The organism is Arenibacterium sp. CAU 1754, assembly GCF_054482635.1.
The window spans coordinates 1,179,983-1,224,929 of the sequence record NZ_JBTLRG010000002.1; the positions used below are offsets into that span (position 1 = coordinate 1,179,983).

Here is a 44,947-nt window from a genome sequence, read left to right on the forward strand (position 1 = left end):
CGGTCAAATATCCCCTTGGGTCACAAGGATTTCTTCACGTTGGTTTCCATTTTGGAAACGATGAGGCCTCACGTACCGAAGTGTTTCACCCGTTTTCGATCCAGCTCCAAGTCGCAGGTCCGCAGCAACCCATGCTGATCAAGACGCTGGCGCAGTTCGGGCGTGTCGGCGCAGACCTCGTCAAAAAAGGCGCGCAGGCCGGTTTCTCCCTGCTGTGCTTCCAAAAGTGTGAACATGTCATGCAGGGTCAGCCCGCCGTTTTCGACCGATACGGCCGGGGCCAGTTCGGCGCGATATGCCCCTTTTTCAAGGCGATAGCGATAGGAAGACATCCAGCCGTCCCAGTCATGCACATGACAGTGGCACAGGTCGACACCCTCCAGATCGGCCGTGTTCGGGTTCATGGTCCCCTCAAGAAACATGTTGTGGATGCGCAGTTCGACGTTCTCCAAACCGGTCCGCACAAACAGCTTGCCCGCCACGTGGCTGAGAAAGCCGCCCTTCACGAACCGCCCGAACTGGGGATAGATCCGTTCCACCAGATCAATGCGATCCTTGGGCGGAATATAGCCTTTGAAACGGGTGCCACCCCCGGCCAGCGCTTCGATCGGATAGACGCGCGCCGACAGGGTATCGGCGGGCAACCGGGCCAGATGGCCGGAAACGGTGCCGTCGGGCCAGAGGAATTCATCGGCATCGATATGCGCCAGCCAAGTCACCTCGGTTCGCCGATTATACGCGTGGGTTGCGTTTTGCGTCTGGCGTACCTGATGTTTGGCGGGCTTTTTGCCAGTCAATTTTTTCCAATGGGCGTCGTCACAGGTCAGCACGCGAACCTTCGGATGGGCCTTGAGCGTGTCGAACGCCTCTGGGCAGGGCGCATCCAGGTAGAGGTAGAGCCGGTGCGCCCCAAGGTCGATGTGATGGGCGGCAAAGTTCAGGATATCGCGGGCCGAGGCCTTGATGGTGCTGACGATGCCCCATTTCGGGGTATTTGCGTCGGTCTCAGCGCTCATCTTCGATCTCGCGGTTGAGGCGCCTTATTTCCTGTATCCGGGCAAAAACAGTGGATTTGTCGCTGAGCGCGAGGTCCAGCATCCTGAGCCCAAGGGGGCGGATTGTCAGGTCGCTTTCGCACAGTTTCCACATGCGAGCGAACAGATTGAGGTCCAGATCACCGTTGCGAAAGGAATATCCGTTTAGGCCAAAGGGGAGCGCGTGCCGACGGGCCTTCCTGCGCCGCAGAAATGGATCGCTGCCCGGGTGGCCGGACAGGCGCCTTTCGGTATCGTGCAACTTGATCATGTCGAACATCACGGCCATGCCGGTGCCACAGGCCCTCTGTTCCGCCGTGATGCCGCAATCGGCAAAGGTCGTTGCCGCGGAAATCAGCCAGCGCGCCGTCAGCATATCAGCGATCCTGTCGCCCTGTTCGGCCCAGATGCGCAGGAACAGGGGCAGGGCCTGATCGGGGGGTGCTTCGCGCCGCAAAATGGAAATCAGTTGCGCGTGGAGCAGTAGGATTTCGCTCTGGCCCTGAAATTCGATCTGAAGTTCAAGGCGTTTGCGCAAGGCGCTGTTCTTGGGGGCGTCACCGAACGGCATTTCGGGGACTGGAACGATGCGGTCCCAAAGGGCCTCAAGATCGGTATCTGCTGGCGGAAGAATGTCCGCCGCTCCGTTCAGAGCGCGGCGTTTGGACTCAAATCGTTTGACCATCGCATAGAGGCCACCGGGGTAGAGAACGTCGCTGTCATCCGACATTGGTCCAACCCGGTGGACAAGGCGCCATCATACCATCATTTCCTTGGTGGCGGTCAGACGCAGGTCGGGAAAATCACGTTCGACGCGGTCGATGTCCCATTGCAGGCGGGTCAGGTAAACAACGTCGCCGTCATGGTCATAGGCGATGTGCTGTTTGTTCAGATTCACAAATTTATCAACGGTTTGCTTGTCGCCGTTCACCCAGCGGGCCGACGTGAACTGCGACTGTTCGAACCGTACGGGCAGCCCGTATTCCAGCTCGATCCGGCTGGCCAGAACTTCGAACTGAAGCTGTCCCACAACCCCGACGATAAAGCCCGACCCGATGGAGGGTTTGAACACCTTTGCAGCGCCTTCCTCGGCGAATTGCATCAGCGCCTTTTCCAGGTGCTTGGATTTCATCGGATCGCCCGCACGCACGCCTTGCAGGAGTTCGGGCGCAAAGGACGGGATGCCGGTCACGCGCAGCGCCTCTCCCTCGGTCAGGGTATCGCCGATGCGCAGCTGGCCATGGTTGGGGATGCCGATAATGTCGCCGGCCCAAGCCTCTTCGGCCAATTCCCGGTCTGAGGCGAGGAACAGCACCGGGTTGGTGATGGACATCGGTTTCTTGGATCGGACATGGGTCAGTTTCATGCCGCGCTTGAAATGGCCCGAGGCCATGCGGACAAAGGCCACACGGTCGCGGTGTTTGGGGTCCATATTCGCCTGCACCTTGAAGACAAAGCCGGAAACCTTTGTTTCTTCAGGGGAAATATGGCGCGGTTCAGCGGACTGGATCTGCGGTTCCGGCCCGTATGTGCCGATGCCGTCCATCAGTTCCTTGACTCCGAAACTGTTGATGGCCGAGCCGAACCAGATCGGCGTCATATGCCCCTCAAGAACGGCCTGAGGGTCCAGCGCGGGCAGCAATTCGCGCGCCATTTCGACCTCTTCCTTCAACTGCTCCAACAGGTGCGCGGGCACATGTTCGGCCAGCTTCGGGTCGTCCAGCCCGTTGATCTCGATGGATGCGGCAACCTTGTTCCGGTCGGCGCGGTCCATCAGCTCAAGACGGTCGCGCAGCATGTCGTAACACCCCAGAAATTCCTTGCCCACGCCGATGGGCCACGAGGCCGGCGTCACATCAATGGCAAGGTTTTCCTGAATCTCGTCGATGATATCAAAGGTGTCCCGGCTTTCGCGGTCCATCTTGTTACAGAAGGTCAGGATCGGCAGGTCGCGCAGGCGGCAGACTTCGAACAGTTTGCGGGTCTGGGATTCGACCCCCTTGGCACCGTCGATGACCATGACGGCCGCATCCACCGCCGTCAGGGTGCGATAGGTGTCTTCGGAAAAGTCCGAGTGGCCCGGCGTGTCGACAAGATTGAAGCGAAAGCCGCTGTAATCAAACGACATTGCCGAGGCGGAAACCGAAATTCCACGGTCTTTTTCCATCGCCATGAAATCGGATCGCGTGCGGCGTGCCTCGCCCTTGGCGCGGACCTGTCCGGCCATCTGGATGGCGCCGCCATACAAAAGGAACTTTTCAGTCAGAGTCGTTTTGCCCGCATCCGGATGCGAAATGATGGCAAATGTCCGGCGCCGAGCGATTTCGGGCGGCAACTGTGGGCGGTTTGACGTGGAATCCAGCATAGCGGCGCATATAGGTAAGGTTTGGGGAGCATGCAAGAAAAAGGGCTTGGTGGACAGGCCCGTAAACAAGCCTGCGCCGTGTCCCCAGTGACCATTGCGGGCAATGAAAACCGCACCCGTCAAGGGGCGCGAACGCGCAAAGCAGTCATAAACCCAGGTTTTTTTCCTCCCAGTAATCTGCAGGTCTATAGATCGAAGAACCCGAATGTGTAGCCTGCCTGGCAAGTTGACGACGTATTGGCCTGCAGGGATTAGGGGATAGATTGATGGCAGTGATCACGGGAACGACCGGAACCGATATTCTGATTGGAACGGATGAGGCGGATATCCTCAAACCGCTGGGCACGACCGTTGCTGGCACGCGGGAGGTTTTGCGGGGCCTCGATGGCGGCGATACCTATGATCTTCAACGCTCGGCAAACGTCGGCATCTATAACTTTCTGATCGACGATCGCGGAACGGATGGTGCGGTGGATGCGATCACGAATGTGGGGCCACTTTATCAGTCGGCGTCGCTTGGATATTCGGCCTATGCGACGGCGGTCCGGATCGGGGACAATCTGATCTTTCATGCGCCCTCGAAACCTCATCGGTTCAATGACCCGGCCAAGCCGTCGTATGACATCAAGATCAAGGATCAGTTCGGAGACGGGCATATCGAAACCATGCAGGCCGGCGGAGTGACTTATAATCTTGTGATGGGTCCGGTCGGGACCGACGCCGAGGACCTGATGGCAGGCACCCGCCAGAGCGATACGTTTTCCTCGGGCGGGGGCAATGATTGGGTGTTCGGGAACGGCGGCCATGACTCTCTGAATTCGGGGGCCGGGGATGACGTCGTGTTCGGCGGGGCCGGCCGTGATGACATCCGGACCGAGGCGGGCAATGATCAGGTCTTTGGGGATGCCGGGGCCGATACGATCCGGTCGGGGAGCGGTCATGACCGTGTGACTGGGGGCGCCGGGAATGACCGGGTCTGGGCGGGCGACGGGACCGACTGGATATCCGGAGGCGACGGCAACGATGTCATCCGGGCCGAGGCAGGTCTGGATACGCTGATCGGCGGCGCTGGCAACGACAGGCTTATTGGCGGGAAGGGTGGAGACAGCTATCAGTTCCACTCGCGTCTGGGCGATGCCGGGTGGGGCCATGATTTCATTCGCGATGTGGGGGATAAGCCGAGTTACCTCAACAGTGACAAAATCGAACTGTCCGGGCTCTATGGTCCGTCGGACGGCGATTCACAGGAAGCCTATGACAGGCTTGGGTTTACGCGCAGTGGCGAGGACATGATGATCACGGTGGATGACGGGGTGTCGTCGATCAATGTGCGGAACATGTTTCACAGCAACGCCAACCGCTGGGGCATCGAAAACCTTGAACTGTCTGCCGGGTATTGGTCGCCGATCGTGTTTCAGATCATCAGCGCCGATGCGGATGCCATCGGCGATGACCGCGACTATGTGAATGGCGGCTATGGCGGTGCGGCGAACGAGTTGATTTTTGGATCTGACGGCGACGATCAGGTGTTCGGTGATGCCGGTGTCAATTTCATCTGGACGGGGGCAGGGGCCGACACGCTGATTTACAAGGAAAACGACAGCGAAAACTGGTTTGGATACGGTGGCGGGTCGACCCGCGATACTGTCGAGGATTTCGATGTGCTGGCCGACACTCTTGATTTCAGTGAGGTCAAGTCCGTCAATTCACTGTCTGATCTGACGCGCGGCGAGGACGCGGATGGCGATGCGACGCTTTACTGGAACAGCGGAGATTACGAGGTTGCCAGCATCTTCATCGAACTGCGCGGTGTCGGGATGGCGGAGGTGACCCAGGATATGTTTGTTTTTGTCTGATCAGCGCCGCGCTTGTCCGGACGGAACATGATCAATGGGCCGAGAATCGGCATAACGCTTAGCGTGTCGAGGCGCGCCGCAACAGGTCGATGACGTCGGGGCGGTCAAGAAGCGCCTTTTGCACATCTACCCCATGATCGCCGCGCCCGGTGTGGCCCGGCAACATCGCGCCCATCTTTTCAAGCAGTTCGGGCGGCAGCACGGGACGCGTGCGCGGATCGATCAGCATGGATTCCGCGGCGATCCCTTCGGCATAGATGATGTGATGCCGGTCGAACAGGATTTGGAAATAATCGATAAAGCCGCCGTTTTGGATGTAAACGGTATCGTCGTTGACGATGTGGCGCGCCTTGACCAGCAGTTCGGATTGCCCGGCGCCAATCTCGTCCGTGCGCTGATAGACGAACAGCCGGTGGTCGGGGCCGACCATCAGGTCGTTCGTGTTGTTCAACGTGCCGGCGGTGATGACAATCGGGGCGAAGGCGCCCGAGGCCCGCACTGTCGTGTGGCCGATCCAGCGCACAGCCTGGGCGCCGTCATCGCGGGTCAGGACGCGGTCGCCCACCTTTAGCTGTTCAATCGGTTTCTGCGCGCCCGATGCCATGGTGATATGGGTCCCGCGCGCAAAGGACACACAGGCGACCTGCGCGAATTTCTTACGCGCGCCAGAGCGATCCCGGGTGACAACGCGATACCCGGTCGCGGGATAGATGCGGGCCAGCGGCAGCATGTAGATGGCGGTGATCCTGCTGTCTGCGTCCACTTCGACAAGGATCAGCGCGTCAGTTGTCTGCCCATCGGGCGACATCAGCACCACCGCGCAATCCAGATGCAACCTGGCGCCAAGGGTGCCGACCTCAGACGACTCGGCAATGGCCAGAGCGCCGTTGCCGTGCATTTCAATGGCCAGCCGATGGCGGTTGGCAGTCTTGTTCAGTTCATAGATATCATCGGGTTCGATATCGTCCATGACCGAAACCGTATCGCCCCGGTTGACCCCTTCGGTGACGCAAAAATCATCCGCCGCATAGACAAGCACATTTTGAACGGGGGCAGGGTTGGGCACTGGCATTCTTTTCTGCTTCACTCGGTAAGGACAGGCGGTGGGCCTGTTACAATCTAAGCTAACTTAGGAATATGGCACGCATCGGTCAATTCCCCGGTCAAATGCTGGCGTTGCGCGGCGTTGAGCGGTAATCGGAGTGGGACCGGTTTGTCAGTCATGGGGAGGAACGACATGGATTTGGGAATTTCAGGTAAGCGCGCGCTGGTTTGCGCAAGCAGCAAGGGTCTGGGGCTGGGATGCGCCGAGGCCCTGGCCGAGGCGGGCGTCGATCTGGTGATGAATGCCCGCGGGGCGGAGGCGCTGGAGGCCGCCGCCGCCCGTATTCGCGATGCCCACGGTGTCACGGTGACAACGGTTGCTGCGGATATCACCACGGCCGAAGGACAGGCCGAGGTGATCAAGGCCGCAAAGGGCGTGGACATTCTGGTCAACAATGCGGGCGGTCCGCCGCCCGGTGTCTGGAGCGATTGGGATCGCGAGGATTTCATCAAGGCACTGGATGCCAACATGCTGGCGCCGATCGCCCTGATCAAGGCACTGGTGCCGGACATGATGGAACGGGGATGGGGCCGGGTGGTCAACATCACCAGCCAATCGGTGCGCGCGCCGATTGCGGTGCTTGGCCTGTCCAATGCGGCACGGACCGGTTTGACCGGGTATGTCGCGGGCACCTCGCGCCAGGTGGCGCCCAGTGGCGTGACCATCAACAACCTGTTGCCGGGCATTCATGCCACCGACCGGGCCGATGCGCTGGACGGTGGGGTCAGCCGGGCGCAGAATATCTCGCTTGAAGAGGCGCGCGAGGCGCGGGCCGCGACCATCCCGGCGCGGCGATACGGGACCCGGCAGGAATTTGGCGCGGCCTGCGCATTCCTGTGTTCACAGCATGCCGGGTTCATCGTGGGGCAGAACCTGTTGTTGGATGGCGGTGCCACCAACTTGACCATGTGACATGGCCTCCGGGTATTCGCTGAAGGATCAGTTGTTCAACCTTGAAAAGGTCCGCTATCTTGCGGGCCTTTTTGACGGCGCGGTTAAGCCTGCCGCGTTCGAATCGCAGGTTATGTCGCGCCTCGGCGAGCTTGAGCTGAAGGAGCGGATCGCCTGGATCGCCGCGTGCCTGGCGGATCATCTGCCCGGCGACCTGCCACAGGCGGCCCCGATCCTGCGCGCGGCGCTGCCGCCGCCCCTCGACCCCGGCAAGACGGACAATGATTTTGGCGACTTTATCTTTGCGCCGCTGGGAGAGTTTGTCGTCAATGCGGGGCTTGAGGATCACCCGCATCTGTCGCTGGACCTGATCGAGGAGATCACTCAGAGGTTTACGATGGAGTGGGCGATCCGTCCGTTCCTGAACCGATGGCCCGATCTGGTGATGGATCGGTTGGGGCACTGGGTGGAGCATGATAATTACCACGTGCGCCGACTGGCCAGCGAGGGCACGCGACCGCGCCTTCCATGGGGGCAATCCGTGGGCCTTGCACTTGACGATCCGCTGCCCCTTTTGGATGTGCTGCATGCGGATCGCGCGCGGTTCGTGACCCGGTCGGTTGCCAATCACCTCAACGACATTTCCAAGAAGAACCCGGATCTGGCGATGGACCGGCTGTCGATGTGGCACAGGGCGGACCGCCAGTCGCGCAAGGAGTTGGACTGGATCACCGGCCATGCCCTGCGCGGTCTGGTCAAGGCCGGACACCCGCGCGCGTTGTCGATGCTGGGCTATGACCCCGAGGCAGATCTTGATTGTGCGATCACGCTGGCGTCGGACAAGGTGCGGATTGACGACATGCTGGAACTGAATGTGAAGATCACGGCAGCACAGGAGACGCCGGTTCTGGTCGACTATGTGCTGTGGTTTCACAAGGCAGATGGCGGACAGAAGTCCAAGGTATTCAAGATGAAACAGAGTCTTGCGCGGGCGGGCGTCCCGATGAACCTCAAAAAATCGCACCGGATGAAGGGCGATGCCACGACCTTTCGGCTGTGGCCCGGGCCGCATGCGGTCGAGGTTCAGGTGAACGGAAAAATCCGCGCGCGGGCCGGTTTCACGCTGTTGCCTGCGCCGCGGTAAACATGGCGTGACGCCGCATTGCGGGGGTGTGTCGATCCGGGGTAGGTCGGTGGCAGCAAAATTCCCAAGGTGGCCCCATGAAACATGAAAACGTCCAGAACTATTACGGTGAAACCCTGCAAAGCAGTGCGGATTTGCAGACGAATGCCTGCTGCACGCCGGATGACATGCCGGGCTATCTGAAATCCGTTTTGGCGCAGATTCATGACGATGTGCTGACCCGGTATTACGGGTGCGGCCTTGTCATGCCTCTGGAACTGGAAGGCATGCGCATTCTGGATCTGGGCTGTGGCGCGGGGCGGGACGTTTATGCCCTGTCTGCGCTGGTGGGGGAAACCGGGCGTGTTGTCGGGGTCGATATGACCGAGGCGCAACTGGACGTGGCCCGCGCCCATCGCGCGTATCATGCGGAGGCCTTTGGCCATGGCGCTTCGAATGTCGAATTCCACCACGGCTATATCGAAAAACTGGAAGATCTGCCGCTTGAGCCGGGCAGCTTTGACATCATCGTGTCCAATTGCGTGATCAACCTGGCCACCGACAAAGAGGCGGTGCTGCGCGGGGCGCATCATCTTTTGCGCGATGGGGGCGAGATGTATTTCTCGGACGTTTACGCCGACCGGCGGATTCCGAAAGACATGGCCGAGGATGAGGTTCTTTACGGTGAATGCCTGTCGGGTGCGCTTTATTGGAATGATTTCCTGACCCTGTCGAGAAGGGCCGGCTTCGGTGACCCGCGCCGCGTGACACAGCGTCCGCTGACCGTTGAGAACCCCGAGTTGGAGGCGCGGGTGGCGCCGTTGAAATTCAACTCGACCACCTACCGGTTATTCAAACTGAACGCGCTGGAGCCCGCATGCGAGGATTACGGGCAGGCGGTGATCTACAAGGGGACTGTCGCGCACGCGGCGAATGCCTTTGTGCTGGACGATCATCACGTGATGGAAACGGGCAAGGTGTTCCCGGTCTGTGGCAATACCTGGATGATGCTGAAAGACACGCGATTTGCCCGGCATTTCGAGTTCATCGGCAGTTTCGACACCCACTATGGCATCTTCGAAGGCTGTGGCGGTGAAAGCCCGTTTCTGGCCAAGAACGCCGAAACAGTCGGCACATCCTGCTGCTAGAGCTTGCGCAGGGGCGGGCGCATTGTTATCTGCGCTAAAGCCCGATGGTTTTGATCGGGAAATGTAGTGAGAGCGGACGTGCAGGCCAATACCGCAGTGACACAAACCCCCCGGCTGGAAATCAGGAACCTGATGCGCCATTTCGACGGGCGTGCGGTTGTCGATGACGTGTCTCTGCGCATCATGCCGGGGCAGGTGACCTGCCTGCTGGGACCCTCGGGCTGTGGCAAGTCCACGACATTGCGCATGATTGCCGGTGTCGAAATGCAGGACAGCGGCGAAATCTGGGTCGATGGCAAACTGGTCTGCGATACCATCTTTCGCGTCCCGCCCGAGCGGCGCGAAATCGGGCTCATGTTTCAGGATTTCGCCCTGTTTCCGCATCTGAGCGTGGCGGACAACGTCGCCTTCGGACTCAAGGGCAGCAAGGATGAGAAACGCGCGCGGGTCGTGGAACTGCTGACGCGGGTCGATCTGCTGAAATTCATTGACGGGTTTCCTCATCGGCTGTCGGGCGGCGAACAACAGCGGGTCGCCCTGGCCCGTGCCCTTGCGCCGCGTCCGCGGATCATGCTGATGGATGAACCGTTTTCAGGGCTCGACAACCGGCTGCGCGACGGCATCCGTGACGAAACCCTGACCCTGCTGAAAGAAGAAGACACCGCCGTTCTGCTGGTGACGCATGAACCGGACGAGGCGATGCGCATGGCCGATGAAATCGCGCTGATGCGCGAGGGACGGATCGTGCAGCAGGGCGCTCCCTATAACGTCTACACCCGCCCGGTGGACCGTGCGGCGGTGTTGTTTTTCAGCGATGCAAACGTCTTGCAGGCCCAGGTGAACGGCGCGCTGGCGCAAACGCCCTTTGGCCAGTTTCTGGCCCCCGGCGTGGCGGATGGCACCGATGTGGACATCGTTTTCCGTCCGCAACATGTGCGGCTGGATTTCGACCGCGGCGGCGTTGGTCCGCTGCCCACGCCCACTGACGGGGTCGCGGCGCGTGGTGTGGTGGAACGGGCGCGGTTCATGGGGCATGAATCGCTGGTTGAATTCCGCATGGATTATGACGGATCGATCCTGAAAGCGACGGTGCCCAACGTGTTCCTGCCCGCGACCGGCAAAATGATGTGGCTCACCATCCGGCGCGACCGGTGCTTTGTCTTTCCCGCCACGAGGCACTGATCAGGGGTGATAGTCGGCCAGCGTCTTGCCCGGTTCATCGACAAACAGTTCGGGCAGGGGATTTGCCTCTTCTATCAGGTCGATGCGGAACACCCGAAAATCCTCGCGCAGTTCGCACCATGCGGTCAGGGTCCAGACCCGGCCCCAATATTCCATGTGCAGCGGGCGCACGGTGCGTTGCGTCAGCGTGCCGTCGATCCGCCGATAGGTCAGGCGCAGTTTCTGGCGCCCCTTGATGGCGCTGCGCAGGCTGGCCATGTGCGAAAACCCCCGTGCCGCATCGGCAAAGGGGTAGACGGCGAATTTCCAGGCGTCCGCCTCGGCGATGGTTTCGGTGGGCAGAACCGCGTCGATCTTGTCGGCCAATGACAGGGCTGCGGATTTGAGGTCGGGATCGGCGGCCTCGGCCACGATGGCCATGCCGAGGTTCAGCGCCTCAAGCTCGGCCGCGGTTAGAGTAAGCGGGGGCAGGGTGATCGCCTCGCGCACCATGTAGCCCACACCGCGTTCGCCCTCGACCGGGATGCCCGATGCGGCGAGCGTGTCCATGTCCCGATAAATTGTGCGCACCGACACTTCGAGTTTGTCAGCAATGTCCTGCGCGCGGTGCAGTTTACCGTCCCGCAGGATCCGGATGATGTCGAAGAGGCGGTCGGTACGGCGCATGGGGCGACCGTTGTCCCGATGTCCGCAGGGTGTCAAGGCCGGACGCATGGTGCCATGCCGCAGGGTCCCGGCGTCGCAACGCTGCGGTTCATTTCTCTGGTTTTGGTTCTGGGTTCCCCGTGATAGGAGAAGGCAACTGACATTAACCTGTCAGTTTCGGCGCGACACGACATGGTGGGCTAAAAAACCACCGTGAAATGATCAGGGGCAGGTGGTTTGGCGCTTTCCCCTGTGAGCGGCGGGGCCTAGAACAGGCCCGACCAATTGCGCGCTGGGATGGCGCATTGCAGAGATGAGGAGAAAGACATGTTGAACAATATTGGCCTGCCGGGCCTGTTGCTGATCGCAGTTGTGGTTCTGGTTCTGTTTGGCCGGGGCAAGATCAGCTCGCTCATGGGCGAAGTGGGCAAAGGCATCACATCGTTCAAGAAGGGCATCAACGAAGGCCAGAAAGAACTGGAAGAGGATGTGGCCGAGGCCGCAAAGGACGTGACGCCGGAAACCGACAAGGACAAGGTGTAAACGCCCATGTTCGACCTGGGTTGGACCGAGCTTCTGGTTATTGGCATCGTGGCGCTGATCGTTGTGGGGCCAAAGGATCTGCCGGTGCTGTTCCGCAATGTCGGCCGTTGGGTGGGCAAGGCCAAGGGAATGGCGCGCGAATTCAGCCGCGCCATGAACGATGCGGCCGATGAATCCGGCATGCGCGATGTGGCCAAGGGCCTCAAGGCGGCGACGAACCCGGTGGCCTCGGCCATGGACGGGGTCAAGGACGCCGCGCGCGACATGACCAGCAGCCTTGATCCGACCAAGTTCGACCCCGAAAGCGAAACCGGGAAACTGTCCGCTGAACGGGCGGAGCAGACCAAGAAAATTCAGGCCTCCACGGCGCGTGCCGCGGCGGAACGCAAAGCAAAAGAAGCGGCGGATGCGCTGGCCAAGGCCGAAGAGGCCGAAGCCGCGCTGAACACGCCTCCCGAGACCAAATCATGAGCCAAGCAGAAGAAATCGACGACAGCGCAGCGCCGCTGATCGAACATCTGACCGAACTGCGGTCGCGGCTGATCCATTCGGTCGTAGCCTTTATCATCGGCATGGTGATCTGTTTCACGGTTTGGAACCCGATCTTCAACTTCCTGACCCATCCGCTGTGCAGTGCGATGGCCGAACGGGGCCAAGAGGATTGCGGTCTGATCCTGATCAAGCTGCAGGAAGGTTTTTTCGTCGCGATTTCGATTTCGCTGCTGGGCGGGCTGGTTCTGGCCTTTCCTTACATCAGCTATCAGATGTGGCGTTTTGTGGCGCCGGGCCTTTACCGGTCTGAAAAGGGGGCCTTTCTACCGTTCCTGCTGGCCTCACCCTTCATGTTCTTTCTGGGCGCGTCATTCGCGTTTTACGTCGTCACACCGCTGGCGTTTGATTTCTTCCTCGGGTTTCAGCAACCGGGCAGCGTTCTGAGCGGCGAAACCGAGGGCAATGCCGTTGCCGGTATCGCGTTTCAGGGGTCGGCCCAGGAATATCTGAGCCTGACGATCAAGTTCATTGTCGCCTTTGGCCTGTGTTTCCAGCTTCCCGTTCTGCTGACCCTGATGGGCAAGGCCGGTCTGGTCAGCGCCGAGGGCCTGGGCGGGGTGCGCAAATATGCGGTGGTGGCCATTCTGATTCTTGCCGCGCTAGTGACGCCGCCGGATGTGATCACCCAGGTCATTCTGTTCACGGTGGTTTACGGGCTCTATGAAATTTCGATCTTCCTTGTTCGGCGTGTCGAGACCAAACGCGAAGCCAAGCTGCGCGAAGAGGGTTATTACGACGACGAGGATGAAGAAGATGAATTCGACGATCCGTTGATGGCAGAATTCGACGAGGAAGACGGCAAGTGATCAACGACCCTATGGACCGGATCGCAGCGGCGCTGGAGCGCATGTCCCCCGCGCCGCTGCCTGCCCCTGAATTCGCCGCGGCGCCTGCCTTTGTCTGGCATGTGGGTCCGGATCGTTTGGAGCCTGTCGCGTCGGTCAACCGGGTGGCGCTGGACCTTCTGGTCGGGATCGACCGCTCGCGCGATACCCTGTTGGACAACACCCGCCGGTTTGCCGAAGGATTTGCCGCCAACAATGCCCTTTTGTGGGGCGCACGCGGCATGGGAAAATCCAGCCTTGTCAAGGCGATCCATGCCGAAGTGCATGCAAAGCACGAAACGTTGAAACTGATTGAATTGCAGCGCGAGGATTTGCCGTCAGTGGGGCGGTTGCTGAACCATCTGCGCGGCACCCCGTTCCGGTTTCTGTTGTTTTGCGATGACCTCTCGTTCAGCCATGATGACGAGCATTACAAATCGCTCAAGGCCGTGCTGGACGGCGGAATCGAAGGACGCCCGGACAACGTGGTTCTCTACGCCACGTCGAACCGCCGCCATCTGATGCCGCGTGACATGATCGAGAACGAACGCTCATCGGCCATAAGCCCATCCGAGGCGGTTGAGGAAAAGGTCTCACTATCGGATCGTTTCGGGCTGTGGCTGGGGTTCCATCCCTGTTCCCAGGACGAATTCCTGTCCATGATCGACCGCTATTGCGCCGCCTACGGGGTCAATGTCGACCCCGAAACCCTGCGCGCCGAGGCCATTGAATGGCAGGCGACACGCGGGTCGCGGTCGGGGCGGGTTGCCTGGCAATTCTTTGTCGACCTCGCGGGCCGGAACGGCGTGCGCATCACCGCCTGAGCCCCCTTGGGGCGCGGGGCCGGTTGCTATTCCAGGTAAGGCAGGGGATCGACGCTGTCGAACCCGTTTCTCACCTCGAAATGCACATAGGCGTTGTCACCCCCCCGCAGGCTGGCGAGTTGCTGGCCCCGCTTGATTGTGTCGCCTTTCTTGACCTTGATGTTTTCGACGTTGGCATAGACCGTCAACAGGTTGTCCGGATGACGGACCACGACGATCGGCACCTGATCGGCGCTGGACGTGATCGCGGCCACGCTGCCGTCAGCGGCGGCGGTCACGGCGGTGCCGGGAGTGGCGGCGATATCGATGCCTTCGTTGCGTCCTTTGGAATAGGTGCGGATGATCTTGCCCTTGACCGGGAACTGCATCGCAGCCTGGTTGGAGCTGAGCGAGGGTTTGCCGACATCCACCTTGGGCGGTTCAGGCGCTTTGACGGCGACGGTCTGCGCAGGCAGCGGTTTGATCGCGCTGGGCGGTGTGGGGGTGGGGCTGCCGCTGCCCGGTTCGGTGACCTTGGCCGTTGCGGCCGCGGTTTGCAGGGGGCGTTTTGGCGGTGTCGCGCCGGTGACGGGGATTAACAGGAACTGGCCCTCGCGGATGCCGAAATCGGACCCCAGTCCGTTCCATTCGGAGAGCGATTTGACCGGGACCTGATAGAGGCGCGAAATGGTATAGGCGGTTTCCCCGCGTTTGACCTTGTGGCGCACGGGTTCGGGCGCAGCGGCCGGTTTGGGCGCAGGGGCCGCCGCCGGTGTCAGTTCTGTCGTCGTGACCGGTGTCGTATCCGGGGCTGCGTCGATCGCTGATCCCGCAACGGTGGCAATATCAACCGCGCCTGTGGCGGCCGAGGGTTCGGCCACGCGGCGGGGCAGGGCAAGAACCTCGCCCTCGCGCATTTTTACATTTGGATCCAAGCCGTTGTATTTGGCCAGTTCTGCCGCTGGTACGTTGATGCGGTTCGCCACATCCGTGACGCTGTCGCCACGGCGGGCCACGGCCACCTGGTAATTGGGGTAAGAGATGATCCCGCGATCATCCGGGGCGGGCCGGCTATCGGTAATTTTCTGGGCGGCCTGTGCCGTCGAAAACGCCCCGACCTTGCCGCGCAAATCAAGGTCCAGCGGTTCGTCACACCCGGCCAGCAGGGCCAGCGCCGCCGTTGCAGCCATCAATCGGGCAGGGGAAAACATTGCGCAAAACTGCATCTCGGTATCCTCAATTCGCCCTTCCCTGTTCGGTCGGGAAGTTGCTACTTACTCGTTGCTCGCCTTTACGACCCGTCTCGTCCCAGCCCTTCGAGGAGCGGAACAAAACGGACCGGTCGGATTTCGTCATACTCGAACCCATGTTCGTGCCGTTGCACGCGGATCAGGGTTTGCACAGCATCCGATTGGCCCACCGGCACAACCATGATACCCCCGATTTTCAATTGCGCCAAGAGCGGGCCGGGGGGATCCTCGGCCGCGGCGGTCACAATAATGCGGTCAAACGGGGCCTGTTCGGGCAAACCATAGGACCCGTCGGCCGTCATCGAGGTGATATTCACCAACCCCAGCTGGTCGAAAATCGCGCTTGCCTCGCGCACAAGGCGGGCGTGGCGATCCACGGTGTAAACCCGCCGCGCCAGACGCGACAGGATGGCCGCCTGATAGCCCGAGCCGGTCCCGACCTCGAGCACCTTGTCGCGGGGCGAGATTTGCAGCGCCTGGGTCATGATGCCGACGATGGACGGCTGGCTGATCGTCTGTCCGCAGGCGATGGGCAGCGGCATATCCTCATAGGCGCGTTGGGAAAACAGCCCGGTGATGAACGGCCCGCGGTCGATTTCCTCCATCGCGTTCAGGACGCGTTTGTCGGTGACGCCCTTTGAGCGGAGCGCAAACAGGAATTGCATCTTGGTTTCGGCTTCGGGTCCGCTCATTCGATGGCTTTCAGCGCGCCAATTGCGTCATGGGCGGTCAAATCCGCCCGCATGGGCGTGACCGAGATGTACCCTTCGAGATTGAATTGCGCGTCGCTGCCCGGTTGGGTCTGGATGTGCTGTTCGCCGCCCTTGATCCACAGGAATTTACGCCCCGAAGGGGAATCGTGCGGTTCAACACCAAAATGAGTGCCCCGCCGGAACCCTTGAGTGGCTGCGCGCATGCCTTTGACCTGATTGCCGGGAACAGGAGGGAAGTTGACGTTGTAGAACAGGCGGTAGTCTTCGCCGGTGCAGGGGCTGGCATCCAGGATTTTGCGAATGACGTCGGCGCCATGCTGGGCGGCGGCTTCGAACGGATTGTCGAGCCCGAAGTTGCCCGGCCCCAGGTATTGGGACAGCGCAATGGCCGGAATCCCCTGAAGCGCGCCTTCCATCGCGCCGCCAAGCGTGCCGGAATAGAGCGCATTTTCCGCCGAGTTGTTGCCCCGGTTCACACCGGAGAGCACCAGATCGGGGCGATTGCCGTTCATCACATCATGCAGACCGGCCATCACGCAGTCGGCGGGTGACCCTTCGGCGGCAAAGCGGCGGTCGCCCATTTTGGCGATCATCATCGGATGCGTGTAACTGATGCAATGGGCGACACCCGATTGTTCGAAAGCGGGCGCGACGGTCCACACCTCGCCATCGGGACCGGCAAGGTCCTCGGCAATGTCGGTCATAACCTCAAGCCCGGGGGCGCTGATACCGTCGTCGTTCGTGATGAGAATGCGCATGGATGCCTGTCATTGTCTTTTGATCTTGCATAGGCGAGCCACCGCGACAGAGCAAGCTTTGAGCGATGTTTGCCTGGTCAACAGTGTCCGCGCAGCCGCGCGCAGGTCAACCCGCGTTCAGTTCGCCGATCAGCCGGGTCGCTTCGTCACGCGGATCGGCAAGGGTGGTGCGATCCTCGCCCGGAAAGAACCGGGCGCGGGTGGCGGTCGGCATCGGGGCAGGGGTCAGGATCCTGACACTTGGCCCCGTCTTTTGCGTTTCCGCCGCCCAGCTTTGGGCAAGCGCAATCTGCGCCGCCTTGGTGGCGCCATAGACGCCAAAGAACTTTTGCCCGCCACGCGGATCATCGAAAAACACGGCCTGACCCTGTTGCCCTAAAAGCGGCGCGATAAAGGGGATCAGCACCGAAGGGGCGGTCGCGTTGACCGCAATCGATTTTTCCCAGTCCTTGGCATCGACGAAATTTGCCGGGCTCAGCGGGGCAGCATGGATCGCCGTGTGCAGCCACAGATCCAGTTTGCCCCACCGGTCGTGAATGCCACGGCAGAGCGTGGCCATCGCATCGGTATTGGTGATGTCCATCGGCGCAAGCGTGGCCGTGCCGCCTGCGGCCTGAATGCGATCATCCAGTTCCTCAAGTGCACCAGTGGTGCGCGCGACGGCGACGATGTGATGCGTCGGGGCCAGAACCTCGGCCAGGGCGGCGCCAAGGCCGCGTGACGCTCCGGTAATCAGGGCAAGTTTTGTCATGGCGCGGGTGTGCGTATTTGGCGCGGCAAGGTCAAGTGGCCGCGCGCTGGATGGGACCATAGAGCGCGCGTGCCTTGGCGATGGAAATCAGCTTGCGCTGTTTTTCGTCCCACAGGTGAAATTTCACGCAGGCCAGGCTTTCGCGGATGGTCAGGCGCTGTGTTTCGCTCAGCACCGGATAGTCGCGCAACACCTCGGTCAGGCGATAGAAGGGAATGCGGCTGTAAAGGTGGTGCACGTGGTGCACTCCGATATTGCCGGTGATCCATTGCAGAACACGCGGCAGCACATAGTGCGAGCTGCCATGCAAGGCCGCGTCATGCAGTTGCCAGTCGGGCTCGTGCTCCCAATGGGTTTCTTCGAACTGGTGCTGGACGTAAAACAGCCAGACGCCGGCCGAAGCCCCAACGAGAACCGTTGGCAGGAAGATCATCAGCAACGGCATGATGCCGCCGAAATAGACCAGCACGCCCAGGATGGCGGCCAGGGCCAGGTTCGACCCCATGGCGCTGATCCAATACGTCTTGCCCGAGCGCATGTGCCCGATGGGCAGGCGGTGCTGCAGCAGGAACATGTATGCAGGGCCGATCCCGAACAGGATGATCGGGCTGCGGTAAACCCGGTAGAGCAGGCGCTGGAACCATGACCGGTTGCGGTATTCCTCGACGGTCAGTGTGGTGATGTCGCCCATGCCACGCTGGCTGAGGTTGCCGGTGCTGGCGTGGTGGATCGAATGGCTGCGTCGCCAGACGTCATAGGGCGTGAGGGTCAGCACCCCCAGAACGCGCCCGGTCCATTCGCGCAGGAACTTGTTGTTGAAGTACCCACCATGTCCGCAATCATGCTGAATGATGAACAGACGCAGGAGAAACCCGCCGTTCACGATGGCGATCAAAAGGGCCAACAGCGGGGAAAAGGTGATAACCCACAGCGCCAGCGCCCAAAGAGCGAGGAAGGGAACCAGACTGACGGCAAGTTCAAAGAGACTGCGCGCAAGATTGGGTTCACGGTATTGCGCAAGGATTTTAACCCAGTCGCGCGCCTGTTCCGGCGTACCGGTCGAAGAAGTTTCAGATGTCATGCCTGCGGTCGTTCGCTTTGTTCTTATTGTTGTCGTTGTTCCAAGCGCGACCTGTACGCCGCGTTTGGCCTTACTTATTCAGCGGCCTGCTTCATTTCAAACCCATCGGCGATTTTATCTGCCGGGGTGATCGGGTATTCGCCCGAGAAACAGGCGTCGCAATATTGCGGTTGTGCCGCGTCGCGCCCACCGGATTCGCCGACCGCGCGGTAAAGCCCGTCGAGCGAAATGAACCGAAGGCTGTCGACGGCCAGATGGTCGCGCATTTCCTCTTCCGACATGGTGGCCGCCAGCAGCTTTTCGCGCTGGGGCGTGTCCACTCCATAAAAACAGGGCCACGCGGTGGGCGGCGAGGCGATGCGGAAATGCACCTCTTTCGCGCCAGCATCCAGGATCATTTCCTTGATCTTGCGCGACGTCGTCCCGCGCACGACGCTGTCATCCACCAGGATCACCCGTTTCCCTTTGATCAGGGCCCGGTTGACGTTCAGTTTCAGGCGTACGCCCATGTTGCGGATCTGTTCGGTGGGTTCGATAAAGGTCCGGCCCATGTACTGGTTGCGAATGATGCCCATGGCATAGGGTATCCCGCTTTCCAGCGAAAACCCGATGGCCGCGGGTGTCCCGCTGTCGGGGACAGGGCAGACCAGATCGGCTTCGACCGGGCTTTCCTTGGCCAGTTCACGGCCAATGGCCTCACGCGTTTCATAGACGCTGCGCCCACCAAGGATGCTGTCGGGGCGCGAGAAATACACATGTTCGAAGATGCAGAACCGCGATTTCTGGCGGCGGAAGGGGAAGTGACTTTGGACCCCGTCTCTGTTGATAACAACCATTTCGCCCGGTTCGATTTCCCGCACGAATTCGGCGCCGATGATGTCAAGTGCGCAGCTTTCCGAGCTGAGTGCCCAGCCATCGCCGATCTTTCCCAGAACCAGCGGGCGCACACCCAGCGGGTCGCGCACACCGATCAGTTTGGTGCGGGTCATCGCAACGACCGAAAACGCGCCTTCAACCTTGCGCAGCGCTTCTTCCATGCGGTCGGGGATGGACCGGCCCATGGAGCGCGCCATCAGGTGAATGATGCATTCGCTGTCGGATGAGGATTGAAAGATCGATCCGCGTTCGATCAGCTCGCGGCGCAGCGCGTTGGCATTGGTGATGTTGCCGTTATGGGCGATGGCGGCCCCGCCCATTGAAAATTCGCCAAAAAAGGGCTGCACATCGCGGATTGCAGTCTGTCCCTTGGACCCGGCGGTGGAATAGCGCACATGCCCGATGGCCACGGGGCCGGGCAGGGTTTCCATCACTTTTTGCGAAGTAAAGTTGTCGCGCACATATCCGAAGCGGCGGGCCGAATTGAAGCCCTGTTCCGGGTCGTGCGAGACGATGCCACCGGCCTCTTGTCCGCGGTGTTGCAGGGCATGCAGGCCAAGGGCCACGAAGTTCGCAGCGTCGGCAACGCCGACGACGCCGAATATACCGCATTCCTCGCGCAATTTATCATCGTCAAACGGGTGTGCAGGCGGCATTTGCAGCTTGGACAAGGGGCAGCTCCGAATCCGGTGGCGGGATAAACCCTGACATAGTCACTCTACCCGCCGGTGTCATCAAACTATCACATTTTCACATGCGGCGAATTGTAAACGTGATGATAATGCAAAATATTGAAGGCCGCCCTCGAAGGGGCGGCCGTTCAGTGGGTTTGGCGGCCTCAGGCGGCATGTGCCGGTGCAAACCCGTGCGGGTCGAGGGCGCAGTGACCTTTTGCAATCACTGACAGGATCGCGCGGGTCTCACCGTAAGAAAGTTTGCGAAAGAATGCCTTGTCCGCGCTCAGCGTGGGAACATGCAGCAGGCTCCCGGTTTGGGCATAGACGATTTCTTCGTCGTCGAAAAACAACTGCGTTGCGGTAACCGGGCGATATCCGGCGACCGGGGCAATGCCCGCAAAGCCGGACATCGCAGCAATCGGGGCCAGAACAAAGGGGTCCTCGAACAGGGCATGTTGCGGGGATTGATGCAGGACCACGTATTGACCGGCTGACAGGGTCAGATCGCAGCAATTGCCCAGGCTGCCGGTCGGAACGTGCCATTGCTGATGTGGTCCTGCGGGCAGGGTGCGGCGGGTTGCGGCCTGAAGGGTCGCGAAACCACCGTCCAGCGTATAGACCCGATCGCCCTGGTGCAGGTCATCCACCGGGCGCCAGCCGGTCGGCGTTTCCAGCATCGTGCCGGACAAGAAGGCGCTGATTTCGCGGCGACGAGGCATCGGTGGGCGCTGCGGTTCTGTGGTGCGCGGCGTCAGAGTTGCGGTTTCAAATGCGGCGAATTCCTGGGTGTGGTTCAGAAACATGGTGGGCTCCTCGGTCAGTCGTTGTGAGTTTGAACTGACACCAAGGGGCTCTTGGAATTTGCCGTTTTTTCGGCCCTTTCAGGGCCGAATTTCTTTACTTTTTACGGCTGCGGGAAAGTCCGCCCTGCGCGGGTGCGATTTGTCGTATTCCGAGAACGCGCAGTAATCTCCGGTTAACCATGGTGCGTCAGGACAAGCGCGTAACCGCCGGAATCGAAACTGATTCTCGGCCCCATCGCGGGCCTGGTCAGGGCGATTCCGGGGAAATTTTGAGGCCGGGTGCGGTTACTGGCTACAGTGGCCGATCAGGTTCTCGTATTGCTGGGTGACCCAACCGAGCGCCTCTTCGGGGTTGCGCTCCTCGATCTCGCCGGTCAGTCGTTCGAACACCTGCGCCGAGCGGCTTTCATCGACCACTTCGAAGTTTTGGGCCGTCACAACAGTGTTGTAGACAAAGAACGCGATGGCAATCAGCAGAACGCCGCGCGCGACGCCAAAGAGGAAGCCAAGCCCCTGATCAACCCCGCCCAGGGCCGACCGCTGAACGATCGATGAAAACAGCGGTGTGAAAAAGGACATGACGATCAGGGCCACGGCAAAGACCGCGGCAAAGGCACCGATAACGCTCAATTCGCAGCTGTCTGCGATGAATTCGCCAACGACAGGCAATTCCTTGATCATGGGTTCGACCTTGGGGGCGAACAGAAATGCGACGATTGCCGCCACAACCCAGCCTGCGATCGCCATGACTTCGCGGACCAGACCGCGGGAATAGGCCAACAATGCCGAAAGCACGATGATCACCGCCACGATCCCGTCGATGATGGTAAAACCTTCCATTTGCGTCGCCTGCCTTTTCTTTGCTTCGTCTTTGATGCGCTCGAACCGTTCGCGCGCACATTACCCGGCTCCGAAGACTTCGCCAACAAAACCCGTCAAATCCGTCGGTCTGGTCAAAGCCAGACCACCATCTGTGCCGGTTTTGCCACCCGCCGGGGCAATGGCGGCGGTAAAACCAAGTTTTTGGGCTTCTTTCAACCTGTTTTCGGTCTGTGGGGCGGGACGTAACGCACCGGAAAGGCTGATTTCGCCGAAAACAACCGTATCTGCGGGCAAAGCGGCGTCCTCGCGGGCCGACAAAAGGGCGGCAGCCACTGCCAGATCGGCCGCCGGTTCTGAAATTTTCATACCACCGGCCACGTTCAGATACACATCGAGCCCGGCAAAAGGGATTCCACAGCGCGCCTCAAGCACGGCGAGAATCATTGCCAGGCGCCCGCCGTCCCAGCCGACAACCGTGCGCCGGGGCTGCGAATGGGGCGAGGGGGCGACCAGCGCCTGCAGCTCGACCAGAACCGGGCGGGTGCCTTCGATGCCGGCAAACACGACGGACCCGGGCGATGGCTCCCCCCGTTCAGACAGGAACAGGGCGGACGGGTTCGTGACCTCGGCCAGACCGGCGCCGGTCATTTCGAACACGCCGATTTCATCCGCCGGGCCAAAGCGGTTCTTGACCGCGCGCAGGATGCGGAACTGGTGGCCGCGTTCACCTTCGAAATAGAGCACGGTATCGACCATGTGCTCCACAACGCGGGGGCCGGCGATCTGGCCCTCCTTGGTGACATGGCCGACAAGAATGACGGAAGTGCCGCGCCGTTTGGCGAATGTGGTCAGCTCATGCGCGGCGGCGCGGACCTGGCTAACCGATCCCGGGGCGCTTTCGACATTGTCGGCCCACATGGTCTGAATTGAATCGATGATCGCCAGTTGCGGGCGCTCGGATTCCAGCGTGGTGAGGATATCGCGCAGGTTGGTTTCGGCGGCCAGTTGCACGGGCGCATCGGCCAGCCCAAGGCGCTGGGCGCGCATCCGGACCTGGGCCGAGGCTTCCTCGCCCGAGACATAGATGGTTTTCAGACCGCTATTGGCGAATTGCGCGGCCGCCTGCAAAAGAAGTGTCGATTTTCCGATTCCCGGATCGCCGCCGACGAGAATGGCCGATGCGGGCACGAGGCCGCCGCCCAAGACACGGTCAAGTTCCGCGATCCCGGAATGGGTGCGGGGCGGCGGGGATTCCTCGGTCGAGAGGTCCGTCAGGGGAATGGCGCTGCCGCGTTTGGCGCCCAGTGACTTGCTGGCCGGTCCCGTCGATAGCGGGGTTTCCTCGACAATGGTGTTCCAGTCGCCACATGCTTCGCAGCGCCCGGACCATTTTGAAAACGAGGCCCCGCAGGCCGAACAGGTGAAGGATTTGGATTTTGCCATGGGGGCGTTGTGACCGCTCAGCGTTTGGCCGTCAAATAGCTTGTTCCGATCGAGGCCAGAACACAGCCCGTGAACAGGTACAGGCCCCATGCGGTTTCGATCCGCGCCAAGCCGATGCCCTTGGCGATGACGACGTAAAGGGCGATGAGAAAAACATCGGCCATGGCGAGTTTTCCCAGAATTTCCAGTACCGGTAGCACTTTGCGCCGCAACAGGCCAAACTGGATCAACGCAAGGCCGATGGTTTTCATATAGGGCGCAAAAACCGCCAGAAAGGTCACCAGCAGCGCAAGGATAACGTCGGTGCCCCACAAGGATTGCAGACCGGAAACAATACTGACTTCCTTGAGCCCAAACAGCGGGAGCGAAATACCCGCACGCAGCAGCGGTGAAAACCACGCGATGGGGAACAGGACAAGCAGGGACAGGTTGGCGATACGGAGCAAAACAGCACCTCTATTAAGATATGTTATCGAAACATTGGGCGTTTGCGCCGATGTGAAAAGGGGGAAATGCCAATATCGGCGCCCCCTTGAAACTTTATCTCACGGCCTCAATGGGGCCTTCGGCGCGGCCATGGATGAACTGATCCAGATAGGGATCGCCGGAATTGTCCATCTCGGACACGGGCCCGGTCCACTGGATCACGCCGTTGTGAAGCATGGCCACATTGTCGGCAATGGCGCGCACCGATGTCATGTCATGGGTGATGGTCATCGCCGTGGCGCCCATTTCGGTCACGATTTCGCGGACCAGATCGTTGATGACGCCGGCCATGATCGGATCAAGGCCCGTGGTGGGTTCATCGAAAAAGATGATCTCGGGATCGGCGGCAATGGCGCGGGCCAGCCCGACGCGTTTTTGCATGCCGCCCGACAGTTCGGCCGGGAAGAGGTCGGCCACATCGGGTGTCAGCCCCACGCGGCGCAGTTTTTCAATCGCGATTTCGCGCGCTTGGCTTGCAGGTTTTTTCAACGCGCCGCGCAGGTGGCGAAAGGATACGTTCTGCCAGACCGGGAGCGAGTCAAACAGCGCGCCGCCCTGAAAAAGCATGCCGAACCGGGCCAGAAATGCGTCGCGGTCGCCCTTTGTGGCGTCCTGACCGTCGACCAGGATTTTGCCGCTGTCGTGCGGAATCAACCCAAGAATGCATTTCAGGGCCACCGATTTCCCGGTGCCCGATCCGCCGATGATCACCATCGACGTCCCGCGGGGCACATGTAGGGTCATGCCCTGAAGCACGTGCTTCTCGCCAAAGGATTTGGTGACGTTTTCCAGCCGGATCATATCGAAAAGAATATCCCCGTAAGAACAAAGTTGGCGGCCAGGATCAGGATAGCGGCGGCCTCGACGCTGTTTTTGGTGGCGCGGCCCACACCTTGGGCGCCGCGCTCGGACCGCATACCATAGTAGCACCCCATCAGGGCGGCGATCACGCCGAATGCGGCGCCTTTGACAAGGCTGGACACGATATCGCGCGCCTCAAGAAAATCGACCGTGTTCTTAAGATAGGCGGCCGCGTTGAACCCCAGATTCTGCACCGAGACGGCATAGCCGCCGCCGATTCCAATGACATCGCCCACGCCGACCAGAAGGGGCACGGTGATCAGCGCCGCCAGAACGCGCGGCACGACGAGGTATTTCATCGGATGGGTCGACAGGGTCACCAGTGCATCGATCTGCTCGGTCACCTTCATCGTGGCGATTTCGGCCGCGATGGACGAGGTGACACGCGCCGCGATCATCAGGCCAACCAGAACCGGCCCCAGTTCGCGCACCATGCCGATGGCGACGATCTGCGGCACCACGGCCTCGGCGTTGAAACGGGCGCCGCCGGAATAGATTTGCAGGGCCAGCGCGCCGCCGGTGAAGATGGCCGTCAGGCCAACAACCGGCAGCGACAGCCACCCGATGTGCAGCAGGGACACCAGCAATTCCCGCGGATAGAGTGGCGGGCGAAAAACATGGCTGAACGTGTTGGCCGCAAACAGCGTGAACCGCCCGACCAGGGCGACAAAGGTCAGGGTGAGTTTTCCCAGAACCGCCAAGGGGGTCAGAATGCTCATGTCTCAAAGCTCCGACTGTATCGCGGTCCGAGGCTGGTTAGAATTTCATAGCCGATGGTTCCGGCCGCGTCCGCCAGCGTATCCACGCCTTGCTGCGTGCCAAGAATGGTCAGGTAATCCGGGTCGCCCGAAATATCGGTCATGTCCACGGTGATCAGATCCATCGAGACCCGTCCGGCGACCGGGCAGGGCTGTGGTCCGTGATACAGCGACGCTTTGGGCCCCATGGCCCGGATCAGACCGTCGGCATAGCCTGCAGCAACCGTCGCCAGGCGCGTCGGGCGCTCGGCGGTCCAGCTGTTGCCGTAACCAACCGTTTCTCCGGTGTCGAGCGTGCGGATCTGGATCACCGGCAGGTCCAGCGTGACAACCGGGCGCGCGTTTTCAAACGGCAACCCGCCATAAAGGCCGATACCCGGGCGGGTCAGGTCGAAATGATAGTCCTGGCCCAGCAGGATGCCGCCCGTGTTGGCGAAGGAGCGCGCGACATCGATGCCGGCGGTCATCTCGACAAAGGTCTTCAGTTGCCGGGCGTTCATCGGATGATCGGGTTCATCGGCACAGGCAAGGTGCGACATGATCAGCACCGGCATCTGGCTGAGGGCAATATCCCTAAGCGCGGCCCATTCGGCGGGTTCCATGCCCAGGCGGTTCATCCCGCTGTCGAGCTGAATGCCAAACCCGCGTCCCGGCAGGGTTTCCACCTGGCGCAACAGCTGGTCGACCGAATTCAAAAGCGGGGTCAGCCCGTGGTCGCGGATCAGGGACGTGTCGCCTTCCATATGACCGGAAAAGACAAAGATGGTTGGCCCCGAACCCAATGCCTGGCGCAACTCGGCACCTTCTTCGGCCTGGGCCACGAAGAACCGGCGCGCGCCTGCCTTGGCCAGGGCCTTGGCCGCAGGGGCGACCCCCAAACCATAGGCATCGGCCTTGACCACGGCTGCGGTTTCACAGGCGGTCATGGCATTCAGCGCCTGCCAGTTTGCGGTCAGCGCCCCGAGATCGATTGTCAGATGTCCACTGCTCATGTCCCGTTCATGACACGGGCGCGCCGGGCGTCAAGGGGGAAAGGTGTCCTGTGCGGCGTGCCGCCGCCGGTTTGGCCCGGGTACACAAGGGCAATCAATATGGCGGAAGGGGTCAGAATTGCTGATCGTCCTGTTGCCAGGCTTTGGCCAGGTTGCCGAAACGGGTGAACTGCGCCTCGAAGGAAAGTTCGACGGTGCCGATGGGGCCGTGACGCTGTTTGCCTACAATGATCTCGGCCTTGCCATGCAGGCGTTCCATTGCCTGTTTCCATTCTTCCAGTTTGTCCAATTCGTGATCGCCGGGTTTCTCGCGTTCCTTATAGTATTCCTCGCGGAACACGAACATCACCACGTCGGCGTCTTGTTCGATCGATCCCGATTCACGCAGGTCCGAAAGCTGAGGACGTTTGTCATCGCGGCTTTCGACATTCCGCGACAACTGGGACAGGGCCACGACCGGGATGTTGAGTTCCTTGGCAATGGCCTTCATCCCCATCGAGATTTCGGCGATTTCATTCACCCGATTATCCGACATGCCGCGGCACAGCTGCAGATAGTCGATCACCAGCAGGTCAAGCCCGTGGGTCCGTTTCAGCCGCCGCGCCCGCGCGGCAAGCTGCGAAATCGGCAGGGCTGGCGTGTCGTCGATGAACAGCGGGCAGCTTTCCAGATCCTTGGCCGCCTGAACGAAGCGGCGGAATTCTCCTTCGGTCATGTCTCCCTGACGGATTTTGTGGGACGAAATTTCGGACGCTTCGGCAAGGATACGGCCCGCCAACTGTTCGGCACTCATTTCCAGTGAGAAGAATCCGACCACGCCGCCATCAACCGCACCTTCGGTGCCGTCGGATTTCAGCCCACGCTTGTATGCTTTGGCGACGTTGAAGGCGATGTTGGTGGCTAGCGATGTTTTCCCCATCGACGGACGACCGGCAAGGATCAAAAGGTCCGAGGGGTGCAAGCCGCCCAATTGCCTGTCCAGATCTGAAAGCCCGGTCGAGATACCGGCCATGCCGCCACCGCGCTGATAGGCCTCGTTCGTGACATTGACCGCCTCGGTGACGGCCTTGAGAAAGGATTTGAACCCGCGCTCGGTCTGGCCCTGTTCGGCAAGTTGATAAAGCTTTTGTTCGGCGTCGACGATCTGTTCCCTGGGTTCGCTGGCGACCTCGACCCGTTTGGCGCGTTCGGAAATGTCGTTGCCCAGCCCGATCAATTCACGGCGGATCGCAAAGTCATAGATCATCTGAGCATAGTCGCGCACCGCAAAGGCGCTGATCGCGGTGCCGGCCAGTCGCGCCAGATAGGCCGGGCCGCCCAGTTCCTTGAGCCCTTCGTCGTCTTCCAGAAACGCCTTGAGCGTGACAGGCGAGGCCAGCGCGTTCTTGGCGATGCGGGCCGAGGCGATTTCGTAGATGCGGGAATGGACCGGGTCATAAAAATGCTGCGCGCCGATGATCGAGGCGACGCGGTCATAGATATCGTTGTTGGTCAGAATTGCGCCCAGCAGCTGTTGTTCCGCCTCAATCGAATGGGGCAGGGTATCAGGTGTCTGCGTGTCAGTCTGGCTGGCGTCAAAACTGCTGATTTCGTTCATTTTGCCCTCAATTTCGCCGCACGACCGCGCTTGCCGGATGGTTTGGCGTGATTAGCTCAGGCGACCTGCCCACCGCAAATTGTATGTTTCTGTGGACAACCTGTGGGTCGCAAAATTTTGGCCCATATTGACGTTTTCGGGGTCTTGCGGTCAACATGTTGTGGCTTTTCGCCAAGGGGGATTCCGAAAATTCAGCGGAAATCCCCGGATGCGTCAGCCTTTCTGACGGGCTTCCTGCCACTCCCGGGGGGCATTCAGGAAGGATTCCACCTCTTTCAGGGTCTCTTTGTCGAAGGCCCCTGATTCCTTGGCTTCGGCCAGAACGTCCCACCAGGTGCACAGGTGGTGCAGCGTGACGCCGTGATCACCCAATGACTTTATCGTGTCGGGGAAAATGCCGTAATAAAAGATGACGGCCGTATGCGCGCAGGTCGCGCCGGTGTCGCGGATCGCATCCACAAAGCTCAGCTTGGAGCCGCCATCGGTGGTCAGATCCTCGACCAGAAGAACCCTGTCGCCTTCGCTCATGACACCTTCGATACGGGCGTTGCGGCCATAGCCTTTGGGTTTCTTGCGCACATAGGTCATCGGCAGGGCCATGCGTTCGGCAACCAGCGCGGAAAACGGGATGCCCGCGGTTTCACCGCCGGCGATGTTGTCAAACGCTTCGAAGCCAGCATTGCGCATGACCGTGACGGTCAGGAAATCCATCAGCGTCGACCGGATACGCGGATAAGAGATCAGCTTGCGGCAGTCGATATAGGTTGGGCTGGGCAGACCCGAGGCCAGCGTGAACGGCTCGGCCGCATTCAGGTGGACCGCTTCGATTTCCAGAAGCATGCGGGCGGTCAGGCGGGCCATTTCCGATTGCGAAGGGAAGGAGGAGGGGATCATGCGCAGGGTCCTGTGGTTCGGGGCCGGGTCTGTGGTCCGACGGTCAAATATTGGGGGCGGGCGTCAGCCGGTGACGGCCCAATGCAGGGGAAAGCCGGGGTCGAAAACGGTAACCGGCCCATCCTCCGTCTCGATGTGATCGGGATAGGTCACCGGATCGCCCTTGGTCAGGGAGATGGTGTCTGTATTGGCAGGCAGCCCGTAAAAGGCCGGACCATTCAGTGCGGCAAACCCTTCGAGCTTGTCCAGCGCGTTTTCTTCTTCGAACACCTGCGCGAGGATCGACATGGTGTTGGTCGCGGTGAAACACCCGGCACATCCGCAGGGCAGGAGTTTGTTCGCATCGGTATGCGGCGCGCTGTCCGTGCCCAGAAAGAACCGTTTTTCACCGCTGGTCGCAGCGGCGCGCAGGGCAAGGCGATGCGTTTCCCGCTTGGCCACCGGCAGGCAGTAATAGTGCGGTTTGATCCCCCCGGCGAGGATATGGTTGCGGTTGATCACCAAATGGTGGGTCGTGATCGTCGCGCCAAGGGTGTCGTCCTGTGCAGTTACGTAATCGACCGCGTCGGATGTGGTGATATGTTCCATCACCACCCGCAGCCCCGGCGTTGCACGGCGGATCGGATCGAGGACACGGTCGATGAAAACAGCCTCGCGGTCAAAGATGTCGATCTCGGGATCGGTCACTTCGCCATGGGTGCACAGGGGCAGGCCGATGTCGGCCATGCGCTCCAGCACCGGGCGCACCTTGTCGAAGTTGGTCACACCGCTGGCGGAATTGGTGGTCGCACCCGCCGGATACAGTTTGACCGCCGTGATCACCCCGGCGGCATGGGCGGCCGCCACGTCATCGGGGTCCGTGTCTTCGGTCAGGTAAAGCGTCATCAACGGCGTGAAATCCATACCGTCGGGCAAGGCGGCAAGAATGCGGTCGCGATAGGCGACGGCCTGCGCGCCTGTCACCACCGGGGGCACCAGGTTGGGCATGATGATGGCCCGCGCGAAATGGCGGGCGGTTTCCGGCAGGACGGCCCTCAGCATCGCGCCATCGCGCAGGTGCAGGTGCCAATCATCGGGGCGGCGCAGAGTCAGCGTATCGGTCATGATCCTCCGCTAACACAGGTGCAAAGCGCGGGCCAGTAGGGCGAGGCAATTTGCGCATTTTTGCGTCCTGCGCGCCGAGGCCCGGAAAGGGGGCAAACACCCCGCGTTGTTCGCTAGGCCCGTTCGCCGGGCAGGTCGAACTCTCCGGCGGATGCTCGGCCTTCCAGGATTTCCAGCTTGCGGCGGAATTTGGCGGCCTCGTGGCGACGGGTCACGTTGCGGCACAGCAAGGTATTCAGATAGGGGCGATCATCCTTGTCCAGACGGCCCATCAACGCGCGCAGATAGGAATTATTGTCGCGTCGGGCGCGGTACAAGTTGCTGAACGCGCGCTCGCTCAAACGTCCGCTGTTTGCCAATTTCAGGATTTCGTACAGGATATCCATTTCCAGCAGGCGTGTCTGCAGGGCTCCGCCCATGTTGCGCATCCGGAAACGCGTAACGTTCGATCGTGCGAACAGGGCCGAATGCATGGCGTCCAACTCCTCGGACGGGTCATAGAGCACAAAGGCGCGCTGCGCCCCGTCCAGCATGTCGGGCGCATAGCCAAACCTGTCCGTGAAGGACGTCCGCCGCATTTCGACAAAGCGCGGGTCCCATTCGGTCATTCGCGGATCAAGCGTGGCCTGCGGCTGTACAGCAACAACGGTCGCGCCCGGCGCGGAGACCGAAAAAGCCGCCGCCGCATAGCCGCAGGGACCGGCGCCGTAAAACAGCACCTGATCGAAGTCTTCAAAGAACTCATTGTCGATCAATTCATCGAAATAGGCATAGACGCGCGGATCGCGAAACCACGTATCGCCTTGTGAGATCAGGCAAAGATGCGACCAGCCTTCGGATTTGACCATGTCAAAGCCAAAGGGCTGCGCGGTTTCGGACAGCGAGCGGATGCCCTGGACCGTTTCAAAGGTCACCAGAAGCGTTTTGCCTTGCTTGATGAAGGTCGAAAAATGCCGCGAGCCCAGCGGGCGATAATCGCCGTACTTGCGCGCCAAGGAAACCAGACGCGATTTCCACTGGACTGTTTCCAGACCTGTCATCGGTGTTTGAAGCATCTTCGAAAGGTCTTCCATAGCCCTGATCCCTAGTACCCCGGTCATTTAATCGAGGCCACGGATCAAAGGCTAGAAAAGGGGGATTATTGTGGAGTGATTCAAACCCAACGGGACCGGTTTCAGATCATTGTTCCGAATTCGAGCGTCCAAGGTTCGCGAATCTGGTCAGGGTGCGCGCCGAGGCGGCATTTATCGGGCGAGACGCGGGGGTCATCAGCAGGCGCGCGAACAGGGCGCGCAGGGGTTCCTGCTGCATGAGTTCGTGGAATCTGAGCTTGCGCCATTCCACCGCCTGGCTGTGCAGTTCGGGCAGTTTTTCATCCTGCATCAGGGTGTTGCGGAACGCGTTGCTGGGGTCGGACAGGGCCTGAACGGTTTTGTCCGTATCGGTGTTGAAGTTCCGCTCGACCCAGTAATCCATTCCCAAGGCATGATCCGAATGTACAGCACGCCCGCGATCTGCCTTGAGAAGAAAACTTTCCATGGCGCCCAAAGGATAGTGATTGAGCTGGACCAGACCGTAATTCGGGCGGCCATAGTTCGAGAATATCCGGCGGGTCTTGAACTGATCCTCGAGATCGCGGCCTTCGCCGTCGAACCAGCGTGCCGCGCCCAGTTTTTCTGCGTTCGGGCTGCGCGGGCGATGAACACCCAGCTTGGCATAGGTACCGTCGTTTCGGTACAGCGTCTTGAACATGGCCGACCGCCAGGGCCAGTACATTATGACCGGGGCGCAGCGGGTAAATGTCTGCGTGATCGGCGCATCGCTATAGCGGACTACGTCGCCGTTGCCGAACAGACGCCAGGTCAGCGTGATGGCGGTGGCATCCGGCAAGGCCGCCAGCAGGGCAGGGACCGTATGATCGCCGGTGTGGATGTTGACGAACTCATCGACATCCAACGGCAGGATCCAGTCGGCCGTTTTCACGATGTCCATCTTGTCGGCCATCTTCAGGGCGGTGAACTGGATGCCGCCCTTGTCATAGGGGCCGTCGTTGCGCACATGGATCAGCCATCCCATTTCGGCCAGCCGGTCCAGAATGGCATCCGTCCCATCCTGACAATCGTTGGAAAATACAAGGAAATCCGTGAATCCCGCAGCACGATGATGCGCGATCCACTCCAGCAGAAAGGCACCTTCGTTGCGAACGGTCAGAACTGCGAGAATTTTCAAGGGGTTACCAGTCTCTGCGAAAGACGACGACCTTGGCGTCCGACCATTTCGGGAAATAAACGAGGCCCGCCTGCATCATTGCATTGAACACCGCGGCCACGCCTTTGGAGCCGATCCACTGCGGATGAAGCTCCAGAATGGCAACCCGGACATTGGACAGGTCGATATCCGGTATCACGTGTTCCTCGGCCCCTTCGATGTCGCAGATCAGAACGTCCGGGTTGATGTTGCGGATCGTCGACCTGGTTTCGGCGATCTCGATCTCTTCTTCGGCGACGATGTTGCCTTCGTCCTCTTTGGTCATCGAGGAGGAGAGAAAATTCTTGCGGATGTAAAACGTCGTCTTGCCCGGTTTTGACCCCAGAAGGACGTTGTGAACATGCGCGTTGTCGATCTTGTTTTCGGCGTGGACGCGTTTGATGAAGGGGATCAGTTGCGGATTGGCTTCGAAGGAATGGATTTCCTTTACCTTCTTGTGCGTGGCCAGCAGCGACGAGATGAAACCGATGCCGGCCCCCAGTTCTACCACCGTATCCCCGTCCTGAACGGCCTTGAGCACGGCCCTGGCCTCTTTGGCCTCATATTCGCCGGATCGCACACTGCCGCGGATGCGACCGGTTATGAAAACGCCGTCCTTGGGAAACCGAACGCCATGCGACTCGATATACGATTTGTTCGAAAACGTCGGTACTGTGGTTTTGGCGTCGGTCAAAATCAGCTCTCCATATCCAGCGCAAGGGCATAGGCCACGCGCTCGGTTTCGGTCAGTTTCACCTTGAGGGCCTGTTCGTAAAGGTCGTGAAACTCGGGCATGCCGTGCAGTTCTTCGGCCTTGGCCTTGTGCCAGGCGAGCCCTTTTTCGTGCCAGGTGCGCAGCGTGTCATCCTGCATCAGCCGGTCATATTCGGCGCGCAGCCGCGGAATGTTGCGTTTGATGGTGATGTCGCGGAAATCGGACCAGTCCATGCGGATCCAGTAGTTCAACCCGATCGAGCGGTCGACATGCAGGGCGCGGCCACGCTGGCGTTTGATCAGGAAACTTTCGGCGCTGCGCAGGGCGTAGTGGTTCAGTTGCAGCAGGTCATACCCGATTGATTTCTTGGAACTGCGCCAGCCGTTTTCGGCGGCCTCCCGTGTCATGTCCTTGCCGGACCCGTTGACCCAGCGCACCTTGTCCTTGAACCCGTCGTCCAGCTTGTTGGGGCGGTGGCAGCTGATCTTGGCATAGGCGCCGATGTTCTTGAACATCGTCTTGAACCCCCAAACGGTGTGCGGTTTGGGGCAGTATTTCGGGGCGCAGGTGTCGAACTGTTCGATGACGAAGTCGTCTGCCAGACGCGTGATGCCATTGTGCCCGAACAGCCTCCAGGTCATCGCGACGTTGGTGGCATCGGGCACAGCGGCAAAGAAATCATCCAGGGTGCCGTTTCCAGTGCGCACGTTCATGAATTCGTCCACGTCGATATGGATGATCCAGTCGGCATTTTTCAGCACCGGTTCCTTGAGCGCGGAATTCAGCGCGTGTTGCTGGGGCGAATTGCCCTTCCACTTGTCGTTGTTGCGATGCTGCAGAACGCCCATGTCCTGCAGTCGGTCCAGAATTTCGCTGGTCCCGTCCGAACAGTCGTTGGTGTAGATCAGGAAATTGTCGACACCGATAGCGCGATGATAGGCGACCCATTCCACGATATAGGGCGCCTCGTTCTTCATGCAGCCGACGATAACGTTGCCGGTCGATCCTTTGGGCAGGGCGCGGGGCGGCATCGGGGTATAGGCCGAGGCCAGTTCCTCTTCGTTCACGGCGCCCAACCGGTTATGCGGCGCAAAGGAGGATGTTTTCAGCTTTTCGAAATTCTCGACCGCCAGGGGCGGCATCACGGCGCGGGCGGTCTCGCTCAGCCCGATATCGCCGCCAGCGGGCGCGGGGGCAGGGGTGTCCGGCGTGGCCCCCGATGCGATCCGGGCCAGATCGGCGGCTTTTCCCTTGCGCTCCTGCCGGGTGGCCTTGTCGATGCGATACATGAAGGCCAGCAAATATTGCGAGGCGCGATAACCGTTGCCGGGGTCGGCCTCGGTCCAGACCTTTTTGGCGCGCGCTGGTGTCAGGGCACTGCCCTTCAGCGCCGGGTGATCCGCGATCAGTTGCTTGTTTGCGTCCTTGAACCGTTTGGAAATCGCGGACAGGTTGGCAGGATCCAGTGGCGGACCATCGATCTGGATTTCGGTGATGAAACTGCGCCACAACTGCCGGGGCAGGATGCGTTTGCGGCTGGCCAGAACCCGCAGGATCAAATCGTTCAGCTGGCGCCCGCGGGTAAGCCACGCCTCGGACGGTGGTGTCGGCAGATCGGTTGCCGTGGTTTTGCCAATGCTGGAGTCGATGTCGAAACAGGCGCGGATTTCCTCGGTCAGGGACTCGCTTGCAAAAAGGTCGGGGTCGTAGGGGCGCAGACGGACCGACCCAGCGCCGAACACATCCTCCCAAAAGGCGGTCAGCGCGGCATAGTCCAGCCAGAAGGGCGGCGCCTGGTTTTCCTCGAAAACACCGGCTTGCGGATCAATCGGATCGCTTGCGTCCAGACAGGACTGCCACCAGTCATTTGCTTTGGTCAGCTCCAGTTCCCGGTCAAGCGGGGCGGCGCGCCCCTCAAAGATTTGCGCCGCATAGTGGCGGGCCAGCAGACGCGCCTGTTCATCAACATGGGCAACGATACGAATGTCGTCGGAGAGCGGGCCCAGCAGGGCGCGCAATCGTTCCAGTTCGGATGTGCGGTGCAGCGAGGCCCCAAGCTGCGAGGCTGACAGGATCATCACCTCGGGCTGATGTTGGGCGACTTCGCGGGCCAGATCGGCGGCAAGGCTATCGTTCAGAGCGGCCTGTTTTTCCGCCGTGATATAGCCGCGGTTGAACCTGAGCGGATCGATATGATCCGGGTCGGTCACCGCCATGAAAAGGCGCGTGTGGTTCTTGGCGCCGGGGCTGCGCGGGTAGAGGATGTTCTTACCCAGCAAATTCTCGCGCTTGTCGGCCAAAGTCATTTGCAGGCGGTTCGCGCCGACATGTTCAAGCCCGATATGAAGATAAATCCGCATCAGCCCGCCTCGCGTATCGGGTTGGCGTTCAGTTTCCCCCACCACGGCAGATCGCGGCCCAGAAAGTCGCCAATTCGAAACGGTGCGTCAGGATCGTTCACGTCAAATTCCAGGTAATCGTCACTGTGGCGAAAAAATTCGGCCAGGCTGTCGTAATGGCCGTCAATCCACTGCATGCGTTCTTTGCTGGTCGTGCCATAGCCGGGCGGCAGACCCGGGATGTTGCTGCCGGGCAGGCGTTCGGTCCCAAGGTTGGACCAGGCGAGCATGGATTGCGACATGGCAAATGCATCGCGTCGCGAAGCCAGGAAACGGATGCCCGGGTGATGTTGGCGCAGGGCCATGATGATCGCAAAATCGGTCTGCGGCCAGATCGAGCGGTCGCCGCGCAGCATGCTCATCTCTGAAATCGCGGTGATTTCCGGTATGCGCGCCGCCGGATCGCCGGTTTCGAAATATCCCTGATACATGAGCTCGGCCACATAGGCGCCCTTGAGCGCCGGGTCAGACGTATTGCGCCCGCGGATGCGGTGATCCGCAACCCGCAGCCCGGCCATGCGCAACGCCTTGGCAAGCGAGGTCGTGCCCGATTTCGGCAGGCCCAGATTGACCGCGATCAAGGTCACGAGGCCAACCCCAGCTGGATCAGCATCTGTTCTTCCTGCGGGGGGAGCTTGGACGCGGTGCGCAACTGCTCCTGCATCTCGCGATATTCGGGCTGTTTCAGCAGGTCATCGCGTTTGGCAATGTGAAGCCTGACCGCTTCGTCGTGCAGGGCCCTGATCTCTTTGTCTTTCTTCAGTTCCGCGAGGGCCTGTTTCAGGTCCGGCAGATACCGCTGGATCGATGTGTCGGCCAAGGCCGGGTCGTTGCGTTCGCGCCAATAGGTGTCATCGAATGCGCGGTGTTCGCGGTTCACGTCACCCCGGTCGTTCTTGACCAGATAACTGTCCAAACTGCGCAGCGCATAATGGTTCAGCGTGGCGAAATCCCGTGCGCCATGGGCGGGGAATTTGCGGATGCGGCGCGGATTGGCCGCGACCAGAAACTTGTGCTGCACCTTGCGCCCGGATCCATCGGTCCAGGACGGACGTTTCCGCGGCGCTAGGTTGCCTTTGAAGAAGGGGCGGTGCGCGCCGTAGTAGTGCAGCGGAAAATCGTGACGGACCAGCGATTTGACTTCGATCGCAACCTCGCCGCACCACAAGTCCGGATTATGGGAGCGGTCGAACTGGGCGATGATCGGTTCGTCCTTGAACGTTTCGATGTCATTGTTGGCGAAGAACTGGAAATTCAGCGAAATCGCCTGCGGATTGTCGCAGGCCTCGATCAGGGCGGGGATGGTGTGATCGCCCACGTGGATGTTCAGAAATTCATCGACATCCGCGATCCAGACCCAGTCGGCATTGGCCACAACGTCGTGGCGGCGCGCGTCCTTGAGCGCCTCCATCTGGTAATTGCGTCCCTTGGCCGGGTTGGGCAGGTGATGGACGATCCCACGCGCCGCGAGGGCATCCAGCAACCGGTCGGTCGCATCCGTGCAGTCGTTGGAATAAAACAGAAAATCGGTGACGCCGATCAGCCGGTTGAAGGCAATCCATTCCAACAGGAACGGCCCCTCGTTCTTTACGCAGGTCACTGCGGTAATCCGCAGACCGGCCTCTTTGCTGTCGCCGCTCATTTTCGCATTCGCCTCTGCGTTTCGCCCCACCGGGTGGCCACGCATTTTTGTTATGTCTCTCTTCGCATTTCACGGGGAAACCGTCAACATTTCGGGCATATCGCACTCTTCTTCTACAAAGGTCTAATGGGGCCTTGCTTGACCTTGTCAGTTTCTCGTGACCTGTTGGGCGCAACAAAGGAGAGATCATGTCCGTTCCCGCCTCAATCGACGCCGTTCAAAAGATGTTGAGCGATCAGGGTTATGTCTGTGGCCGCGCGCTGGCCACGGTTGTTTTCCTGTCCCTGAAACTGGGCCGGCCGCTGTTTCTGGAAGGCGAGGCCGGTGTCGGCAAGACCGAAATCGCCAAGGCTCTGGCCGCCGGCCTGAACCGCCGTCTGATCCGGCTGCAATGTTACGAAGGTCTGGATGCGGCAAGTGCTGTCTATGAATGGAACTTTCCCGCGCAGATGGTGGCCATCCGCACGGCCGAGGCCTCGGGCGGGGCGGATCGCGATGCATTGCAGACAGAATTGTTCAGCGACGAATATCTGATCGAGCGCCCGTTGCTGCAGGCGATGCGCCCGGATGAGAACGGCGCGCCGGTTCTGCTGATTGACGAATTGGACCGCACCGACGAACCGTTCGAGGCCTTCCTGCTTGAGGCTTTGTCTGATTTTCAGGTGACGATCCCGGAAATGGGCACGATCAAAGCGCCTGAGCCGCCGATCGTGATCCTGACCTCCAACCGGACACGCGAGGTGCACGATGCGCTGAAGCGCCGGTGTCTGTATCATTGGGTCGATTACCCGGATTTCGACCGCGAGCTGGAAATCCTGCACGCCCGCGCCCCCGAAGCGTCCGAGGCCCTGAGCCGCGAGGTTGTGGCCTTTGTTCAATCCCTGCGCACCGAGGATCTGTTCAAGAAACCGGGGGTTGCGGAAACCATCGACTGGGCCAAGTGTCTTCTGGCGCTGGACGTGATCAACCTCTCGCCCGACGTCATCGCCGACACGCTGGGCGCAATCCTGAAATACCAGGACGACATTCAAAAGTTGCAGGGGTCCGAGGCCAAACGCATTCTGGATCAGGTCAAGGCCGATCTGGAACCCGCCTGAGGGCGCGCAGATGTCTGAATACGCGCCTCTGGACATCCCCGAGAACCCGAAACTGGTTCACAACATCACCCATTTTGCGCGCGCGTTGCGCAAGGCGGGGTTGCCGATCGGACCGGGGCGGGTGATCGACGCGATCCGCGCGGTCGAGGCGGCGGGGTTTTCCGAAAAGCGTGACTTTTACTGGACCCTGCACGCCTGTTTCGTCAATCGCCCGGAACATCGGGTCATCTTCAATCAGATCTTTCGGCTCTACTGGCGTGATCCGCGCTATCTGGAACATATGATGTCGATGATGCTGCCCGCCATTCGCGGCGTGCAGGAAGAGCGCGCGGCGCAATCGGGGGAAAAGCGCGCGGCCGAGGCGCTGCTCGACGGACTCGAACCCGAACTGCCGGAAACCAGCGACGCAGGCGAGGAAGAAACCCAGATCGAAATCGACGCAAGCCTGACGATGTCGTCCGAAGAACGGTTGCGCACCCTTGATTTCGAACAGATGAGCACCGACGAGGTGGCACAGGCCAAACGGATGCTGGCGCGGCTGTCGCTGCCGGTCAAACCGATTGCGTCGCGCCGGGGCCAGGCGGCGCTGCGCGGCGCGCGGATCGACTGGCGGCGCACCTTGCGCGGCTCGATGCGTCAGGGTGGCGAAATCCATGACATAGCCCGGCTGCACCCGAAACCGCGCTGGCCCAACCTTGTCGTGCTGTGCGATATTTCCGGCTCGATGAGCCAGTATTCGCGCATTATCCTGCATTTTCTGCATGCGGTTTCGAACGCGAAAGGGGCCGGTTGGGCCAAGGTGCATGCCTTCACCTTTGGCACACGCCTGACCAACATCACCCGGCATCTGCGTCAGCGGGATGTGGATGCCGCCCTGGCCGCCGCCGGGGCCGAGGCGCAGGACTGGGAGGGCGGCACGCGCATCGGCGCCTGTCTGCACGAATTCAACCGCGACTGGTCGCGCCGGGTCATGGGGCAGGGGGCTGTTGTCCTTTTGATCACCGACGGGCTGGACCGGGACGACCCGGAGGCACTTGCCCGCGAGATGGAGCGGCTGCACCTGTCGGCGCGTCGGCTGATCTGGCTGAACCCTCTCTTGCGCTGGGAGGGGTTTGCTCCGCGCGCGCAGGGCATTGCCGCGATGCTGCCCCATGTCGACAGTTTCCGCGCCGGGCACTCCGTTGCGTCGCTGGAAGAACTGGCACAGGTCATTTCCCGCCCCGAAGACATGGGAGAAAAGGCCCGTCTGATGGCCATGATGAATTCCTGACCCGACGTGCTTTGGGACGGTTCGCGCCGTTGATGCAACCAAACCGCGTCTTGGCGCGTTTGATCTGCAACCCCATATAAAGGGTTCAGGAAAGGACGCATCATGAAATCGCTTCTGAAATCTACAACCGCACTGCTTCTCGCCACGTCGATGAGCCTGCCACACACGGCATTTGCCGCCGACGAAGGCACATCGGGGCCGACGGATGAACAGATCAAAAAACTGAACCTTGATCCGTCATTGTCGCAGGGCAACGGCGACGCGTCGGCCGAGACCGGGGCGCAGGCCGAAAGCGGCGCCGCTGACGGAACCGCGAAAAAGACCAAGGAGCAGATCCAGGCGGAACGCAAGGCCGCGCGCGAAGCCGAAAATCAGGCGATCAAGGACGCGCGCAAAGCCGAACGTGCTGCCGAGAACGCGGCCGAGCGGGAAAGACGCAAAGCTGAAGCTCAGGCCAAACGTGCCGCAAAACTGGCCGAACAGGCCAACGCAGCCGCCGCTGCGGCCGACTCTGACGGCGCGGCCGATGCCCAGGTGAGTACGGAAACCGTGACGGCGGATGATGTGCGCAGTTCGACCGAGGAATATGCGACGCCCGCGACACAGACGACCGCCCCTGCGGTCCGCCCCAAGAAGGACGATGGCATTTCCGATCTGGGCAAGGTCGCATTGTTGGGTCTGGGTGCGCTGGCCGTCGGGCAACTGCTCAAGAACGGTGACAAGGTGGTCTCGAACTCGGGCGACCGTGTGGTTGTCGAGGGCGAAGACGGGTTCCGCGTTCTCAAGAACGACGACGTCCTGCTGCGTCAGGCCGGCAGCCAGGTCCGGACCGAGACGTTCTCGGATGGATCAACCCGGTCTTTCGTGACCCGTGAGGACGGCAGTCAGGTGATCACCATCCGCTCGGCCGATGGCCGGGTGCTGCGTCGAACGCGCCTGCTGGCGGATGGCCGCGAGGTTCTGTTGTTTGACGATACACAGGTCGAACAGGCCGTATCCGTCAATGACCTGCCCCGGTTCACGGACGCAAACGCGGTCTATGGTCAGGAGGTCAGCGATCAGGACCTTGAACTGGCCCTGATGGCCACACGCGATACGGGCGTCGAACGCCGCTTTTCGCTGGCGCAAATCCGCAGCATTGATGCCGTTCGCCACCTGGTTCCCGAAGTTCCGGTGCGCAACATCAATTTCGAAACCGGCTCATCGGTCATACGCTCGGCCGAAGCGCGCCAGCTGGCGCGTCTGGGCAGCGCGTTGCGCGGGGCGATCGAGAAACATCCCGATGAGGTGTTCCTGATCGAAGGCCATACCGACGCTGTCGGCGGCGCCGCCTACAACCTCGCCCTGTCGGACCGCCGGGCCGAGACCGTCGCCCTTGCCCTGAGTGAGTATTTCAACGTGCCGCCGGAAAACCTGGTGGTCCAGGGTTATGGCGAGGCCGACCTGAAGATCGAGGTGGAAACTGCAGAACGCGCGAACCGTCGGGTGACCGTGCGCAGGATTACCCCGCTGCTGCAATAACCGCCCTCTCAGTCCCTATTTCAAAGCACATTCCAGCCGGTCACCCCGAAAGGGTGGCCGGTTTTTTTATGGAAACAGACCGGGATTCGGTGAATTTGACATAAATCATTCCAGAACTGGAATGTGATTCGTATTCTGTCCTTTGAATGCAACTGCAAATAGAAAGGACGTGCGATGCAGATGAGCTGGAAATCTGGCGGCGTGCTGCTGGGACTTGTGTTCTTTGCGGCGGTGCTGTTGGTCAAGCCGATCGGGGTTTCGACACAGTTCGTGATCCTCGACGGCATCGTAGGGGACATAGTGAACCCCGATCTGGTAAGCGAAGTTGACGGAAAATATACCTCGACCAATGCCTATTTGGCCAAGTCGGGGGGCAAATACGCCAAATCGGTCGCCAACCCATTGAATTACAGTTTCGTTTTCGTTCTGGCGATGGCGCTGGGCGGATTTATGTCTGCCTATATGCGCGGCGGGATTAGCAAGGCCGAGCGCACGGTGCCCGCGCTGTGGCGGGCGAATTTCGGGGATGCCCCGGCGAAACGCTACATCGCCACCTTTGTTGGTGGTTTCATAGTGCTTTACGGTGCGCGGCTGGCCGGGGGCTGTACCTCGGGGCACATGATGTCAGGCATGATGCAGACGGCGCTGTCGGGATATCTTTTCGCGCTTGGCGCCTTCGCCGCGGCGGTCCCGGTGTCCATTCTCATGTTCAAGAAGGAGGCATAAGCCATGACGACGCTGATACTTGCCGTTGTGATCGGAGTGGCCTTTGGCGCGGTTCTGGACCGGGTTGGCGCTTCCAACCCCTCCGTCATTGGAAGGATGCTCAATCTCACAGACCTGAGGCTGGCCAAGACAATTCTGCTGGCCATCGGGGTCGGATCGGCCCTGATGTTTGGTGGGCAGATGCTGGGCCTGGTGGATGTCGGGCACATGTCCGTCAAAGCCGCTTATGTTGGTGTTGTTCTGGGCGGCGTTCTGCTGGGCGCAGGCTGGGCCATGGCGGGGTTCTGCCCGGGCACAGGTGTTGTCGCCGCAGCCAGCGGTCGCAAGGACGCCCTGTTCTTTATTGCCGGGGGTCTGCTGGGGGCAGCCGCCTATATGGTGACATATCCCAGTTGGAAAGCATGGGGCATTCTTGACCCGATCGCCGGCGGGAAAGTGACCCTGGGGGCCGTTCCGGGTGCGAATTACGAAGGTTTGACAGCCTTGCCCGGTGACATTCTCGGCCTTGTTCTGGGCATCTGCTTCATCCTTGTTGCCATCGCCTTGCCCGAGCGTCTGGTCGGCGGCCGCGCCAAGATGCAACCGGCCGAATAACAGCAATTTTCCCGGGGTCTCGTCGTTTCCCCGGGAAATGCGGTTCGACATTTCGCGGACCGTTTGGCAACAGCCCGGCAGTGAGTGTCCTGCCGGGCTGTTTTTGCGACCTTTTGGGGGCAGACACCACCGGCGTGACAGATCATACTGTGCGCCGGGAGGTACCAAATGGACCGGTTTGACAATATTCCTGAAACGGCGCTGGGCTGGCATCGTGACGGTGTGGGCGCCGCTTTGGCCACCGTGGTTGAAACCTGGGGCAGCGCCCCGCGCCGGACCGGCGCGCAGCTGGCCATTGGCGGTGACGGGCGCATCGAAGGGTCGGTTTCAGGCGGCTGCGTCGAAGGCGCGGTGATCGTTGAGGCGCTTGAGGCGTTGGAAAAAGGCGAACACCGACTTTTGGAATTCGGTGTCAGCGATGAAGACGCCTTTGCCGTGGGTCTGGCCTGTGGCGGGACCATCCGGGTTCTGGTCGAACCGGTTGGCGCGGTTCTGCCCGTGGACATGCTGGAGGAACTCGTCGAGGCCCGCAAAAACCGCCGCCCACTGACATATGAGGTTAATGTCGACACCGGTCAGCGCTCCCTGTCTTTTGATCGCTATCCGGATCGGATGCGCATGGACCGCTCCGGGTTCGAAGAGGACGGCAAGACCTTTGTGGCCGTACACAATCCGCCCTTGCGGTTGATTGTGGTTGGCGCGGTTCATATTGCCCAGGCCCTTGTGCCAATGGCGCGGATCGCCGGGTATGACCCGGTTCTGATCGACCCGCGCGAAGCCTTTGGATCAGAGACGCGGTTCCCGGGTGAAAAGATCCTGCAGGACTGGCCGGATGAGGCCGTCACAAACATCGGATTGGACAGTCGCACGGCGCTTGTTCTGCTGACCCATGATCCGAAACTGGATGATCCGGCGCTGATGGCAGCGCTGAACGCGGACGTGTTTTACATCGGGGCGCTGGGATCGACGCGGACCCATGCAAAACGTGTTACCCGGCTGGAAGAGGCGGGGTTCAGTGCCGAACAGATCGGGCTGATCCATGGCCCCATCGGTCTGGATATCGGCGCGGCGGGTCCTGCTGAGATCGCAGTGGCCGTTCTTGCGCAGATGACGGCCGTTCTCAGGGGACGGGCCAAGTGAAATTCGGAAGTGTCGCCGTCGACGACGCCGCAGGCGCGGTTCTGGCCCATTCGGTCGCTGTCGGGGGCGGGCGTCTGCGCAAAGGGGTCGAACTGACAGCCGATCATGTGCAATCGCTGAGAGACGTGGGCATTCAGTCGGTCACGGTTGCCCGGTTGGACCGGGACGACATCGACGAAAACGCCGCCGCGGCACAACTGGCCGCGGCGCTGGTCCCCGATCCGGGGCTGGCCGGGCTCAAGGTGACGGAGCCCTTTACCGGGCGGGTCAATCTGATTGCGCAGGGGCCGGGGGTTGTCATTCTGGATGTCGCCGCGCTAGAGGCGTTCAACCGCGTGCATCCGATGATCACGATCGCCACCGTTCCGCCGTTTCAGCAGATGGAACAGGGCGGCATGGTGGCCACGATCAAGATCATCGCATACGGGGTGCCGCGCGCGGATGTCGACAAGGCCGCTGTAACGGCGCGTGACGCCTTGCGACTGGTCGCACCCATTTACGCGACGGCCGGTCTTGTGGTCACCGATATCCCCGGCGGCCCCGATAACACCAAGGGCATTCGTGCAATCCGCAACCGGCTGGAGGCGCTGGGCATGTCGCTGAGCGAAACCCTGACCGTTGCCCACAGGTCCGAACCGCTGGCCGATGCGTTGCAGCGCCTGTCAGGCGATGTGGCATTGATCCTGACCGGGTCGGCGACCTCGGACATCGATGATGTCGCGCCAAGTGCCGTGCTACAGGCGGGAGGCAGAATCGACAGGTTCGGCATGCCGGTCGATCCGGGCAACCTGTTGTTCCTTGGCCAGTTGGGCGCGCGGCCTGTCATCGGCCTTCCGGGCTGTGCGCGCTCGCCCGCGCTCAACGGGGCGGACTGGGTGCTCAGCCGGGTGGTCTGCGGGATCACGGTGACGGGTGACGATATCGCAGCGATGGGTGTTGGCGGACTGCTCAAGGAAATTCCGACACGGCCGCAACCCAGGGCAGGGCGAAACCGCGGCTGATGCCGCTCTGGGTTCGGGCGGATCGGCGGGGCGTTTGATAGCCACTGTGCCTGCGAATAATTTGGAATCTTGGCGGATTGGTTGGTCGATGTCGGTGCCGTTGTCGCTGACGCCAAAGAATCCTGATCCCATGTCGGTTTTGTGACCAAGGCAAGTCGGGTCGGCTGCTCAGATCGGTGTTTTTGTCGAAATTGATCTGCGCGGGTTTGCGACGAAGGTCCCGGCCGTTTTGTTTTTTCTCGCGTGGCCACTATCTCCGCGGGGGAACAACAGGCATTCCAAATCTCATTTTGCCTGATCGGTGCAGGTCCGGTCTTTCATTTGATGGAAAGCTGCGCTTTTCGCTTCGCGACGCAAAGGCGACCACCCGGTTGTTTGCAGATGCTGTCAAACGGGTGGTGTTTTGGCCCGATTCACAACGGGGCGTTGAATACTACTACCAAAGACTAACGGACATCTGCGCGATCACGGGGTTTTATAGCTTCTCAACCATCAAGGGCCGTGCTTAACTCTGGTCAAATCAAATAGTCTTAAGGGAGGACGAGATGGCGCGAGTTGAGATGACGGTTAATGGTCGTGCGCTGAGCGGCGACGTTGAGGGTCGCACGTTGCTGGTTGAGTTTTTGCGCACTCAGCAGGGTTTGACGGGGACGCATGT

General features: G+C 60.7%; 43 protein-coding genes and 1 pseudogene. 17 read left to right on the plus strand and 27 right to left on the minus strand.

The window, feature by feature from the left end; all coding sequences use genetic code 11:
• Positions 1-68: 68 nt before the first annotated feature.
• The 3 genes from ACXYMO_RS12515 to ACXYMO_RS12525 are packed head-to-tail and all read right to left on the minus strand — an operon-like array spanning position 69 to position 3,399.
• On the minus strand, positions 69-1,016 hold the full coding sequence (locus ACXYMO_RS12515; protein WP_458879017.1) for a glycosyltransferase family 2 protein: 948 nt from the start codon (positions 1,014-1,016) through the stop codon (positions 69-71).
• Positions 1,006-1,764 (minus strand): hypothetical protein, encoded by a 759-nt coding sequence (locus tag ACXYMO_RS12520; RefSeq protein WP_458879018.1) that lies wholly within the window; start codon positions 1,762-1,764, stop codon positions 1,006-1,008. The genes ACXYMO_RS12515 and ACXYMO_RS12520 overlap by 11 nt, the downstream gene beginning before the upstream one ends.
• A 27-nt stretch (positions 1,765-1,791) precedes the next feature.
• The gene (locus ACXYMO_RS12525) at positions 1,792-3,399 is read right to left on the minus strand and encodes a peptide chain release factor 3 (protein WP_458879019.1); all 1,608 of its coding nucleotides are present in this window, start codon (positions 3,397-3,399) and stop codon (positions 1,792-1,794) included.
• 266 nt (positions 3,400-3,665) lie between these two features.
• Between ACXYMO_RS12525 and ACXYMO_RS12530 the strand changes: the two genes are divergently transcribed.
• On the plus strand, positions 3,666-5,255 hold the full coding sequence (locus tag ACXYMO_RS12530) for a calcium-binding protein (RefSeq protein ID WP_458879020.1): 1,590 nt from the start codon (positions 3,666-3,668) through the stop codon (positions 5,253-5,255).
• A gap of 58 nt (positions 5,256-5,313) precedes the next feature.
• Here the strand turns inward: ACXYMO_RS12530 and ACXYMO_RS12535 are convergent, their stop codons facing one another.
• Positions 5,314-6,327 carry a Hint domain-containing protein gene (locus ACXYMO_RS12535; protein ID WP_458879087.1) on the minus strand — a complete coding sequence of 338 codons (1,014 nt, stop codon included), beginning with the start codon at positions 6,325-6,327 and terminating at the stop codon, positions 5,314-5,316.
• A 165-nt stretch (positions 6,328-6,492) separates the two neighbouring features.
• On the opposite strand from ACXYMO_RS12535, the gene ACXYMO_RS12540 reads away from it, so the two are divergent.
• From ACXYMO_RS12540 to ACXYMO_RS12555, 4 genes are all read left to right on the plus strand, one after another.
• Entirely contained in the window at positions 6,493-7,272 is a 780-nt protein-coding gene (locus ACXYMO_RS12540) for an SDR family oxidoreductase (protein ID WP_458879021.1), read from the plus strand.
• A gap of 1 nt (position 7,273) precedes the next feature.
• Complete coding sequence (locus ACXYMO_RS12545; protein ID WP_458879022.1) at positions 7,274-8,395, plus strand: hypothetical protein; 1,122 nt, start codon at positions 7,274-7,276, stop codon at positions 8,393-8,395.
• Between the two features lie 77 nt (positions 8,396-8,472).
• The gene (locus ACXYMO_RS12550) at positions 8,473-9,522 is read left to right on the plus strand and encodes a methyltransferase domain-containing protein (protein WP_458879023.1); all 1,050 of its coding nucleotides are present in this window, start codon (positions 8,473-8,475) and stop codon (positions 9,520-9,522) included.
• 132 nt (positions 9,523-9,654) lie between these two features.
• Positions 9,655-10,704: an ABC transporter ATP-binding protein gene (locus ACXYMO_RS12555; RefSeq protein ID WP_458879088.1), complete on the plus strand. Its 1,050-nt coding sequence runs from the start codon at positions 9,655-9,657 to the stop codon at positions 10,702-10,704.
• Here the strand turns inward: ACXYMO_RS12555 and ACXYMO_RS12560 are convergent, their stop codons facing one another.
• Positions 10,705-11,370, minus strand: a complete 666-nt coding sequence (locus ACXYMO_RS12560) for a helix-turn-helix transcriptional regulator (RefSeq protein WP_458879024.1) — start codon at positions 11,368-11,370, stop codon at positions 10,705-10,707.
• 306 nt (positions 11,371-11,676) lie between these two features.
• Here ACXYMO_RS12560 and ACXYMO_RS12565 point away from each other — a divergent pair, with 306 nt between their 5' ends.
• The 4 genes from ACXYMO_RS12565 to ACXYMO_RS12580 are packed head-to-tail and all read left to right on the plus strand — an operon-like array spanning position 11,677 to position 14,092.
• On the plus strand, positions 11,677-11,892 hold the full coding sequence (locus ACXYMO_RS12565; protein ID WP_458879025.1) for a twin-arginine translocase TatA/TatE family subunit: 216 nt from the start codon (positions 11,677-11,679) through the stop codon (positions 11,890-11,892).
• A gap of 6 nt (positions 11,893-11,898) precedes the next feature.
• Complete coding sequence (gene tatB, locus ACXYMO_RS12570; RefSeq protein WP_458879026.1) at positions 11,899-12,363, plus strand: Sec-independent protein translocase protein TatB; 465 nt, start codon at positions 11,899-11,901, stop codon at positions 12,361-12,363.
• Positions 12,360-13,250 carry a twin-arginine translocase subunit TatC gene (gene tatC, locus ACXYMO_RS12575; protein WP_458879027.1) on the plus strand — a complete coding sequence of 297 codons (891 nt, stop codon included), beginning with the start codon at positions 12,360-12,362 and terminating at the stop codon, positions 13,248-13,250. Before tatB ends, tatC begins: the two co-directional genes overlap by 4 nt.
• An 11-nt stretch (positions 13,251-13,261) precedes the next feature.
• Entirely contained in the window at positions 13,262-14,092 is an 831-nt protein-coding gene (locus ACXYMO_RS12580) for an ATP-binding protein (protein ID WP_458879089.1), read from the plus strand.
• 26 nt (positions 14,093-14,118) lie between these two features.
• On the opposite strand, the gene ACXYMO_RS12585 is transcribed toward ACXYMO_RS12580, so the two are convergent.
• The 22 genes from ACXYMO_RS12585 to ACXYMO_RS12690 all read right to left on the minus strand — a co-directional run bounded on the left by ACXYMO_RS12585 (position 14,119) and on the right by ACXYMO_RS12690 (position 36,913).
• Positions 14,119-15,282: a LysM peptidoglycan-binding domain-containing protein gene (locus tag ACXYMO_RS12585; RefSeq protein WP_458879028.1), complete on the minus strand. Its 1,164-nt coding sequence runs from the start codon at positions 15,280-15,282 to the stop codon at positions 14,119-14,121.
• Between the two features lie 80 nt (positions 15,283-15,362).
• Positions 15,363-16,013, minus strand: coding sequence for a protein-L-isoaspartate(D-aspartate) O-methyltransferase (locus ACXYMO_RS12590; RefSeq protein ID WP_458879029.1), 651 nt, complete (start codon positions 16,011-16,013; stop codon positions 15,363-15,365).
• Complete coding sequence (surE, locus tag ACXYMO_RS12595; RefSeq protein ID WP_458879030.1) at positions 16,010-16,792, minus strand: 5'/3'-nucleotidase SurE; 783 nt, start codon at positions 16,790-16,792, stop codon at positions 16,010-16,012. Before surE ends, ACXYMO_RS12590 begins: the two co-directional genes overlap by 4 nt.
• A gap of 106 nt (positions 16,793-16,898) precedes the next feature.
• Entirely contained in the window at positions 16,899-17,543 is a 645-nt protein-coding gene (locus tag ACXYMO_RS12600; RefSeq protein ID WP_458879031.1) for an SDR family NAD(P)-dependent oxidoreductase, read from the minus strand.
• A gap of 31 nt (positions 17,544-17,574) precedes the next feature.
• A complete protein-coding gene (locus tag ACXYMO_RS12605; RefSeq protein WP_458879032.1) occupies positions 17,575-18,624 on the minus strand; it encodes a fatty acid desaturase in 1,050 nt (349 codons plus the stop codon).
• 74 nt (positions 18,625-18,698) lie between these two features.
• Positions 18,699-20,156, minus strand: coding sequence for an amidophosphoribosyltransferase (gene purF / locus ACXYMO_RS12610; protein WP_458879090.1), 1,458 nt, complete (start codon positions 20,154-20,156; stop codon positions 18,699-18,701).
• A gap of 182 nt (positions 20,157-20,338) precedes the next feature.
• Positions 20,339-20,980 (minus strand): Hint domain-containing protein, encoded by a 642-nt coding sequence (locus tag ACXYMO_RS12615; protein WP_458879033.1) that lies wholly within the window; start codon positions 20,978-20,980, stop codon positions 20,339-20,341.
• Between the two features lie 285 nt (positions 20,981-21,265).
• Positions 21,266-21,820 (minus strand): CvpA family protein, encoded by a 555-nt coding sequence (locus ACXYMO_RS12620; RefSeq protein WP_458879034.1) that lies wholly within the window; start codon positions 21,818-21,820, stop codon positions 21,266-21,268.
• 60 nt (positions 21,821-21,880) lie between these two features.
• Entirely contained in the window at positions 21,881-23,245 is a 1,365-nt protein-coding gene (gene radA / locus ACXYMO_RS12625; protein ID WP_458879035.1) for a DNA repair protein RadA, read from the minus strand.
• A gap of 17 nt (positions 23,246-23,262) precedes the next feature.
• Positions 23,263-23,691, minus strand: coding sequence for a paraquat-inducible protein A (locus tag ACXYMO_RS12630; protein ID WP_458879036.1), 429 nt, complete (start codon positions 23,689-23,691; stop codon positions 23,263-23,265).
• Positions 23,692-23,785: 94 nt separating this feature from the next.
• On the minus strand, positions 23,786-24,532 hold the full coding sequence (locus ACXYMO_RS12635; protein ID WP_458879037.1) for an ABC transporter ATP-binding protein: 747 nt from the start codon (positions 24,530-24,532) through the stop codon (positions 23,786-23,788).
• Entirely contained in the window at positions 24,529-25,311 is a 783-nt protein-coding gene (locus tag ACXYMO_RS12640; protein ID WP_458879038.1) for an MlaE family ABC transporter permease, read from the minus strand. The genes ACXYMO_RS12635 and ACXYMO_RS12640 overlap by 4 nt, the downstream gene beginning before the upstream one ends.
• A complete protein-coding gene (alr, locus tag ACXYMO_RS12645) occupies positions 25,308-26,342 on the minus strand; it encodes an alanine racemase (RefSeq protein WP_458879039.1) in 1,035 nt (344 codons plus the stop codon). The genes ACXYMO_RS12640 and alr overlap by 4 nt, the downstream gene beginning before the upstream one ends.
• 112 nt (positions 26,343-26,454) lie before the next feature.
• Positions 26,455-27,939: a replicative DNA helicase gene (locus tag ACXYMO_RS12650; RefSeq protein WP_458879040.1), complete on the minus strand. Its 1,485-nt coding sequence runs from the start codon at positions 27,937-27,939 to the stop codon at positions 26,455-26,457.
• Between the two features lie 213 nt (positions 27,940-28,152).
• Positions 28,153-28,833 carry an orotate phosphoribosyltransferase gene (locus ACXYMO_RS12655; protein ID WP_458879041.1) on the minus strand — a complete coding sequence of 227 codons (681 nt, stop codon included), beginning with the start codon at positions 28,831-28,833 and terminating at the stop codon, positions 28,153-28,155.
• A gap of 63 nt (positions 28,834-28,896) precedes the next feature.
• Positions 28,897-29,937: a dihydroorotase gene (gene pyrC / locus ACXYMO_RS12660; protein ID WP_458879042.1), complete on the minus strand. Its 1,041-nt coding sequence runs from the start codon at positions 29,935-29,937 to the stop codon at positions 28,897-28,899.
• A gap of 113 nt (positions 29,938-30,050) precedes the next feature.
• The gene (locus ACXYMO_RS12665) at positions 30,051-31,010 is read right to left on the minus strand and encodes a phosphoadenosine phosphosulfate reductase (RefSeq protein WP_458879043.1); all 960 of its coding nucleotides are present in this window, start codon (positions 31,008-31,010) and stop codon (positions 30,051-30,053) included.
• A 106-nt stretch (positions 31,011-31,116) separates the two neighbouring features.
• Positions 31,117-32,166, minus strand: a complete 1,050-nt coding sequence (locus ACXYMO_RS12670) for a glycosyltransferase family 2 protein (RefSeq protein ID WP_458879044.1) — start codon at positions 32,164-32,166, stop codon at positions 31,117-31,119.
• 4 nt (positions 32,167-32,170) lie between these two features.
• Complete coding sequence (locus ACXYMO_RS12675) at positions 32,171-32,878, minus strand: FkbM family methyltransferase (RefSeq protein ID WP_458879045.1); 708 nt, start codon at positions 32,876-32,878, stop codon at positions 32,171-32,173.
• 2 nt (positions 32,879-32,880) lie between these two features.
• Positions 32,881-35,259 (minus strand): glycosyltransferase family 2 protein, encoded by a 2,379-nt coding sequence (locus tag ACXYMO_RS12680; RefSeq protein ID WP_458879046.1) that lies wholly within the window; start codon positions 35,257-35,259, stop codon positions 32,881-32,883.
• Positions 35,259-35,885: a hypothetical protein gene (locus ACXYMO_RS12685; protein WP_458879047.1), complete on the minus strand. Its 627-nt coding sequence runs from the start codon at positions 35,883-35,885 to the stop codon at positions 35,259-35,261. Before ACXYMO_RS12685 ends, ACXYMO_RS12680 begins: the two co-directional genes overlap by 1 nt.
• Positions 35,882-36,913, minus strand: a complete 1,032-nt coding sequence (locus ACXYMO_RS12690; protein WP_458879091.1) for a glycosyltransferase family 2 protein — start codon at positions 36,911-36,913, stop codon at positions 35,882-35,884. Before ACXYMO_RS12690 ends, ACXYMO_RS12685 begins: the two co-directional genes overlap by 4 nt.
• 215 nt (positions 36,914-37,128) lie before the next feature.
• Here ACXYMO_RS12690 and ACXYMO_RS12695 point away from each other — a divergent pair, with 215 nt between their 5' ends.
• The 8 genes and pseudogenes from ACXYMO_RS12695 to ACXYMO_RS12730 form a co-directional block, all read left to right on the plus strand.
• The gene (locus ACXYMO_RS12695; RefSeq protein ID WP_458879048.1) at positions 37,129-38,037 is read left to right on the plus strand and encodes an AAA family ATPase; all 909 of its coding nucleotides are present in this window, start codon (positions 37,129-37,131) and stop codon (positions 38,035-38,037) included.
• 10 nt (positions 38,038-38,047) lie between these two features.
• Entirely contained in the window at positions 38,048-39,307 is a 1,260-nt protein-coding gene (locus ACXYMO_RS12700; protein WP_458879049.1) for a vWA domain-containing protein, read from the plus strand.
• Between the two features lie 102 nt (positions 39,308-39,409).
• Positions 39,410-40,828: an OmpA family protein gene (locus tag ACXYMO_RS12705; RefSeq protein ID WP_458879050.1), complete on the plus strand. Its 1,419-nt coding sequence runs from the start codon at positions 39,410-39,412 to the stop codon at positions 40,826-40,828.
• Between the two features lie 174 nt (positions 40,829-41,002).
• Positions 41,003-41,554 (plus strand): YeeE/YedE thiosulfate transporter family protein, encoded by a 552-nt coding sequence (locus ACXYMO_RS12710; protein ID WP_458879051.1) that lies wholly within the window; start codon positions 41,003-41,005, stop codon positions 41,552-41,554.
• Between the two features lie 3 nt (positions 41,555-41,557).
• Positions 41,558-42,148: a DUF6691 family protein gene (locus tag ACXYMO_RS12715; protein WP_458879052.1), complete on the plus strand. Its 591-nt coding sequence runs from the start codon at positions 41,558-41,560 to the stop codon at positions 42,146-42,148.
• A 168-nt stretch (positions 42,149-42,316) separates the two neighbouring features.
• Positions 42,317-43,288, plus strand: coding sequence for an XdhC family protein (locus ACXYMO_RS12720; protein WP_458879053.1), 972 nt, complete (start codon positions 42,317-42,319; stop codon positions 43,286-43,288).
• Positions 43,285-44,289 carry a molybdopterin-binding protein gene (locus tag ACXYMO_RS12725; protein WP_458879054.1) on the plus strand — a complete coding sequence of 335 codons (1,005 nt, stop codon included), beginning with the start codon at positions 43,285-43,287 and terminating at the stop codon, positions 44,287-44,289. The genes ACXYMO_RS12720 and ACXYMO_RS12725 overlap by 4 nt, the downstream gene beginning before the upstream one ends.
• 545 nt (positions 44,290-44,834) lie before the next feature.
• Positions 44,835-44,947 (plus strand): annotated as a pseudogene (locus ACXYMO_RS12730) ((2Fe-2S)-binding protein); the annotation flags it as partial.

Excerpts from the sequence above, each read along its gene's own strand:
- ACXYMO_RS12515 (WP_458879017.1), bottom strand. The coding sequence starts at position 1,016 with ATGAGCGCTGAGACCGACGCAAATACCCCGAAATGGGGCATCGTCAGC.
- ACXYMO_RS12520 (WP_458879018.1), bottom strand. The coding sequence starts at position 1,764 with ATGTCGGATGACAGCGACGTTCTCTACCCCGGTGGCCTCTATGCGATG.
- ACXYMO_RS12525 (WP_458879019.1), bottom strand. The coding sequence starts at position 3,399 with ATGCTGGATTCCACGTCAAACCGCCCACAGTTGCCGCCCGAAATCGCT.
- ACXYMO_RS12530 (WP_458879020.1), top strand. The coding sequence starts at position 3,666 with ATGGCAGTGATCACGGGAACGACCGGAACCGATATTCTGATTGGAACG.
- ACXYMO_RS12535 (WP_458879087.1), bottom strand. The coding sequence starts at position 6,327 with ATGCCAGTGCCCAACCCTGCCCCCGTTCAAAATGTGCTTGTCTATGCG.
- ACXYMO_RS12540 (WP_458879021.1), top strand. The coding sequence starts at position 6,493 with ATGGATTTGGGAATTTCAGGTAAGCGCGCGCTGGTTTGCGCAAGCAGC.
- ACXYMO_RS12545 (WP_458879022.1), top strand. The coding sequence starts at position 7,274 with ATGGCCTCCGGGTATTCGCTGAAGGATCAGTTGTTCAACCTTGAAAAG.
- ACXYMO_RS12550 (WP_458879023.1), top strand. The coding sequence starts at position 8,473 with ATGAAACATGAAAACGTCCAGAACTATTACGGTGAAACCCTGCAAAGC.
- ACXYMO_RS12555 (WP_458879088.1), top strand. The coding sequence starts at position 9,655 with ATGCGCCATTTCGACGGGCGTGCGGTTGTCGATGACGTGTCTCTGCGC.
- ACXYMO_RS12560 (WP_458879024.1), bottom strand. The coding sequence starts at position 11,370 with ATGCGCCGTACCGACCGCCTCTTCGACATCATCCGGATCCTGCGGGAC.
- ACXYMO_RS12565 (WP_458879025.1), top strand. The coding sequence starts at position 11,677 with ATGTTGAACAATATTGGCCTGCCGGGCCTGTTGCTGATCGCAGTTGTG.
- tatB (WP_458879026.1), top strand. The coding sequence starts at position 11,899 with ATGTTCGACCTGGGTTGGACCGAGCTTCTGGTTATTGGCATCGTGGCG.
- tatC (WP_458879027.1), top strand. The coding sequence starts at position 12,360 with ATGAGCCAAGCAGAAGAAATCGACGACAGCGCAGCGCCGCTGATCGAA.
- ACXYMO_RS12580 (WP_458879089.1), top strand. The coding sequence starts at position 13,262 with ATGGACCGGATCGCAGCGGCGCTGGAGCGCATGTCCCCCGCGCCGCTG.
- ACXYMO_RS12585 (WP_458879028.1), bottom strand. The coding sequence starts at position 15,282 with ATGTTTTCCCCTGCCCGATTGATGGCTGCAACGGCGGCGCTGGCCCTG.
- ACXYMO_RS12590 (WP_458879029.1), bottom strand. The coding sequence starts at position 16,013 with ATGAGCGGACCCGAAGCCGAAACCAAGATGCAATTCCTGTTTGCGCTC.
- surE (WP_458879030.1), bottom strand. The coding sequence starts at position 16,792 with ATGCGCATTCTCATCACGAACGACGACGGTATCAGCGCCCCCGGGCTT.
- ACXYMO_RS12600 (WP_458879031.1), bottom strand. The coding sequence starts at position 17,543 with ATGACAAAACTTGCCCTGATTACCGGAGCGTCACGCGGCCTTGGCGCC.
- ACXYMO_RS12605 (WP_458879032.1), bottom strand. The coding sequence starts at position 18,624 with ATGACATCTGAAACTTCTTCGACCGGTACGCCGGAACAGGCGCGCGAC.
- purF (WP_458879090.1), bottom strand. The coding sequence starts at position 20,156 with ATGCCGCCTGCACACCCGTTTGACGATGATAAATTGCGCGAGGAATGC.
- ACXYMO_RS12615 (WP_458879033.1), bottom strand. The coding sequence starts at position 20,980 with ATGTTTCTGAACCACACCCAGGAATTCGCCGCATTTGAAACCGCAACT.
- ACXYMO_RS12620 (WP_458879034.1), bottom strand. The coding sequence starts at position 21,820 with ATGGAAGGTTTTACCATCATCGACGGGATCGTGGCGGTGATCATCGTG.
- radA (WP_458879035.1), bottom strand. The coding sequence starts at position 23,245 with ATGGCAAAATCCAAATCCTTCACCTGTTCGGCCTGCGGGGCCTCGTTT.
- ACXYMO_RS12635 (WP_458879037.1), bottom strand. The coding sequence starts at position 24,532 with ATGATCCGGCTGGAAAACGTCACCAAATCCTTTGGCGAGAAGCACGTG.
- ACXYMO_RS12640 (WP_458879038.1), bottom strand. The coding sequence starts at position 25,311 with ATGAGCATTCTGACCCCCTTGGCGGTTCTGGGAAAACTCACCCTGACC.
- alr (WP_458879039.1), bottom strand. The coding sequence starts at position 26,342 with ATGAGCAGTGGACATCTGACAATCGATCTCGGGGCGCTGACCGCAAAC.
- ACXYMO_RS12650 (WP_458879040.1), bottom strand. The coding sequence starts at position 27,939 with ATGAACGAAATCAGCAGTTTTGACGCCAGCCAGACTGACACGCAGACA.
- ACXYMO_RS12655 (WP_458879041.1), bottom strand. The coding sequence starts at position 28,833 with ATGATCCCCTCCTCCTTCCCTTCGCAATCGGAAATGGCCCGCCTGACC.
- pyrC (WP_458879042.1), bottom strand. The coding sequence starts at position 29,937 with ATGACCGATACGCTGACTCTGCGCCGCCCCGATGATTGGCACCTGCAC.
- ACXYMO_RS12665 (WP_458879043.1), bottom strand. The coding sequence starts at position 31,010 with ATGGAAGACCTTTCGAAGATGCTTCAAACACCGATGACAGGTCTGGAA.
- ACXYMO_RS12680 (WP_458879046.1), bottom strand. The coding sequence starts at position 35,259 with ATGCGGATTTATCTTCATATCGGGCTTGAACATGTCGGCGCGAACCGC.
- ACXYMO_RS12695 (WP_458879048.1), top strand. The coding sequence starts at position 37,129 with ATGTCCGTTCCCGCCTCAATCGACGCCGTTCAAAAGATGTTGAGCGAT.
- ACXYMO_RS12700 (WP_458879049.1), top strand. The coding sequence starts at position 38,048 with ATGTCTGAATACGCGCCTCTGGACATCCCCGAGAACCCGAAACTGGTT.
- ACXYMO_RS12705 (WP_458879050.1), top strand. The coding sequence starts at position 39,410 with ATGAAATCGCTTCTGAAATCTACAACCGCACTGCTTCTCGCCACGTCG.
- ACXYMO_RS12710 (WP_458879051.1), top strand. The coding sequence starts at position 41,003 with ATGCAGATGAGCTGGAAATCTGGCGGCGTGCTGCTGGGACTTGTGTTC.
- ACXYMO_RS12715 (WP_458879052.1), top strand. The coding sequence starts at position 41,558 with ATGACGACGCTGATACTTGCCGTTGTGATCGGAGTGGCCTTTGGCGCG.
- ACXYMO_RS12720 (WP_458879053.1), top strand. The coding sequence starts at position 42,317 with ATGGACCGGTTTGACAATATTCCTGAAACGGCGCTGGGCTGGCATCGT.